The 56,131-nt window shown below is 61.5% G+C and carries 57 protein-coding genes and 1 pseudogene (1 of these 58 cut by a window edge); 36 read left to right on the top strand and 22 right to left on the bottom strand.

Annotation, left to right across the window (positions count from 1 at the left end):
- A protein-coding gene (locus ACZ3J7_RS30830; protein ID WP_423678073.1) for an amidase crosses the window boundary here: on the bottom strand, nt 1-854 show its 5' portion. 547 nt of this gene lie to the left of the window's left edge; only the first 854 of its 1,401 coding nucleotides appear in the window; the start codon lies at nt 852-854; its stop codon lies off the left edge, out of view.
- 81 nt (nt 855-935) lie between these two features.
- Nucleotides 936-2,162, bottom strand: coding sequence for an MFS transporter (locus ACZ3J7_RS30825; protein WP_298772787.1), 1,227 nt, complete (start codon nt 2,160-2,162; stop codon nt 936-938).
- A 135-nt stretch (nt 2,163-2,297) separates the two neighbouring features.
- Here ACZ3J7_RS30825 and ACZ3J7_RS30820 point away from each other — a divergent pair, with 135 nt between their 5' ends.
- Nucleotides 2,298-3,182, top strand: a complete 885-nt coding sequence (locus tag ACZ3J7_RS30820) for a LysR family transcriptional regulator (RefSeq protein ID WP_465626713.1) — start codon at nt 2,298-2,300, stop codon at nt 3,180-3,182.
- A 68-nt stretch (nt 3,183-3,250) separates the two neighbouring features.
- The gene (locus ACZ3J7_RS30815; RefSeq protein ID WP_200313002.1) at nt 3,251-3,739 is read left to right on the top strand and encodes a hypothetical protein; all 489 of its coding nucleotides are present in this window, start codon (nt 3,251-3,253) and stop codon (nt 3,737-3,739) included.
- Nucleotides 3,740-3,785: 46 nt separating this feature from the next.
- Here the strand turns inward: ACZ3J7_RS30815 and ACZ3J7_RS30810 are convergent, their stop codons facing one another.
- A complete protein-coding gene (locus ACZ3J7_RS30810; protein WP_124567246.1) occupies nt 3,786-5,330 on the bottom strand; it encodes an AMP-binding protein in 1,545 nt (514 codons plus the stop codon).
- A 264-nt stretch (nt 5,331-5,594) separates the two neighbouring features.
- On the opposite strand from ACZ3J7_RS30810, the gene ACZ3J7_RS30805 reads away from it, so the two are divergent.
- Nucleotides 5,595-7,316 carry a CocE/NonD family hydrolase gene (locus ACZ3J7_RS30805; protein WP_298772783.1) on the top strand — a complete coding sequence of 574 codons (1,722 nt, stop codon included), beginning with the start codon at nt 5,595-5,597 and terminating at the stop codon, nt 7,314-7,316.
- Between the two features lie 79 nt (nt 7,317-7,395).
- Here the strand turns inward: ACZ3J7_RS30805 and ACZ3J7_RS30800 are convergent, their stop codons facing one another.
- The 4 genes from ACZ3J7_RS30800 to ACZ3J7_RS30785 form a co-directional block, all read right to left on the bottom strand.
- Nucleotides 7,396-8,022 (bottom strand): helix-turn-helix transcriptional regulator, encoded by a 627-nt coding sequence (locus ACZ3J7_RS30800; protein WP_465626710.1) that lies wholly within the window; start codon nt 8,020-8,022, stop codon nt 7,396-7,398.
- A 331-nt stretch (nt 8,023-8,353) separates the two neighbouring features.
- Entirely contained in the window at nt 8,354-9,214 is an 861-nt protein-coding gene (locus ACZ3J7_RS30795; RefSeq protein WP_298772779.1) for an alpha/beta hydrolase family protein, read from the bottom strand.
- A 269-nt stretch (nt 9,215-9,483) separates the two neighbouring features.
- Entirely contained in the window at nt 9,484-10,410 is a 927-nt protein-coding gene (locus ACZ3J7_RS30790; protein WP_298772777.1) for a LysR family transcriptional regulator, read from the bottom strand.
- Nucleotides 10,407-11,297, bottom strand: coding sequence for a LysR family transcriptional regulator (locus ACZ3J7_RS30785; RefSeq protein WP_235170705.1), 891 nt, complete (start codon nt 11,295-11,297; stop codon nt 10,407-10,409). The genes ACZ3J7_RS30790 and ACZ3J7_RS30785 overlap by 4 nt, the downstream gene beginning before the upstream one ends.
- 273 nt (nt 11,298-11,570) lie before the next feature.
- On the opposite strand from ACZ3J7_RS30785, the gene ACZ3J7_RS30780 reads away from it, so the two are divergent.
- The 8 genes from ACZ3J7_RS30780 to ACZ3J7_RS30745 all read left to right on the top strand — a co-directional run bounded on the left by ACZ3J7_RS30780 (nt 11,571) and on the right by ACZ3J7_RS30745 (nt 19,021).
- Nucleotides 11,571-12,443 (top strand): ABC transporter permease, encoded by an 873-nt coding sequence (locus ACZ3J7_RS30780; protein WP_298772773.1) that lies wholly within the window; start codon nt 11,571-11,573, stop codon nt 12,441-12,443.
- Nucleotides 12,444-12,454: 11 nt separating this feature from the next.
- Nucleotides 12,455-13,228 (top strand): ABC transporter ATP-binding protein, encoded by a 774-nt coding sequence (locus tag ACZ3J7_RS30775; RefSeq protein ID WP_234036600.1) that lies wholly within the window; start codon nt 12,455-12,457, stop codon nt 13,226-13,228.
- 61 nt (nt 13,229-13,289) lie between these two features.
- Nucleotides 13,290-14,246, top strand: a complete 957-nt coding sequence (locus ACZ3J7_RS30770; protein WP_298772770.1) for an ABC transporter substrate-binding protein — start codon at nt 13,290-13,292, stop codon at nt 14,244-14,246.
- A 49-nt stretch (nt 14,247-14,295) separates the two neighbouring features.
- Nucleotides 14,296-15,393 (top strand): hypothetical protein, encoded by a 1,098-nt coding sequence (locus ACZ3J7_RS30765; RefSeq protein ID WP_298772768.1) that lies wholly within the window; start codon nt 14,296-14,298, stop codon nt 15,391-15,393.
- Entirely contained in the window at nt 15,390-16,526 is a 1,137-nt protein-coding gene (locus ACZ3J7_RS30760) for a CaiB/BaiF CoA transferase family protein (RefSeq protein WP_298772766.1), read from the top strand. Before ACZ3J7_RS30765 ends, ACZ3J7_RS30760 begins: the two co-directional genes overlap by 4 nt.
- A 79-nt stretch (nt 16,527-16,605) precedes the next feature.
- On the top strand, nt 16,606-17,589 hold the full coding sequence (locus ACZ3J7_RS30755; RefSeq protein WP_298772764.1) for an NAD(P)H-dependent flavin oxidoreductase: 984 nt from the start codon (nt 16,606-16,608) through the stop codon (nt 17,587-17,589).
- Between the two features lie 459 nt (nt 17,590-18,048).
- The gene (locus tag ACZ3J7_RS30750) at nt 18,049-18,510 is read left to right on the top strand and encodes an Hsp20/alpha crystallin family protein (RefSeq protein WP_353799000.1); all 462 of its coding nucleotides are present in this window, start codon (nt 18,049-18,051) and stop codon (nt 18,508-18,510) included.
- Nucleotides 18,511-18,673: 163 nt separating this feature from the next.
- The gene (locus ACZ3J7_RS30745; RefSeq protein WP_298772760.1) at nt 18,674-19,021 is read left to right on the top strand and encodes a hypothetical protein; all 348 of its coding nucleotides are present in this window, start codon (nt 18,674-18,676) and stop codon (nt 19,019-19,021) included.
- 318 nt (nt 19,022-19,339) lie between these two features.
- On the opposite strand, the gene ACZ3J7_RS30740 is transcribed toward ACZ3J7_RS30745, so the two are convergent.
- Both ACZ3J7_RS30740 and ACZ3J7_RS30735 read right to left on the bottom strand, forming a co-directional pair.
- Nucleotides 19,340-19,960 (bottom strand): hypothetical protein, encoded by a 621-nt coding sequence (locus ACZ3J7_RS30740; protein WP_251014682.1) that lies wholly within the window; start codon nt 19,958-19,960, stop codon nt 19,340-19,342.
- Between the two features lie 71 nt (nt 19,961-20,031).
- Nucleotides 20,032-20,904: a hypothetical protein gene (locus ACZ3J7_RS30735; RefSeq protein ID WP_298772754.1), complete on the bottom strand. Its 873-nt coding sequence runs from the start codon at nt 20,902-20,904 to the stop codon at nt 20,032-20,034.
- A 720-nt stretch (nt 20,905-21,624) separates the two neighbouring features.
- On the opposite strand from ACZ3J7_RS30735, the gene ACZ3J7_RS30730 reads away from it, so the two are divergent.
- The gene (locus ACZ3J7_RS30730) at nt 21,625-22,056 is read left to right on the top strand and encodes an ATP-binding protein (protein WP_298772752.1); all 432 of its coding nucleotides are present in this window, start codon (nt 21,625-21,627) and stop codon (nt 22,054-22,056) included.
- Nucleotides 22,057-22,194: 138 nt separating this feature from the next.
- On the opposite strand, the gene ACZ3J7_RS30725 is transcribed toward ACZ3J7_RS30730, so the two are convergent.
- Nucleotides 22,195-22,986 (bottom strand): SigB/SigF/SigG family RNA polymerase sigma factor, encoded by a 792-nt coding sequence (locus tag ACZ3J7_RS30725; RefSeq protein WP_298772750.1) that lies wholly within the window; start codon nt 22,984-22,986, stop codon nt 22,195-22,197.
- A 545-nt stretch (nt 22,987-23,531) separates the two neighbouring features.
- Here ACZ3J7_RS30725 and ACZ3J7_RS30720 point away from each other — a divergent pair.
- Nucleotides 23,532-23,693: a MerR family transcriptional regulator gene (locus tag ACZ3J7_RS30720; RefSeq protein ID WP_353798999.1), complete on the top strand. Its 162-nt coding sequence runs from the start codon at nt 23,532-23,534 to the stop codon at nt 23,691-23,693.
- Nucleotides 23,694-23,739: 46 nt separating this feature from the next.
- Here the strand turns inward: ACZ3J7_RS30720 and ACZ3J7_RS30715 are convergent, their stop codons facing one another.
- The 6 genes from ACZ3J7_RS30715 to ACZ3J7_RS30690 all read right to left on the bottom strand — a co-directional run bounded on the left by ACZ3J7_RS30715 (nt 23,740) and on the right by ACZ3J7_RS30690 (nt 27,740).
- On the bottom strand, nt 23,740-23,913 hold the full coding sequence (locus ACZ3J7_RS30715) for a hypothetical protein (RefSeq protein WP_298772748.1): 174 nt from the start codon (nt 23,911-23,913) through the stop codon (nt 23,740-23,742).
- Between the two features lie 473 nt (nt 23,914-24,386).
- Complete coding sequence (locus tag ACZ3J7_RS30710) at nt 24,387-24,614, bottom strand: DUF6480 family protein (protein ID WP_298772745.1); 228 nt, start codon at nt 24,612-24,614, stop codon at nt 24,387-24,389.
- Complete coding sequence (locus ACZ3J7_RS30705; RefSeq protein ID WP_298772743.1) at nt 24,611-25,216, bottom strand: type 1 glutamine amidotransferase domain-containing protein; 606 nt, start codon at nt 25,214-25,216, stop codon at nt 24,611-24,613. The genes ACZ3J7_RS30710 and ACZ3J7_RS30705 overlap by 4 nt, the downstream gene beginning before the upstream one ends.
- Nucleotides 25,217-25,262: 46 nt before the next feature.
- Nucleotides 25,263-25,451, bottom strand: a complete 189-nt coding sequence (locus ACZ3J7_RS30700) for a hypothetical protein (protein ID WP_095973019.1) — start codon at nt 25,449-25,451, stop codon at nt 25,263-25,265.
- A gap of 989 nt (nt 25,452-26,440) precedes the next feature.
- On the bottom strand, nt 26,441-27,127 hold the full coding sequence (locus tag ACZ3J7_RS30695; RefSeq protein WP_298772740.1) for a type 1 glutamine amidotransferase domain-containing protein: 687 nt from the start codon (nt 27,125-27,127) through the stop codon (nt 26,441-26,443).
- A gap of 37 nt (nt 27,128-27,164) precedes the next feature.
- A complete protein-coding gene (locus ACZ3J7_RS30690) occupies nt 27,165-27,740 on the bottom strand; it encodes a TetR/AcrR family transcriptional regulator (RefSeq protein WP_298772738.1) in 576 nt (191 codons plus the stop codon).
- Between the two features lie 61 nt (nt 27,741-27,801).
- Between ACZ3J7_RS30690 and ACZ3J7_RS30685 the strand changes: the two genes are divergently transcribed.
- The 7 genes and pseudogenes from ACZ3J7_RS30685 to ACZ3J7_RS30655 all read left to right on the top strand — a co-directional run bounded on the left by ACZ3J7_RS30685 (nt 27,802) and on the right by ACZ3J7_RS30655 (nt 35,434).
- A complete protein-coding gene (locus tag ACZ3J7_RS30685) occupies nt 27,802-29,118 on the top strand; it encodes an NADH:flavin oxidoreductase/NADH oxidase family protein (protein ID WP_298772736.1) in 1,317 nt (438 codons plus the stop codon).
- A gap of 83 nt (nt 29,119-29,201) precedes the next feature.
- A complete protein-coding gene (locus ACZ3J7_RS30680; RefSeq protein ID WP_298772734.1) occupies nt 29,202-30,113 on the top strand; it encodes an acetoacetate decarboxylase family protein in 912 nt (303 codons plus the stop codon).
- A 38-nt stretch (nt 30,114-30,151) separates the two neighbouring features.
- On the top strand, nt 30,152-31,744 hold the full coding sequence (locus tag ACZ3J7_RS30675; RefSeq protein WP_298772732.1) for a succinic semialdehyde dehydrogenase: 1,593 nt from the start codon (nt 30,152-30,154) through the stop codon (nt 31,742-31,744).
- A gap of 74 nt (nt 31,745-31,818) precedes the next feature.
- Nucleotides 31,819-32,790, top strand: a complete 972-nt coding sequence (locus tag ACZ3J7_RS30670) for an NAD(P)H-quinone oxidoreductase (RefSeq protein WP_298772908.1) — start codon at nt 31,819-31,821, stop codon at nt 32,788-32,790.
- A 107-nt stretch (nt 32,791-32,897) separates the two neighbouring features.
- Complete coding sequence (locus tag ACZ3J7_RS30665) at nt 32,898-33,335, top strand: nitroreductase family deazaflavin-dependent oxidoreductase (RefSeq protein WP_298772730.1); 438 nt, start codon at nt 32,898-32,900, stop codon at nt 33,333-33,335.
- 71 nt (nt 33,336-33,406) lie between these two features.
- Nucleotides 33,407-34,162 carry an alpha/beta fold hydrolase gene (locus tag ACZ3J7_RS30660; protein ID WP_298772728.1) on the top strand — a complete coding sequence of 252 codons (756 nt, stop codon included), beginning with the start codon at nt 33,407-33,409 and terminating at the stop codon, nt 34,160-34,162.
- 296 nt (nt 34,163-34,458) lie between these two features.
- Nucleotides 34,459-35,434: pseudogene (locus ACZ3J7_RS30655) on the top strand (alpha/beta hydrolase).
- Between the two features lie 282 nt (nt 35,435-35,716).
- On the opposite strand, the gene ACZ3J7_RS30650 reads toward ACZ3J7_RS30655, so the two are convergent.
- Both ACZ3J7_RS30650 and ACZ3J7_RS30645 read right to left on the bottom strand, forming a co-directional pair.
- The gene (locus tag ACZ3J7_RS30650) at nt 35,717-36,955 is read right to left on the bottom strand and encodes a metal-dependent hydrolase family protein (protein ID WP_298772726.1); all 1,239 of its coding nucleotides are present in this window, start codon (nt 36,953-36,955) and stop codon (nt 35,717-35,719) included.
- Between the two features lie 35 nt (nt 36,956-36,990).
- Nucleotides 36,991-38,406 carry an MFS transporter gene (locus ACZ3J7_RS30645; RefSeq protein WP_298772724.1) on the bottom strand — a complete coding sequence of 472 codons (1,416 nt, stop codon included), beginning with the start codon at nt 38,404-38,406 and terminating at the stop codon, nt 36,991-36,993.
- A 70-nt stretch (nt 38,407-38,476) separates the two neighbouring features.
- On the opposite strand from ACZ3J7_RS30645, the gene ACZ3J7_RS30640 reads away from it, so the two are divergent.
- From ACZ3J7_RS30640 to ACZ3J7_RS30605, 8 genes are all read left to right on the top strand, one after another.
- Entirely contained in the window at nt 38,477-38,788 is a 312-nt protein-coding gene (locus ACZ3J7_RS30640; protein ID WP_298772722.1) for an antibiotic biosynthesis monooxygenase, read from the top strand.
- A 39-nt stretch (nt 38,789-38,827) separates the two neighbouring features.
- A complete protein-coding gene (locus ACZ3J7_RS30635) occupies nt 38,828-39,646 on the top strand; it encodes a MurR/RpiR family transcriptional regulator (RefSeq protein ID WP_298772720.1) in 819 nt (272 codons plus the stop codon).
- Nucleotides 39,647-40,270: 624 nt separating this feature from the next.
- Complete coding sequence (locus tag ACZ3J7_RS30630) at nt 40,271-40,924, top strand: TetR/AcrR family transcriptional regulator (protein WP_166810001.1); 654 nt, start codon at nt 40,271-40,273, stop codon at nt 40,922-40,924.
- An 82-nt stretch (nt 40,925-41,006) separates the two neighbouring features.
- On the top strand, nt 41,007-41,912 hold the full coding sequence (locus ACZ3J7_RS30625) for a metal-dependent hydrolase (protein WP_095971690.1): 906 nt from the start codon (nt 41,007-41,009) through the stop codon (nt 41,910-41,912).
- Nucleotides 41,909-43,045 (top strand): PDR/VanB family oxidoreductase, encoded by a 1,137-nt coding sequence (locus ACZ3J7_RS30620; protein ID WP_298772717.1) that lies wholly within the window; start codon nt 41,909-41,911, stop codon nt 43,043-43,045. Before ACZ3J7_RS30625 ends, ACZ3J7_RS30620 begins: the two co-directional genes overlap by 4 nt.
- Nucleotides 43,042-43,476 (top strand): limonene-1,2-epoxide hydrolase family protein, encoded by a 435-nt coding sequence (locus ACZ3J7_RS30615; RefSeq protein WP_095971688.1) that lies wholly within the window; start codon nt 43,042-43,044, stop codon nt 43,474-43,476. The genes ACZ3J7_RS30620 and ACZ3J7_RS30615 overlap by 4 nt, the downstream gene beginning before the upstream one ends.
- A gap of 222 nt (nt 43,477-43,698) precedes the next feature.
- Nucleotides 43,699-45,084, top strand: coding sequence for a hemolysin family protein (locus ACZ3J7_RS30610; protein ID WP_235170720.1), 1,386 nt, complete (start codon nt 43,699-43,701; stop codon nt 45,082-45,084).
- Complete coding sequence (locus tag ACZ3J7_RS30605) at nt 45,081-46,094, top strand: hemolysin family protein (RefSeq protein ID WP_298772714.1); 1,014 nt, start codon at nt 45,081-45,083, stop codon at nt 46,092-46,094. The genes ACZ3J7_RS30610 and ACZ3J7_RS30605 overlap by 4 nt, the downstream gene beginning before the upstream one ends.
- Before the next feature lie 76 nt (nt 46,095-46,170).
- On the opposite strand, the gene ACZ3J7_RS30600 is transcribed toward ACZ3J7_RS30605, so the two are convergent.
- From ACZ3J7_RS30600 to ACZ3J7_RS30585, 4 genes are all read right to left on the bottom strand, one after another.
- Nucleotides 46,171-46,389 carry a hypothetical protein gene (locus ACZ3J7_RS30600; protein ID WP_298772712.1) on the bottom strand — a complete coding sequence of 73 codons (219 nt, stop codon included), beginning with the start codon at nt 46,387-46,389 and terminating at the stop codon, nt 46,171-46,173.
- 54 nt (nt 46,390-46,443) lie between these two features.
- Nucleotides 46,444-46,725: a WhiB family transcriptional regulator gene (locus tag ACZ3J7_RS30595; protein ID WP_298772710.1), complete on the bottom strand. Its 282-nt coding sequence runs from the start codon at nt 46,723-46,725 to the stop codon at nt 46,444-46,446.
- A gap of 716 nt (nt 46,726-47,441) precedes the next feature.
- Nucleotides 47,442-47,672, bottom strand: coding sequence for a hypothetical protein (locus tag ACZ3J7_RS30590; protein ID WP_143538672.1), 231 nt, complete (start codon nt 47,670-47,672; stop codon nt 47,442-47,444).
- 504 nt (nt 47,673-48,176) lie between these two features.
- Entirely contained in the window at nt 48,177-48,473 is a 297-nt protein-coding gene (locus ACZ3J7_RS30585; protein WP_020971354.1) for a putative quinol monooxygenase, read from the bottom strand.
- Between the two features lie 350 nt (nt 48,474-48,823).
- On the opposite strand from ACZ3J7_RS30585, the gene ACZ3J7_RS30580 reads away from it, so the two are divergent.
- The 8 genes from ACZ3J7_RS30580 to ACZ3J7_RS30545 all read left to right on the top strand — a co-directional run.
- The gene (locus ACZ3J7_RS30580) at nt 48,824-49,963 is read left to right on the top strand and encodes a glutathione-independent formaldehyde dehydrogenase (RefSeq protein WP_024487877.1); all 1,140 of its coding nucleotides are present in this window, start codon (nt 48,824-48,826) and stop codon (nt 49,961-49,963) included.
- A gap of 28 nt (nt 49,964-49,991) precedes the next feature.
- Nucleotides 49,992-50,180, top strand: a complete 189-nt coding sequence (locus ACZ3J7_RS30575; RefSeq protein WP_366054627.1) for a DJ-1/PfpI family protein — start codon at nt 49,992-49,994, stop codon at nt 50,178-50,180.
- Nucleotides 50,177-50,590 (top strand): GlcG/HbpS family heme-binding protein, encoded by a 414-nt coding sequence (locus tag ACZ3J7_RS30570; RefSeq protein WP_054188355.1) that lies wholly within the window; start codon nt 50,177-50,179, stop codon nt 50,588-50,590. Before ACZ3J7_RS30575 ends, ACZ3J7_RS30570 begins: the two co-directional genes overlap by 4 nt.
- A 1,072-nt stretch (nt 50,591-51,662) precedes the next feature.
- Nucleotides 51,663-53,537 (top strand): molecular chaperone DnaK, encoded by a 1,875-nt coding sequence (gene dnaK / locus ACZ3J7_RS30565; RefSeq protein WP_007735554.1) that lies wholly within the window; start codon nt 51,663-51,665, stop codon nt 53,535-53,537.
- 8 nt (nt 53,538-53,545) lie between these two features.
- Nucleotides 53,546-54,070, top strand: a complete 525-nt coding sequence (locus tag ACZ3J7_RS30560) for a nucleotide exchange factor GrpE (protein ID WP_050654922.1) — start codon at nt 53,546-53,548, stop codon at nt 54,068-54,070.
- Nucleotides 54,071-54,076: 6 nt separating this feature from the next.
- Nucleotides 54,077-54,982, top strand: a complete 906-nt coding sequence (locus ACZ3J7_RS30555) for a DnaJ C-terminal domain-containing protein (RefSeq protein ID WP_298772676.1) — start codon at nt 54,077-54,079, stop codon at nt 54,980-54,982.
- Nucleotides 54,979-55,308: a chaperone modulator CbpM gene (locus ACZ3J7_RS30550; RefSeq protein ID WP_054781457.1), complete on the top strand. Its 330-nt coding sequence runs from the start codon at nt 54,979-54,981 to the stop codon at nt 55,306-55,308. Before ACZ3J7_RS30555 ends, ACZ3J7_RS30550 begins: the two co-directional genes overlap by 4 nt.
- Nucleotides 55,290-56,131, top strand: an 842-nt coding sequence (locus ACZ3J7_RS30545; protein WP_353798998.1) for a Clp protease N-terminal domain-containing protein, incomplete at its 3' end; no start/stop codon positions are given. The genes ACZ3J7_RS30550 and ACZ3J7_RS30545, both read left to right, overlap by 19 nt.

Below are 56,131 nucleotides of genomic sequence, written 5' to 3'. Positions count from 1 at the left end.
ATCTCGGCGCGTGCGCCCAGCGCAGTGAGAGTATCCACCAACTTCGCCGTGTTCTCGGCGACGTCCGAAGCAACCGGCCAGTCACCCAACGCGGGAATCACGGCGATACGCATGCCTGTGCACGAACGCGTCGCGAAGGTAGGTAACTGCGATACCGGTACATGCGAGGCAATGTCGGTGGAGGTCGGTCCCGCGATGACTGATTGCATTGTGAGACAATCGCTTACGGTGCGAGCCATCGGACCGCAGTGGCAGTAGCGATCGAGGTTGAAGGGAGGATCGACCGGGACACGTCCGTGTGGTGGCTTGAACCCGACAATTCCGTTGAACGACGACGGAGTTCGGATCGATCCCGCAACATCGGAGCCGGTAGCCAAGTGCGTCATCCCCGTGGCTAGTGCGACTGCCGATCCGCCGGAAGACCCGCCGGAGGAGTATTTCGTGTTCCACGGATTGCGAGTGACGCCCCACAACTCGGACTGCGTGAACGCGGCCGAGGAGAATTCCGGGGCGGTCGATCGCGCGTGGACGATGGCACCGGCGTCGATGATTCGCTGCACGAAAGTCGAAGTGTGAGTAGCGATCACATCCTCATAGACCTTGGACCCTTGAGTCCACGGTTGACCTTGCACTGGTTCGTCCTCTTTCACCACAACGGGAACACCGGCGAGCGGAAGCCCGTCATCCCAGCCGCGGACGTAGTGACGTTCGGCTGATTTCGCTTGTGCCCGTGCAGCATCGAAGAACGTATGTCCCACTGCATTCACGGTTGGGTTGAGCGCCTCGATACGTTCGATGGTGGACTCGAGCACTTCCACCGGAGACAGCGATTTGTCTCGGTAGCGGCCGAGCATCTCGGTCACGTTCATGAAGGTTACATCGGACATCGCGCGCATATCTGTTGTCCTGCCTGTGTGAAAAATTTGTGTGGTCGGCTACGTTGTCTGTTCCTGTTTTGCCGCGACAGGATTGCGGATTACCGCGAGCAGCATTGCAAGAGTGGCGATTCCCGCTGCGATCCAGAAGACCGATCGGGGACCGGAGTGGTCGTGAACGCGTCCGCCCACGAACGCGCCGAGGGCGATGCTTGCATTGAAGACTGCGACCCAGAGGGCGGATGCAGCCTCTCGGTGTGCGGGAGCTGCGTGTGCGATCCATGTCTGAGTACTGACGGATACACCGCCGTAGAAGAAACCCCATACTGCCATGAGCAGAGCGCCGGCGATCAAGGTGGCGGCCCAGATCGGAAACAGGGCGAGTGTCAACGCTATTCCCACGCTGAGGACGACGACCACCGTCTTCGAGGACTTGGCGGCGGATGGCCCGGCAATGAAGTTGCCGACGACGCCGAGGACACCGTAGATCAGGAGCATGGTGCCGACCTGCGAAGCGTTCGCCCTTGCAAAGAACTCCAGTCCCGGACGCACATAGGTGTAGGCCGCGAAATGAGCGGTGACGAGGAGAGCGGTAATTGCGATTCCGACCCGGACTCCTGGGTTCCGAAAAGCCTCCAGGAGACTGCCGAGCGACAAGGCTTGATCGGCCGGCATCGTCGGCAGGACAGCGAACATGGCGAGCGCGATCACCGCCGCGGCGCAGCTGAGAGCCCAGAAAGCGACGCTCCACCCGGCCGCCGCCCCGATGTACGTCCCAGCAGGAACACCGAGAACTGAGGCGACGGCGATTCCGCTGAAGATGATCGTGGTCGCCAACCCGACGGATCTGGTCTCCACCAACCTGGGAGCCAGGCTCGCGGCGAGTGCCCAGACTCCGCCCATGCTCACCCCTAGAAGGACGCGAGCCACAGCGAGGACAGCGAAGCTCGGCGCAAGGGCCGTCAGGGCGTTCGCCGCTGCGACGAACAGCATCAAGACGATGAGCGTCGACCGACGATCGAAGCGCCGGGTCACAACGGGCACGAACGGCGCAGTGGCCGCTGCCACCAAACCGGTGATGACCAGTGAGAGCCCGATGGTCCCTTCGCTTTCCACCAGAGCAGCACCGATCGGGGTGAGTAGCCCGACCGGCATCATCTCTGCCGCGACAACGACGAAGGTGGACGCTGCGATCAGGGCGACAGCAGCCCAGTGGTTCTCGGTGGTGTGTGCGTGGGTTGGGGATGTGGGCGCAGGGCTGTGCTGCCCGGGCGCGGAATGTGGCATGTAACCAGGGAAGCTCTCACAGGCCACCGGATCAACGGCGAATCGCTCATCCAACCATTAGCCCAATTCATCGATGAGCAAGGATGGAGTGCGCGAACGAGTCGTGGATCGGAGTGAAATATGTCGGAACTTCCGATGCGTGAGATCGAGTGCTTCCTCGTACTCGCTGAAGAACTGCACTTCGGTCGCACCGGAGAACGGTTGTTCATCTCCCAGAGTCGGGTCAGTCAGCTGATCAGCGCGTTGGAGCGTCGTATCGGCACAAGCCTCGTAGCGCGGACCAGTCGCCAGGTGCACCTCACTGAATTCGGCGCCGAATTTCTTGCGTCGCTGGCTCCCGCCCACCGAGCACTCGCAGCAGTGATCGACGACGCTCGAACGAAGGCGCGCAACATACCGACACCACTTCGGGTGGGTTTCCAAGGAGCAATTTACGATTCGATCGCGACGGCCGTCTCTCGCTTCGAGATACAACATCCGCAAATATGCGTGACCATCAAGGAATTACCCCTTGGTGATCCGTTCAGTGATGTACTCGCCGGGCGAATCGATGCGGCGGTAGCCCTTCTCCCCGTGGATGAGCCCGAACTGACAACCGGGCTCGTCTTTTCTCGACAGCCCCAGACACTGGCCGTCTCAGTCCATCACCCGTTCAGTGAACTGGACGTGATCGACGCCGAGCATTTAGCGCAGATATGCCTGGTACCGATCACTGGACCCGCCCCTGACTATTGGCAGCGTGTGAATTCCCCGAGCACAACGCCGGGCGGAGCCACGATTCCCACGCAGGGTGGGGCGAGCACCGTCCAAGAAGGCCTGTCGCAGGTCGCATTCAGCCAAGTCGGCCTCATCCTGTGTGCCGCTACCGCTGCATACAGCCAGCGCTCGGACATCACATTCGTGCCGATCAACGGATTACCTGAATCTGCATTGGGACTGGTGTGGCGAACCGATCTCGAAAGCCCACGACTTCGCGCTTTCGCGAAGGCGATCGAGGAAGCACACACCTGTCCAACCTGACGGCGATCAGTCAAGTCGCGGAAGGACTCCGGGGCGTTGGTGCGCATCGTGTGTGGGATGATCACGCCATGTCTGCGATCACCGATTACTTCACGGCACCCTCGGATGAGCACGCCGAATCTGCACTCGAAGGACTCGTCGACCTGGAACCAGCGGCGATCGAGGCGAACGATGCCTCTCGCCCGCGGATCCAGCTGGCTGCGAGCGGAACTCCAGTTCTACAGGCGAAGGGTGTCGATCCAGTTGTCGCACTCGGCCGGCTGGAAGCATCCCTCACCGCTCGACCCTACGACGAAGTCGCAAAAGGTCCACGCTGCGGGAAACTCGTCGCAATGAGCGACGACGGCGACACCCTCGTGCTCACGGTTGCCGACGAATTACGTGATGCACTAGCGGAATTGAACGCTGAAGGTGTCGCCGCTGCTGCGGCAGCCTGGGCGATCGACGAGACGGGTGAGCCGTCGGAGAACACGCTGCCCTTCCTGACTGCCTTCGCCGAACTAGCTGCCAGAGCTGTGGCCGAAGGCGAACGAATGTACGGCTACGTCGTCATCTGACGCTCAGATTCTCGCCAGATATCAACCGCCGCAACATTCGCCGAAGTCAGTTGACCTGCCGATCCCGACCTTGCCAGAACTCTTGACGAAGCTTGAACTTCTGGATCTTCCCGGTAGCAGTGCGTGCCAACTCCGGACGGAATTCGACCCGCTTCGGGCACTTGTAGCCGGCAAGTCGCGTGCGGCAGTGGGCGATGAGTGCTGCTTCGTCGATCGATTCCGCGCTCTCGTCGAGCACGACGAGCGCAGTTACCAATTCACCCCACTTCTCGTCCGGGATACCGATGACTGCGACCTCCCTGACCGCTGGATGTGACATGAGCGCGTCCTCGACCTCGATCGAAGTCACGTTTTCGCCACCGGTGATGATGACGTCCTTCTTCCGGTCGGCGATCGTGACGTAACCGTCCTCGAAAGTGCCGCCGTCGCCGGTGTGGAACCAATCGTCCTCCAGCGCACTCGCTGTCGCCTCGGGATTCTCCCAGTACGACGCGAGGATGTGGTTGGACCGTGCCAGCACTTCGCCGGTGTCGTCGACCTTGATCTGCACACCGATGGCCGGTGCGCCCGCTCGCCCGAGCAGTCGAGCTTGCTCGGGCACCGGTAGGTCGTCCCACTCGGCACGCATGCGCGACATCGTGAGCAGTGGCGACGTCTCGGTGAGACCGTAGATCTGAATGAACTCCCAACCAAGGTCGACCCTGATCCGCTCGATCGTTCGGGTCGGGGGTGGGGCGCCCGCGACGATTATGCGCACCCGGTCGCGGCCGGGAATTTCGCCTTCCCACGTCTTGGCGGCGTCCAGGATCGCCGAGACGACAGCCGGCGCGGCACACAGATACGTGACACCGTGCTCCTCGATGCGGCGCAGGATCTCCGCACCGTCGACCTTGCGCAGGACGACGCTCTTCGCGCCGATTGCCGTCGTGACGAAGGGGTGTCCCCAGCCATTGGCGTGGAAGGTCGGGAGCGTGTGCAGGTAGACGTCTCGATCGGTAACGGTTGCCTGCCAACCGAACACAACCGCGTTGATCCAGTTGCTGCGGTGCGTCAGCTGCACACCTTTGGGACGGGCAGTGGTTCCGGAGGTGTAGTTGATCGTGGCGGTCGCGTTCTCCTTCGTCGCCGCGTCCGCGACCCACGGCCTCGGATCGGCATTCGGCCCCCAGATCCGATCGTCGTCTCGGCCGAGGACGAACGTGCGCTTGCACGGCACCTCGGCAACAAGGTGCTCGAGTTCGGGGTCGACCAACAGGACCTCGGCCCCCGAGTGCTCGACGATGTATTGGATCTCCGGAACACTGAGCCTGTAGTTGATCGGCACCAGCACCCTGCCCCATCCGGCGACGCCGTAGAACGAGGCGAGGAATCGGGCCGCGTTGTGCGAGACGATGGCAACGCGACCACCGACCGGGACGCCCAACTCGTCGAGCGTCGCCGCTTGCCGACGAGCGAGGTCGCCGAGGTCGGCGAACGTGATCTCGCCCCACGACTGCGCCGGCTGATCCGGCTCGTCGACGATGGCGACTCGATCGGGGTAGACAGTGACCGCCCGGTCGAGGAAATCACTGATGGTCAGCGGGATGATCATGTGCACTCCAGGTCTTGGGCCGAGTTTGTGGCCCGGGAGATCCGACAAAGACGGATAGCTTTGCCCGCGTTCGGCACTGTCACCACCCTCCGAAGAGGGTATCGATTCCAGGTTCCCTCAGCCCCCTCTTCGGAGGGTACGAAGTGTGACTGTCACCGGTCACCCTGTGCTTCATGCCTCACCCTCGTGTCGCCCGAGATCGGTCCAGCCCGGTCGAACGTCGAGGGTCGGACACATTCGATTCGCCCCATCCAAGGAGACTTCATGGCACACGTGTACAACTCCGGCGTCGAAATTCCCATGCGGGACGGCGTCACACTCGCAGCTCTCGTATTCCAACCCCTTGAAGGCAACGCCCCCACCCTGTTGCTGCGCACTCCCTACGGGCTCGCATCCCACGGCGCCGGACCCACCGAAGTCCTACCTTTCGTCGACGCGGGCTACGCCGTCGTATGGGTCGAAAGCCGTGGAACATTCAAGTCGGAGGGGGAATTTCGGCCCAAAACGAACGAACCGGAGGACGGCTACGACACCGTGGAATGGATCCTCTCGCAACCGTGGTCGGACGGACAGGTCGGCACCTATGGGCCGTCGTATTGCGGAATGACACAGTGGGCGACCGCGTCCACGGGACATCCCGCGCTGAAAGCCAGTGTGGTGAAAGAGACGGCGATGAATTGGTACCGAGGTTTGTGGTATCACCCCGGCGGTGCGCTTTCGCAAAGCTTTTCGACGTTTTGGCCTACAGCTATGAACGCAAGCAACGAGCGCAGGAAGCTTGCGGCAGGGCGGGGCAGCCTCGATCGCGTGCTCGACTTGGGCGGCGGTCTGCTCAACGGTCGTGGACTTTCTCTCAACGACCACACACCGATCTCGACCCACCCATTGCTTCCCCTCGAGCAGTGGATGAGCGAGATTCTTGATCACCCCGACTACGACGAATTCTGGAAGGAACAGGACTTCACCACTTCGGTTCCCGAGATGACCCAGCCCGTCCTCTCCATCGCCGGCTGGTACGACATATTCATCGTCGAGCAATTACGCGACTTCGAAAGGTTCCGGAGAGAGGCTGGTTCGGAGGAAGCTCGAACAGGTTCACGTCTTGTCGTCGGCCCCTGGATTCACGAACTGGACTACTCCTCCGAATTTCCCGACCGCGACTTCGGCGCCATCGGAGCCGCCGCAGCGTGCGACCTGACCGGTGCGCACCTGCAGCATTTCAATCGGTGGCTACGCCCGGGAGCTGATGCACCCGCGCCGTCACCCGCGCCGGTGAGGCTGTTCGTCATGGGAATCGACCAGTGGCGGGACGAACAGGACTGGCCGCTACCGGACACGACATATGTCGACTACTTCCTCTCCGGTGATGCCCCGAACGACCGAGGAGAACTGCTGCTGGGCGGACCGGGGGCAGCGTCGGAGTCTCGATACCGGTACGACCCACGAGACCCGGTACCCACTGCAGGTGGACCGAGCATGCCCGCGCGGTTCGGATTCAACGGTCCCGTGGACCAGAAGGAGGTTGCATCGCGACCGGATGTCTTGTGCTTCACCGGCCCAGCACTCGATGAGGACACCGAGGTCACCGGATACGTCAAGGCAACGCTGTTCGTCACCTCCGACGCAGTCGACACCGATTTCACCGCCAAACTCGTCGATGTATTTCCTGACGGGAAAGCCATCAACCTCTGCGACGGCATCCTGCGTGCCCGCTACCGCAACGGCCTCGATCGCCCAGAACACCTGGTCCCGGGAGCGGTCTACGAAGTCGAGATCGATATGGCCGCGACGTCCAACGTGTTTCGTGCTGGGCATCGGATCCGCGTCGACATCTCCAGCAGTAACTTCCCCCACTACGACCGCAACACCAACACCGGCGGTTTCATCAGTCGCGAATCCATCGACGACGCCGTGGTCGCGCACAACACCATCCTCACCGGACCCGACCACCCCAGCCGTCTGGTACTTCCCCGGATCAACCGCTGACCAGTACCTGCACTGATCGACGGTTGCCGGAACCACACTCATGGTCCCGGCAACCGTCCCAACGGTGTGAGCCTGACGGTCACGCGATCATGCCGTCCCGACGAGCAAGGACAACAGCCTCCAACCGGGTACTCGCGCCGAGCTTGTGCATAGCGGACTTCATGTAACTCTTGACCGTGAACAGAGCCAGACCCAACACTCCGGCTATCTGAACATTCGTCATGCCCGCGCCGGCCACCGTCAGGACGTCGATTTCACGTTTCGTGAGCGAAGCGCTGCCGGCGCTTTCGGAGCGTTCCCCCTCGTCGACCAGCCGGGCGGCAGCCTTGACGAGCGCCGCACGCACATCAGCATCACCGACACTGCCGGCAAGGAGCCGTAATTCCGCATAGACCGATCGCACCTGCTCGCGCAAACGTGCATTCACGGTGGCCTCTTCGGACAACACACCGTTCGCCGAAGTCACGGCACTGACAGCCAGTTCTTGCTCCAGCGCCCGCGCTTCCTGCACGACGGTGTCCTCGATGCGACCTCCCACGACCTCGGAAGTGCGAAACGCGCCGTAAATGACTCCCACCGTCTGACGCCCGACAATGATCGGCGTGGCGACCAGCGCCTTGAGCCGCTCAGCTCGGATGACCTTGTCGTATCGGTGTGTGATCACCTGGGTCTCGAAATAATCGTTCACGGCGATCGGCCGGCGCATGACCGCCACCTTGCCGCCGAGTCCCTCACTCGGATCCAGCGTCAGCCCGGGGAGCGCTCCGAGGGTCGGACCGTCGAAGCGCTCGATTAGGAGGTTTCCGGCTCTGTTGACGGGCCCACCGAATGCAAGGGAGGCCCCTGTCGAGACCCGGACCCGCTTGAGGGCGCGCTCCATACGCGTGCCCAGATCTTGCGCAGTCAAATCGTTCGATCCCCTATCAGGAGGGTGTAACCCAGCGCTCAGTTCCGTCCCCCTGTGACGGCTATCATAGCGACGCGAGCAGGCTACACCGTCCCGACCCGGACTTTGTCTTCCACCGGCAGTGACCAGGTCAGCCCGGGATCTGCAGGGCCAGATCGTTGCGGTCGAAGTCCGAGAACTGCTGGGTGTCAGTGCAGTATCCGCAGTTCACCCCGAAGAACTCGGTGCGAGCGTTCGGATCGTCGAGTAACCAGTACCGCAGCCAGGCGGTGCTCGGCCCGCGCATGTCGCCACCGGTGATCGCCGTACCGAAGTGCGTCGCGCCGCGCAGTTCCAGATACTCGGCGGGCACGTGGTCGGCATCCTCGTACATCGCCCGCACGATCGCCGGCCAGACGATCGCGTCGGCCTGACCGGCAAGATAGAGAACCGGCTCGTCGATGAGGTCGACATCGTTGAGCGGGCCCGGCTGGATCGCGACGGCAGTGTCGACGCGGTCGTCGATCGCGGCATTGATCGCCGCAGATCCGCCCTGCGAGTGCCCCACCGCACCAATATGTTCCAGGTCAACTTTGCCGAAGAAGACACTGGATGGGTTGGCTGCCTTACTTTCGATGAGATCAATTCCCGACCGCATGGTGATGGCGAAGTTACTTGCCGGGGTATTGGCGGCGACCACGATGAATCCATGGCTGGCGTAGTGGCGCAACAAGGAGGTGTAAGCGCCGGGGAGCACGCCGGTCCCGTTCCCCCAGATCACAACCGGATGCTTCTCGCCTCGTGCGCCGAGTTGACGCGGGTAGTAAAGAGTGTGTACCAGCCCGATCGACACAGTCGGCGTGTACGGCCCTGCGCTCGCCCAGTCGTGACCGACGCTCGGGATGCCGGGAGTCTCAGCGGCGGCCGTTCCGGCCGGGCCCGCGAGTCCGAGTGTCGCGCACAGCGCAACCGCCGCTACAGCATTCGCGAACAATTGCAGAGATTTTTGCATGAAGGTCGACCTTTCGAAGTTGCGGCAATTTCGGTGCAGACGGTTCGATCACGGGACGCTCGGGGTCCTGTATTCGGTAGCTGAACCACATTCGGTGAATTGTCGATCCAGAGTGACGTGTATTACATAGTTTCCGGAAGGCGGCCCGTCGGCTTTGTTGGAGAAAACGGGGTTTGCCAGAAGTGTTGTGTCTGAACACAAAATCATCGTTCCCGACAGATAGCCGGCCGCCGCGAATACCCAGAGTTCAAAGAGAGAATCGCCTCTGTCTAAGGCTCCCGCACGGATTGCTCGGCGCACAGCCGTAGGAAGTGTTCGACGATCTGGGTGTTCTGGCCATCCCTTGCCACGGCTGCGATCTTGCGCGGTGGAAGCTCGAGTATCTCGCCGACCGTGCAACCGCGTTGGGATGCGCGCTCAGCACTCGAGAGTTCGAGAATCACAGCACCGATTCCTTCATACGCGAAATCCGCGAAGACATCGCGGTGCTGTGACCTCATCACGAAGGCGTGGTCGATCCGAGGTTCGATCGAACGCAGGTGGCGATACACGTCAGATGTCTCGAACCGTGGTGCGACGACCAGGCCGATGCGCATCAGATCTTCGCCAACGAACACTCCGTCAACCGGGGCTGGAGTGCCGGGCGGGCAGACGAGTCGCAAGTTGTGGTCCGGAAGACGAACGATTCGCGTCCCGGGGACACCGGTAGGCGGCGACTCCATGATTGCCACGTCCGCTGTGCCGGCCATGACCGGGTGAATTGCGTCGGCGACTGACGACCCGGGCGGATCCGAGATGGTGATCCTCAGGTTCGGCACCTTGGTACGCAGCGCTCCGAGCAATACCGCGGTGGGATCGTCCGCAAGGCTCGCCGTCGTGGCGACGCTGAGGTGAGGGAAAGCTGACAGCACCGACTCGCTGTCGATCACCAATCGGTCGAGCGCGGCCAACGCATCGCGGGCTGGATCGATGAAATTTCGTCCGCGTGCAGTCAATGTCGCGCCGGCCCGCCCCCGATTGAAAAGCTTTCCTCCGACGCGTCTTTCAAGTCGCGCAATCGATTGAGAGACGCTCGATGTTCCCGTGAACCGGTACGCCGCTGCCGCCGTGATACTGCCGTGTTCGACGACTGCGAGGAAGTCTTGTAGCTGCTGCGGATCGATTCGTGGACTCGCAGACTCGCCGAAGTTGCTCATCCGGCATTCCCCAGTCCACCCTCGTCACGTAATCGAGTCGTCGTTTCGATAAACGCTTGTGCCGCAGGCGATGGCGTCGAACCGTGAAACATCCACAGATCGCGACTGAGCGGGGGGCGAGTACGACGCAGTACCACGCCTTCTCCGACTGTGTCGGCAACGGATTCGGGAAGGAATGCAACCCCGACGCCTGCACGCACAAGGGGAATCATCGAGGCCGCAGAAATGGTCTCCGCAACCACGGCCTCGTCCACCGTGCGTTCGCCAAGGCGTTCGGCCAATAGCCGCCGTGTCACATCACCACGCGGACTGGCGATCAACCCGATTCGCAGAAGATCGGTCAACTCATCTGCCCCCTCCCCGCTGCTTCGTGCACTCGGCACCAGCGCCACAATTCGTTGCCGACCGAGGAGGATTCGTTCAACACCTTCGTCGAACACCTCGTCCACCCCGATGCCTACGTCAGCCTGACCCGAGGCGACCACCATTCCGATTCCGTCGGTGTCGTTGCTGAGCATCGTCACCGCAACATTCGGAAACCTGGTTGTGAACGCACCCAGAGCTGTGGCCGCCGGATCACGCGCCAGCGTCCGCGGACACACGACCGTCAGCCTCCCACGCTGCACGACGTTCAACGGATGCAAAGCGTGATCCAGATCCCGGTACGCCCGAAGTACTTGGGCTGCCGGACCGGTGAGATCGCGTCCAGCGTCCGTCAGGGTGACTCCCCGCGAACCGCGCCGGACGAGCGCCAGCCCGCACTCCTTCTCCATTCTGGCCAGAGCCTCCGAGATAGTCGGCTGGCTCACTCCCAGTCCGCGTGCAGCCGCCGAAATGCTGCCGCGATCCGCAAGGGCGAGAAAGTATTCCAGATGACGTCGGTCCACCAGGGCGCTCCCTTCTCCGTAGAAATCTGCGTGTGCGCACGGTTCCGGCCTCGTTGGCTCGCTGAGTTCGGCGGGGTTTGCCCCCGGCCGAGGCCATAGGGAAACCCTATGGCATCCCTCTCGAATGTGGCGTAGACGGGAAGAAGAATCCCGTGATCTGCTTCACATATGAACGCAGTGAGCAACAACCCCGGGGAGCTTCGATCAGACGCACCCGTCTGCCTCTTCGGAGCGACCATCACCGCCTGTGAGCAAACCGGTGGAGGCACAGAGATGACCGAAACCATAACCACGAGTGCGTCATCGGGCTCGGCGTCACCCCGATCTGCGGAGCGAGCGCACTCTGAGCCGAAGCCCGCTCGACGGCGTCGAGTCGGCACTCGCCTCACCATCGGGGTACGACTGGCCCAGGCCGCGTTGCTTCTGGTCCTACTCGGCGCGTGGCAACTCGTCGCATCGCAAGGCTGGATCGAGCCGGTTCTGGCCAAAACGCCGGGGGAGGCCTGGAATTACTTCACCGCAGCGGTGCATTCGGGTGAGATTTCGTCCAACTTGCGCGCCACGATGACTGCTGTCGTGATCGCCTGGATCCTCGCGAGTGCCGTCGGAGTGGCGGTCGGACTCTCACTCGGCCTGCTCCCGACCCTCGAACGCATCATGAGTCCGTTCTTGGATGCGGCGAATGCCATGCCGCGCCTAGCGCTGGCGCCCCTGCTCATCGTCATTTTCGGTATCACGATGACGGCGAAGGTCGCTCTCGCGTTCACACTCGTTTTCTTCATAGTCTGCTCGAGCGCACGGGCCGGCGTGAAGTCGGTGGACGACGAATGGCTCCGGCTTTCCACTGTCCTCAATGCCAGTAAAACGCAAGTGTTTTGGCATATTCTGCTCCCCGTCGCGACCCCCGGAATCTTTGCCGGTCTTCGGTTGGGGCTGATCTATTCGCTACTTGGCGTGGTGGGTTCGGAACTGATCTCGTCACGGGACGGGCTGGGCCAGCTTGTGTCGATCTATTCGGCCCAGTTCCGGATGGAAGCGGTCTACGCGATCCTCATACTTCTCGCAATCGTCGCAGTCGTCCTCAACCAGGCCATGAATTTCGCCGAGCGCTACCTCCTTCGGTGGCAGCCCCCGGCTCGACGATGACAGGAATCATCATGGATACCAACGTGATTACGCCCGCCGTCCAACTCGACGGACTGACGATATCCTTCCCCTCACCAGACGGATCGGTGAAGACAGTGGTCGATGATCTCGACCTCACAATCCCTCGCGGACAGTTCGTGAGCCTGGTCGGTAGGAGTGGTTGCGGCAAGACCACTCTGCTCAACGCGCTCGCTGGATTGGTGGAAGCGACGGAAGGCAAGACCGAGGTCCTCGGCACAACGCCATTCGACGCTCGTTCCCGGATGGGCTTCATGATGGCCCGAGATGCGCTGTTCCCGTGGCGAACAGCGCAGAAGAACGTGGAGTACGGTCTCGAATTGAGAGGAGTACCCAAGGCGGAGAGACGAACTCAATCCGCGCGCTGGCTTGCCGCCGTTCAAATGTCCGAGGCATCACAGCTGTGGACTTGGCAACTCTCCCAAGGGATGCGTCAGCGTGTCGCATTGGCCCGAACGTGGGCTCTGGATCCGGACATCTTGTTGATGGACGAACCCTTTGCCGCCCTCGATGCGCAAACCCGAGTCGAAGTACAGCGAGAATTCCTCGAGCTTTGGCAATCCCAGGTAGGCCGGACGGTCATCTTCGTAACCCACGACCTCGGCGAAGCCATCTGTCTCTCCGACCGCGTTCTGCTGCTCGGGGCCGGCCGGGTGATCGACGACGTCAGCATCGACATCGAACGCCCCCGCGAACTCGAAACCCTTACCTCCGAACCTCGATACATCGAAATCTTCAACCGGCTGCGCGGTCAACTCGACCACTGATGTGCCCAGCCAACTCAGCTCGACTACTGATGCGCCCAGCCCGTCAAGGAGCAGGAAACCCATGAAACTTCGACCTTTCGTCGGCACAGCCGTAGCAACGGCCCTACTGCTTTCCGCGTGCGGAGGGGGAGGGCGCCCGAACGACGGTAGCGTCGCCATCGGGGTCTACCCCGCGAGCGCTTTGTCTCTCCCTGTCTACGTCGCCGTCCAACAAGGAATGTTCGACAAGGAGGGCCTCGACGTCGAGCTCATCGACGGAAAGAACGGACCCGAGCTCATCAGCGGTCTCATCGGCGGTACAACTGATCTCGCGGTCGGCGCACCCGGAACCGTCGTGCCGGCCATCGAGCAAGGGCAGAGACTGCGACCCCTTTCCCCGTACGGGTCGATCGATCTTGCCATCGCCGTGACGAAAGACAGCGGCATCACCACCGTCGAGGATTTGCCCGGCAAGCGGATCGCCATACCGTCACGTGGCGGTGCGGCCGAGCAATTCGTCAATCAGCTTCTTGCAGAACGAAACATCGATGCATCCACAGTGCAATTCATCGCAGCGGCACCCACCGCGAGTCAGATACCACTCGCACGAAAGGGCGACATCGATGCCGCCGTTCTCACCGCTGCCAGTCAAGCCGTATTCGACGCTCAAGGAATACCGATGACACCGATTACCTCAGTCAACCCTGTGGGCTCTGACGGCGTGAGCTCATACGGCCTGGGCACTGTGCTCGTCACGACAGCCACATTCGCCGAATCCGATGCTGCTGCCCCCGTTTGTGCGGCGCTCGAGGCCGCAGCAGGGTGGATAGCCGATCCCGCCAACGAGCAAGCAGGGGCTCAACTTCTCACCGAGCGGATGAATGTCCCCGCCGACAAAGCCACCGAGGTGTGGGCTTCTCAGAAGAACCTCTGGCCCGTCGAGATTTCGGCCCACCGATGGACACAGAACGTGACATGGGTGAACAACCAGACCTCGGGCAAGTCCGACGCAGATGTCCCTTTCGACCCCCTCTGCTGACCAACGCCCATACCCAATCCAGTTCGACTACCACGAAAGAGAAGAAACGATGACACAACTCGCTGACCAGTCAACCCGATCCGAGTCCACACACGATCGCCGGCAGCTCACCGAGGCTTGGTCCGCAGTCACCGACAGCCTTGCGACGTTCGGGTCCACAGCTGCCGCCACCGGATCACCGCTGGACAGCGCCGAAGGTGTACGGCACGCACTTCGCCTGTTCGGATACCTCGCCGAGATGAACGTCGAACGCCAAGACGTGCTCCGGCCTGAACTCTTCACACTGATGTCACCGATGCGAAAGTTCTGGGGAGACGGCATCGACGTCGACTACTGGACTGCGATGATCGACCCCAAGGAGACGTACCGAATTCACGGTAGCCGCGGCACAGTGCCGTACGTCGCGGTCCTCGCCAATCGCGTCGGTGCGTCTGGGACCGACAGGGTCGCCGACAACATCGTCATCGACGACAAGGTGTGCGACGCGGACGGTAACTTCGAGATCTTCGTCGCACAAGAGCTGGAGGGGCGCAGAGGAATTCGACTGGACGAGCGTTGCTTCGACGTAGTAGTGCGTGTCTATCACAAGACGCGAAGCGCGGAGATCGATCCCGTGCTCCATATCGAGCGTCTCGGCCCGCCGCCTGGTGCACGCCCCGATCTCGACACGGCGTGGCTGGTCCAGCGCCTCACGAAACTTGCCCGGGGTATGGATGTGAGCCTTCGACGCAGTCTTCAGCTCATCGAAACGCTCAGTCAGTCTCCCAACGAGATTCGCGTGACCTCGGAGCAACGAGGGTGGGGAGACTTCTACGGCACCAGCTCCAACCAGTACGTTGCCGGCTGGTGGTCACTGAAAGATGCTACTGCCGTGGATATTACATTTACTGTCCCGGACTGCACCTACTTCGGCGTAATGCTGTACAACCACTGGTTCGAGTCCTTCGAGTACCGCGACCACACCGTCAACCTCAACGACGCCCACTTCGAGCGCAACGACGATGGAACCGTGACGATCCGAATCGGGGGAGTAGAAGGCGACAGAAACCGGTTGAACCCCTGCAACCACACCGAAGGCATTCTGTTGGCGCGCTGCCTGGAGCCTGCCGAGGACGTCGCTTCGCCTCATGTGGAGATCATTCGATGACCGACGAAGTTGACCTGCCGTTGGCAGGTGTCCGCGTAGTGGAGATCGGTCAACTGATCGCGATACCCAGTGCCGCACAGCAGTTGTCCGACCTCGGCGCCGAGGTCATCAAGCTGGAGCCTCCGGGCGGTGAACCGGCCCGACAAATCGACGCCGACTACGCGCGTGGCATCTTCTACGGGTACAACCGTGGGAAGCGTTCAATCTGCCTCGACCTCAAAGACTCCGCCGATCTGCGACGGGCTCGGGATCTGATCGCGTCGAGCGACATCTTGCTGCACAATCTTCGCCCGGGAACCCTCGATCGACTGGGATTCTCCTCTGCCGAACTACAACGCCTGCGACCGGAAATCATCGCCGTCTCGGTGAGCGGGTACGGGGCGGAAGGCCCGTCCTCTACCCGCGCCGGGCTCGACATCGCCGCGCAAGCGGAGAGTGGACTGATGTCGGTGACGGGCGAGGCTGACGGCCCACCACAACGTGTGGGCGCACCGGTGATAGACCATGCAACGAGCTATGTCGTCGCGCAGGCGGCTCTGGCAGCGCTACTGCGACGTGAGCGCACCGGCAAAGGATCGTCCGTCCGAGTCTCCCTGCTGGACGTCGCAATCCACTTGCAGACGGCCAACTGGATCGAGTGGCAGGTATCGGGCAAACCTATGAGTCGCAAAGGGAACGGGCAACCAAGCGTCGCACCCGCTGCAGATGTCTTTCGTGCCCTCGACGGCGAGCTGGTGATCAGCGGATACCAACCGCGAGCCTGGATCGAACTGTGCAAGGCGATCGACCTGCCAGAGTTGGCCGACGACCCGCGGTTTACCACCAACGAGCTGCGCGTCGAAAACCGTGCAGACCTCGTCACCACGATCGAGAAGCAGCTGTGCCACCGTAGTGCCGCGGAAGCGGTAGAGCATCTCACTGCGGCCGGAGTGGTTGCCGCGCTTGTGCGCAACTACGACGAGGTAATCTGCGCCGACGATGTGATTGCGAACCGTACCTTCATTCCCGGCGCCAACGAACATGGCGAACAATACTTGACGCCTGCCATGCCCTATCGGTCCGAACCTCCGATGGTACGAACTGAGTCCTCGCAGGTTCCGGCATTGAACGAGTGGGCTTCGTCAACGCATTGAAGCCGGTGTGAAGTCGAAATTCAGTCGGCATCAACGTAACTGACAAACCGATATCCATGCATCATCGAGGAGATGTCCAGTGCTGACAACTGCATTTACCGAGACGTTCGGAGTGCGCCACCCCATCGTGCAGGGCGGCATGCAGTGGGTGGGGAGAGCAGAACTCGTAGCGGCAGTTGCAAACGCGGGCGCGCTCGGCATGCTCACTGCTCTGACACAGCCGACACCTGACGACCTTGCCCGAGAAATATCCCGAACCCGCGAGCTCACCGATCAACCTTTCGGGGTCAACCTCACAATTCTCCCAACGATCACACCCCCGCCCTACGATGAGTATCGCAATGTGATCATCGACTGCGGAGTAAAAGTCGTCGAGACAGCCGGCTCCTCTCCCGCACCGCATCTGCCGCACTTTCACTCCGCCGGCATCAAGGTTCTCCACAAGTGCACCAGCGTCCGCCACGCGGTCAAAGCCCAGGCCCTCGGCGTCGACGGCATCAGTATCGACGGGTTCGAATGTGCCGGGCATCCAGGGGAAGACGACGTACCGGGTCTCGTCCTCATCGCTGCAGCAGCAGAACGGATCAGCATTCCCATGATCGCGTCCGGTGGATTTGCCGACGCTCGAGGATTGGTGGCCGCACTCGCGCTTGGCGCCGACGGCATCAACATGGGCACCCGGTTCATGTGCACCGATGAGTCTCCCATTCACCGCAACATCAAGGATGCGATAGTTGCCGCCTCCGAGGTGGACACCGAGCTGATTTTCAGGTCACTACGCAATACGGCTCGCGTAGCACGCAACAGCGTCAGCCAAGAGGTTGTCGAAATTCTTTCCAGCGGCGGCAAATTCGAAGACGTTCGAGATCTTGTAGCCGGTGTGCGGGGCAGAGCGGTGTTCGACAGCGGCGACCCCGAGGCTGGCATCTGGACGGCTGGGACTGTGCAAGGATTGATTCACGACATCCCCACAGTGGGCGAATTGGTGGAACGAATTGTCACAGAGGCCGAAGCTCTTATTGCCGGACGGCTTGCCGGCCTCCTGGATCCTGTCAGCGCCTGACCACGTCCGAACCGCTGAGCGCTACCGCCGACCGTGAGGATCGCGGAAGAACGCCGCCTGCCGCATCATCATCCTCGAAGACCAAATCTCCGAAGCGCCCGCATAAACACCGAACTACAACAACACGACAACGGCCGCGACACCTCATCCAAATAGCGGCGCACATGGCCGGAGTACACCGTCCCCCGTCAAAACGTCGCTGGAGCCAGGAGACTACCAAGGTCGACGCTCTGATCGGCAGCCTCTCACAAGTGCCGCATCTCGGCTACGGAGGTTGGCAACTGCCGTTGTTCCTACTCCGATGCTGCATTGCTCGCGACCGAGACACTCTTTCAAGAATCTGGCACTCTCGGTTGCAGAGTGCTAATTCGTGTGGTTATCATGTTCTCGCACAGTGAGTTCGGTCAACCGCCACAGTGGCGGTGACCTTTCTTTTCACAATATGGGAGGTGTGTTGCTGTGCTTCGTTTCGATCCTTTCACCGACATCGACGCGATCACCAAGTCCGTACTCGCCGTGGGAACCGGCAACGGACGCAGTCCACGGTTCATGCCGATGGACCTCTACAAGGTCGAAGACCAGTACGTCCTGCACGCCGATCTTCCCGGCGTCGACCCAGGATCAGTGGACGTCCACATCGACGGCTCGACCCTGACGTTGACCGCGCACCGCACCGCCCACTCCGAAGAGGGTGTGAGCTGGCTGGCGAGTGAACGTTTCGCCGGAACATACAAACGACAGCTGTCCATCAGCGACGACATCGACGCCGAACAAATCGAGGCCTCGTACGACAACGGCGTGTTGACGGTGACGTTGCCGATCGCAGCGAAGGCGAAACCGCGGCGGATCGAGGTCTCCTCCGGACCGCCCTCACGAACCGATAACGCCGGATCGACAACACAGGTGCAGATCGAAGCCTGATCCACCTGGCCCGAACACCGCTGGATGGTGGGGTGACTCCCGAGGACACGCGATGGGTTCTCGGGGCTCACCCCACCATCGTTTCGATCTCCCACCGCACATACGAATGGCCGACTGCACATCCACCACACGAAAGAATCAGCGCGAGAACCCTTCAGCTGCCATGACTGCATCCACCATCCCCCCGCACGAACAATCCGACAACACCGGCAACACCGAATCCCGCGCGCACACTCCACCCGACTGGTGGGATCACCACCGCCTTATCACCAGCGACGAATACAGCGACATGGCGTTGATGCTCGGTGCCCTCTCGATACTGACGTTCTGGATGTTCGGCCTCGGCATCCTCCTCGGTGCCACCGCCATCGGAACCGCCCTGGCAGCGCGCCGACCCGACACCCCCGGACACCACCCCGACGTCAAACAAGGAATCATCGGAGTCTTCGCCGGCATTGCCGGAATCGTCCTCGGCGCCGTCTTCCTCACCGCAGCACTACCACACCTGTAGGCAACCGAAGTCGACACTTCCATCGCAACAAGTCCGTCGAAATCCTCTTCTGGCCTGTTACCCGGACTCCGCCGCGATGCCGGCCTGTTCTGCCGCACCGTGGTTGACTCCCTACTGTTCTTTGCCGAGTCACGGCACCGGCAGGAGACTGCGAGTGCGGCCGACTCTGTGCGACATGGCTGAATTCTACTCAACCGGTATGGATTTGAACCTTTGCAATCAGCGGCGACCTTGCCGAGGAGACGGTTCCGTGAAGCGTACGCCACAGCCACACCCTCATAGGGCACGGGTATGACTGTGGCGCAACTACATCCCGAGTCAGGGAGTGACGGTGATACCGGGCGTGGAGTTGAACTTGAGTGCCCCGGTCATCTTCGCCGTTCCGGCCCCTGCTGCCGGGCAGGATGCACTTCCACCGTTGGAGGTGAAGTTCACCGTTCCGGTGTTGTTGGCGGTGACGGTGTGTGTCGTGTTGTTGTAGGGCACCGGGCCAGCAGTGCTGGCGGTGACGTCGATGACGCAGCTACCGGCAACTACGTGGGCTCCACCGTTAGGGATCTTGATACTTCCCATCGGCGATCCACTGTCTGCGTTGACGTTCAGAGCCCAGGAACCCGAGGTGGTGATTGTTGCAGGCACACCTTCGAGGTCACATCCGGACAGTCCCACGCTGGCAATGTTGATGTTGATCCCCCCCGTTCCGGAGTTCACGTTGCCGGGCGCAGCAGGGGTCGTTCCGGATCCGCTGACGCTGGTGCAGTACAGCTCGAGACCGCCGGTTGTGACGAAACTGAGCCCACTGCTGGTAGCCGTCACCGGAGTGGCCGCGGCGGGGCTGATCGTGGTGGAGGCTGTCGCGATACCGGATGCAGCGATGGTCAATGCGGCCGCTGCTCCGACGAGCGTTGAGGCCTTACCGAGCATTGTGCGTGATGACATGTGATGTGCCCTTCTGTCGAATACTTTTGGGATGAACCGTGAGTCGAAAGAAATTCAGGCGGGTCTGATCTTTACCCGGCGGCTCCCATCTGCGCCACAGCTGCAGGTTCGGCTGCCTGCGCAGCGGAAGCTGCCGGTGGTCGCACCTTGCGCGCGGCGACGGTGTAGACGTCGCTGGATGTGGTGAGAGAGTTCTTTCCGCTGGCGGAGGGGGTGCCCGCCCGCAGGTTCACCGCCCAATTGAGTGCACCGAAGACCCCACATCCGCTAGCGGCGGGAGCTGCGAAGAGATTGTCTGTGTGCTGAACGGCAGGGAACACCGCTCCCGGATAATCGCCGATGGGCTCCGAGGGCGGGTTACCAGTGGTCGTAAGGTGCAGGTTGATCGGGTTCGCCGTGGAGCCGAGATAGCAGTTGTTACCCAACAACGAGTTCGACAGTTTCAGCCTTACCGGCATCGTCAGCTCTTGATCTAGCACCTTGATGTTCGGCAGCCCAACAGCTTCGACCGTTGCAGTGATCTGGGTCAGATTCAGTGGAGTGTCGATTCCGATGGCCCCGCCCGGCACGGAGATCGGGTTCGAATACACACCGTTGCGGCCGTCCGGCTTGGGGACGAAGGTTTCGACGAAGCTGCCGTCGGGCTGGGTTGCGTACTTGACTCCGCCCGCGATCTTGAGCCCGCCGTCGGGGACGGGCACGGTCAGTCCCCCGATTTTCATCGAGCCGCCGCGCACCACGACGGTTGCGCAGGTGGCGACGTCGAGGTCTTCGACGGGGCATGACGACCAGCCGTCGAATGTCAAAGGGGTAGCGGCAGGTGTACCGGACGAACCGAGCGAGGAATTCTCCTCAGCTGTGGCAACGCCTCCTCCTATCAATGCAAGGGCTGCAGCGATCGCCATCGTGGGGGCAACTCGGGTTCTCAAGGCATTCTTGGACATTGGGCTCCTCAAGCATGGAATCGACGCACCGAAACCTCACTCGTTTTGGCGTGTCGCGAGTCACATCTGTGTACTCGGAGCGAAGGCTACCGACCGGTAGTACTCGAAGTCACACAAACCGAAGAAAGTTCAACCCTTTCGGGGACGCTCTCGTACTTTCGGTGGCGTTTCATCCGCGGTCTGCGGGGACCTTCTACCCTGTGCGACCGCCACGTCAGTAGGCAGTTCGATCTCGGCACCATGCAGGAGCGGCCCGCAAGTCCAATCTCGGGACAGGCCGCGGCGAGGATGTCAGATTCCCAACCCCCAGCCCAATTCACGTTGCTGATCCGGAATTTTCGGTTTCTCACTACCCTTCGCTCGTATGCCACCTGAGCTGAAGGAGGCTGGTGTGACGTTTTTTCGATTGCTTCCATCGAGCGTGGCGCAGTCCGGCCGCATGGATCAAAACCGAGCACCGTTATTGGAGCCCCGCGCGCCGTACCGTCGGTTGGATCGAACGGGTTCACCCCACCGGGGGCACAGACAAGAGCACCTCCCCGACACTGCAGGAACGCACTTCGAATACGTCCTGTCTGGTCGCTGACAACAGCGTTAAGCTCGATGTTTGGCGGCACTTCGGTTGGGTAGCTGAAGGGCTGATCATCTTTCTCGAATGCGGCTACCAAGATCCCTCCAAGGGATTGGCTGCCTCGGATCAGGTACAGGAGCAAATCTCACGTGACGTCCTTCGTGCGGGCGATCGTTTCCCCCATCGCCGTTTCACCTTCACTGTCCGTCTCCGCATCACCGGATCAACTGCCGGTGCTGCGATCACTGGTGCGTACCGTGGCCGCGCACTATGCGCTCTCGTTGGACGGGCTGTCCGATCTCGTTCTCGCCGCCGACGAAGCAGCGACCATCCTCATCAGCCATGCCCTCCCCTCCAGCAGCCTGACGTGCACATTCGACGGCGACGACAACGCCACTGCGCGAGTGGTCCTCTCTGCGGCAACAACGGGCCAGATCACCACAAGTACTTCGTCCTTCGGGTGGCACGTCCTCGAAACCCTTGCCGACCAAGTGGACCTCGAGGAGGCCCCGCCTGCCGCGCCCGAGGAGAACTGGACTGTGACAATCACCCTGACCAAGGTCGTGCTAGCGGGTTCGTGATCCCCTGGCCCGGAGGTCCACGAGTACACACTGGTCACCGCCTGTCGGGGCGTCTCGTCGCCGTAACTGACGGCGATTCCGATCACGACGTGCTTCGTACCGGTGCCGCACACCAATCCGCATTTCTCGGCATCCAGCTCACGCTGCGACGGAGGTTTCGAGGGCGGCGAGGGACTGGGTGTTTCGGAGCGCTGTGAGCGATTGTGCGAGCAGCCGGGAGACGTGCATTTGAGAGAGGCCTACCTTCTCGGCGATTTCCGCTTGGGTCAGTTCGCCGAAGAATCGGTAGAGCACGATTGTGCGTTCTCGTTCAGGAAGTGCCAGCAGTGCAGGCCGAATCGTTTCGTGGTTGTCGATGCCTTCGAGGGCACAGTCGAAGTCTCCCAACGTCTCTGCGATCGTCCGTCCCTCGTTGACGGTTGCCGCATCGAGGGACGCCGCGTGATAGGAATCGCCGGCGGCGACGATCTCTGCGATCTCGGCAGGTTCCACTTCGAGTTCTTTTGCCAGTTCCGGCACTGTGGGTTCGCGTCCGAGGGCGTGAGTGAGGGAAGACCGGGCCTTGTTGAGCGCGAGATAGTTTTCCTGCAACGAGCGCGGAACACGAACGTCCCAGCCGCGATCCCGAAAATGTTTGCGCACTTCACCCACCATCGTCGGAATCGCGAAGGCGAGGAAGTCCTTGCCCTTGTCGAGATCGAAGCGGTTCACCGCACTGACCAAACCGACGCTGGCGGCCTGCACGAGATCCTCGTGGGCTTGTCCGCGACCGCGGTATCGCAAGGCAATGTTCCGGGTCAGCGGTAGACACGTCTCGATGATCTGCGTCCGCAGACGGTCGCGGCACTCGTCACCGTCCGGTGTTGAAGCCATCTGTTCGAAAAGGGCCGCAAGGTGCGAGTAGTCGGCGTCCCGCGTGTGAGTGCTCATAAGAATGCCCACTCCTTTCCCCTGGTCATCGCCCAAGCAGAGCGCCGAGGGACAGTGGCCCCTCGCTGAGGTGAAGACATGGTGTCCATGGCAGTAGTCATTCGCGCTCCCGAAGTGCAAGTGCTCCAGCGTGGATCTGATTCATCTACTGCCGTAAATCTATATCAGCAGATATAGATAAATTGCAAGAATTGGAGGACTGATCGAACGATCGAGGTGCGACCGTTCGAATCCGTATGACGCATATGTGCACGAAACCAGCAAGACCTGAGTCCTTTCGACGACCTCCCCTGCGAAAGCCGGTTCGAGAGTCAGATGAAATCTGCAACCAGGAGCATCAGATTTTAGGCACCGGAGAGCGAGGGGAACAACGCAAGGAGATGTTCAGGTCGAGACATATTCGGCGGGGGTGAATGTGAGCGCTGGGCCATTAAGGGATGAAGCACACGCTTACCGAGGGGTCGACGCAATCTCCGTGATGTCGGAACTGTCCGGAATCGGGCCCAGACATTGAGACTCTACGAACGTCGCGGACTGTTGCCCCCGTGCGCACTAGCGGCGGAACGCGGCGCTACAGCGCAGCGGACCTCGACAAACTGCGCCGTACTAACGCATTGATCGGCGACGGAATCAACTTGACTGGAATCGGTGTCATTCTCTCACTGGAAACTAAAACACGATCCTTGCTACGCGGATCGCTCAGCTGAGCGAAACGCCCGGGGACACACCACTCGAAGCCATGCTAGAGCCCGTTCAGCCCAGTTCGTCATAATGACGAACGCCGCTGGATTCCGCGTCGGCAACGATGATGTTCCTGTCAGATTCAAACTGTTCGACCACGGAATCGAAGGTGTCGATTAGCCACAGCTTCTTTGTCTCACCGAGCGGGGTGTCCACGCCGTCGTCGCCGGTTTGAACGATACGCACCAACAGGATTCGCTGGCGTCAGGTTCGACCCAAAGTCCTCGCGGAACATTCGTGGCCAAGACGTGGAACTCTGCACCGCTCACGCCGCTGGAGGCGTCCCAGTCGGTGACAATCACCAATCGTCGCCTGACTTCCTTCGGCTCCGCGTTGGCTATTGGTATCGAAGCAAGCCGATGGTGGTGTCTGAACGAGAACGAGCAATTTCGCGCGACGCGGCAAATCCAGGGGCAAGTCTTCGCCGTACGAAGAACGGACTGTCGAAGAATTGAAGGAAGGCATCAAAGAACTTGATCTTCAACGCTATTCGAAACTCACGAAGAGCGGACTGATCGGTCCGCCCGAAAATCACTGAACCTCACCGTTGGCGCGAGGTCGGCACCGACACGCGTTTCCTGTGCACGCGACAAGGGTGCACAGGCGGCCGGGAGAACAAGGAATCTACGGGCTACACCGTTCGGACCGAGGCGCAAAAATCATGCCAGTGTGGCCACCGCGGCGATAACGAAAACGATGACAACCAACGCGACCGCGACGATCGCTGCGATCCCAGTTACTGGAAAGCGCTTGACGGTCGAGGGCTCGGGTTCGAAGAATCCCGACTTCTGTGGAGCGTTGGGTGGGGCGCTCCCCGGCTTGACCCCACCTCCGGGTTCCAGATCAGGGGTATTCCCCGGATCTGGTTCGGGCGGTGCAGAAGTCACGGTCTATCTGCCTCGTCAACTTCCCTCGGAGTCGTCGACGACGCCTCGGACTGGCTGAGCGTGTCGGTCAGTTTCGCACAGAACACCGGCAAATCGTCGGGCTTGCGGCTCGATATCAACGTATTCGGGCCAGAAGTGCATACTACGACTTCTTCGTCTACCCACGTGCCGCCGGCGTTCGTGATATCGGTACGCAAACTAGGCCACGACGTCAGCGTACGACCGGCCACCGCGCCGGCTTCGACCAGCGTCCATGGTCCGTGGCAGATTACCGCGACGGGCTTCCCGGCATCGAAGAAACTCCGGACGAACGCCACCGCGTCTGGATTCATGCGGAGAAAATCAGGGTTGGCCACGCCCCCGGGCAGGACGAGAGCGTCGTATTCGGACGACTCCGCCGACTCGACCACCGCGTCCACGTCGAAGACGTCAGCTTTGTCGAGATGGTTGAACGCCTGGATGGTGCCGGATTCTGTCGAAACAATCGACGGCTGAGCGTGTTCGGCAACCAATGCATCCCACGGATCTGTCAACTCGACCTGTTCGACTCCCTCCGTCGCCACAAGGAATGCCACTTTCTTCCCTGCAAGTAATTGACTCATGCTTGAACGTCCTTCCTCATCTTCGTGACTCCTGCCGAGCTACTGCTCAGCTGGATGCGCCCTCGGTGTCGTCGAAGAACGACCATTCGCCATCATGGTGGACTTCCATTCGCCATCCCAGTTCCGAGTTGTCGGCGCGAGAATCCACAAACCAGGCATGCGCATCGTCAGCGCTCTCGATGTCGCGCGTCGCGGTGACGTCGCCTGCAGGATTGATCACTCTGTAAGTAGCCATTCCGCTCACCTTCCCCAACCGACGTTTCTTCAATCATCGACCACGACGACGACAAATCAACCCGCACCGGCACCGTGTGCGCCAGGCGCCGGCCGAACGGGCCTTCACTCCGACTGTCCGGTTCACTCGAGGGATCGGCGATACCGCTGATGGGCGACCTGAGTCGACGGAAACAGATCTACGACTTGGTGCCTCCCGCATGCCACCGATATGCAAACCTTCGGCGATCATGTCGCACGGAGGGGCGAAGCCATCGGATGTCGAGACACATCACCACACCCATGCCGATACTCGGCATCACAAGCAACAGAACAACATTCAGCACCGTGCTTCCACCCTTCTGTGAGGGCCGACGGTCAGGCTGCGGCAGCGTCACGGAGCGCGCTAGTCGATTCGCGCCTTGCCGAGCCCGCGGAAACCTGGGCACGCGGCAGCTCTCCTACATCCCTTGCCGCACAACGGTCTCCAGAAGGCGTGATTCCCACGATCTCGCGCCACCATCTTTCGCGCTCTTCGGATTCTGTCCACACCACGACATCCACCACGGGTCCTCCTTCACCGACCCCCGATTTGTTACCCAACTCACGCGTTGACGAAACGTGACTTCACCCGCGACGTGTCCGCGAAGCCACGGCGGCGTTCTGAATGTGAGCGCGAGCGCATCGGGTGCCGCGGTGCCCGCCCCGAGGGGTTTTGTGGGCAGCAATGCTTCCGCCATTGGCGGCGGTTGCAACAAGATTCACCTGGTTGCCGGACTCGAAGAACTCGTCGCCGCTCGATCCGTCCCCGAGCCTTATCTTGTATCGCTCCATGACGCCACCGTCGCTTTCAACGCGAAACAGTCTCGTAGGAAAAGTATTTCGATATTTCGATCCCTTCGGCGCCGCAGTAGCGCACCTAGGACGAAGACGAGTGCCCAAATGTTCGAGTCGGCGTCGCACCTGGTCCACGGAGTCCGAGCATTCCCACCGGTGCAGCACCCAAATGCGCTACAGCAGGAGGTTCGCAACCTTTTTTGCTGTTTCTTTTGCAGATCCCGGATTCTGGCCGGTGACGAGGTTTCCGTCGACGACTGCGTAGGAAACAAACGGCAGTGTGGCCTTTTCGTACAGTGCGCCACGCTCTTTGGCTCTTTCCTCGGCGTTGTAGGGCACGAGTTTGTCCACGCGGGCGAGTTTTTCTTCGAACCAGGCGAACCCCGTGAGTCTGCGGCCCGCGATTAGATAGTTGCCATTGGAAAGTTTGGTCTCGAGAAGTCCGCAGTACCCATGGCACACCGAAGCGACAATTCCTCCGCGTTCGAAGATTTCTCGCGTGATGCGTTGCAGGCCTTCACTGTCCGGGAAGTCGTACATAACGGCATGCCCTCCGGTGAAGAAGATCGCATCGTAGTCAGCGGCGTCGACCAGATCCGGACTCTCCGTCGCCTCGAGTAGCGCCATCCGAGTGGGGTCCGACCGCCAGGCCTTTGCAGTTTTGTCGTAGTTCGGGAATTTGAGCGATCGAGGCTCCAACGGCACCGCCCCACCCTGTGGGCTGACCAGAGTCTGCTCGAAACCGTTGCTGTCGAAGACCTCCCAGGAGTGGGTGAGTTCGGAGAGCCATAAACCGGTCTTATGAGACGGGTCATCGTAGTGGCCGACGTTGGTGACTACGTTCAGAATTCGCTTGGTCATCCCACTCTTCTCTCGATCGCTCTCGTCAATGAACCAATCACCCTTGTACCGCCAGAATTGCTGCAAAAGCGGCTCGCACACGATCGGCGGCCTCACCATCCGAGGCCGTCGGCATTTTGCCGTCAAGGTGCAGACAGGCCAGACCGTGCGCCAACGCCCACGCTGCCGAGGCCAATGCCTCGGAATCTGCATCGGGGAAGACGAGCGTCATGCCCATCTGCATCAACAGATGAATTTCCCCCGCCGCTTGCACACGCTCGTCGTTCTCCTCGTCGCACTCGTTGCCGAACATCAACCTGAACAGCGCGGGACGCCGCAAAGCGAACTCGACGTACGCGACGGCGAATTCGGCAAGATCCGCCGACGTCGACGGTAGCTCGCGGTCCTCGGTCAGGTCCGCTTTCAGGTCGCGTAACCCTTGCGCGGCGAGAGCAGATTCAAGGGCGTCACGGTCAGCGAAATGCCGGTACGGCGCGGTTGCGGAAACACCGACCTCGCGCGCGATCGCGCGCATCGAAAACGGCTCTCCGGCCTCGAGCATCCGCATCGCCGACGCCAGCAGCGAGGCCTTCAGATCGCCGTGATGGTAGCCACCCTTGACAGATGTTGACACCGTTAACTTTCCTTTCTACGCTCATGTGAGCAATGTAAACATACCGCATTCAGGGGCCACCATGCCATTCACCACGTCACCAGCGAACAATTCCGAGACCGACAACAAAGTGTCGCCTATCTTCGAACCGTTCACCGTCGCCAGCGGGGCGACGCTCCCGAACAGGATCGTCAAGGCAGCCATGGAGGAAAACATGGCTGTTGCAGGACAGCTACCCGGAAAAGCAATGTTCGCGTTGTACCGGCGCTGGAGCCAGGGCGGTGTGGGCACGATCATCACAGGCAATGTCATGGTCCACGCAGAGGCACTGACCGGGCCCGCCGGCGTCGTTCTCGATGCACAGGCGCCGATCACTCCCTTCCGCGAATGGGCGGACGCCGCCAAGAGTGGTGGTGCGCAAGTCTGGATGCAGATCAACCACCCCGGTCGACAGATCCAAGCCGACATGCCCGGTGTCGCGTGGGGTCCGTCTGCTGCTCGGGTCGAACTCGGCAAGAACAGCAAGCGGTTTGCCCATCCTCAGGCCATGACGGCGCAACAGATCGACGACACCGTAAACCGTTTCGCAACGACAGCACGTCGCGAGGAGGAAGCGGGTTTCGACGGCGTGGAAATCCATGCCGCCCACGGCTACCTGCTATCGCAATTCCTCTCTCCACTCGCAAATCGGAGGACCGACAAATGGGGCGGCACCCTCGACAACCGAGCACGATTGCTCCTCGACGTCACGCGGGCCGTGCGCGCGACGGTCGCACCGACGTTCACCGTTGCCGTCAAACTCAATTCGGCGGATTTCCAGCGCGGCGGATTCGACGCCAACGACGCAGCACAGGTAATCACGTTGCTCGCACCCCTCGGTGTCGACGTAGTCGAACTCTCCGGTGGCAGCTACGAGGCGCCGGCCATGACCGGCCAAAGCCCGGATGACCGCACCCTCGCACGGGAAGCCTACTTTCTGACACTTGCGGAAGAACTCGCCAAGGCCAGCCCTGTGCCCCTGATGCTGACCGGCGGCGTGGTCCGGCGACCGGTTGCCGAACAGGCCCTTGCGGGAGGCGTGGACTTCGTCGGCCTGGGAAGCGCATTGGCGATCGATCCGGATCTGCCGAACCGTTGGCAGGTCGACAGCACTGCCGCTGTCGAATTGCTCCCGGTAACCATCAAGGACAAAGCCGTTGCGTCGGCCGCCAGCATGGCCCGCGTGCGACAGCAGCTTCGACGACTCGGCAAAGGGAAGCCGGCGCGGCCGACGGCGAATCCTGTGGTCGCACTGCTGAAAGAGCAAGTGTTACAGCGCCGTGCGCTCCGCCGGTACCGCCACTGGCTGCAGGACCGCACTTCGACGACTGCTCGTTCATCTCGACGTGAAGTTCGCTGACCCCAGCCGGTGTTGACAGTGCACACATTGGTGCATAACCTGCATGTAAGCAATGTAAACATCGAACGAGTGAGAGCCCTGAAATGACGAACGCATCCTCAACTGTCGAGGTCGATCTGGGCGGACGCCTGATCGAAATCCCGAAAGATGGCCTTTTTGACCGCTACCGGATGGATGTGCCTCTCGACGAGGTCGCTGCCGATCCGCGGGTCCCGAGTGTCGGTTTCTTCCGCAGGCTTCCGAAAACGCAGGTCCAATCGCCGATCGGTACGACATGGACGCCAAACTTCTACTACGCAATGTCCTCGGCGCGTCTAACCATGATCGCCCCGAGCAGCGCGATCCGAAAACGGATCCCGGACGAGCTGTCGCCGCTGGAAATCGCACCCGGATTCGGACTGGTATCCGTCATGCTGTTCCGCTACGACGTGTGCGACATCGATTTCTACACCGAGGCGGCTGTGGGCGTGGCGGTACGTCCGGCGCGCCACGGCGGCTTCAGCACGGCCGCTGCCGATCTGGTTGCCGCTCTGGGTGACGATCACCTGCACTCCTATGTGCTCGCACTCCCAGTCAACACGGAGATCGCCCAAGTCCGCGGTCATGACGGGTACGGATTCCCCAAGTGGGTCACCGATCTCGACGTCGGTATCGACCAGGCACGAACCACGGCCCGCATCTCCAACGCCGATGGCGGCGTCGACATCGCCTTCTCCGCACCGACCCCGAAGCAGAAGACCTTCGAGACGGGAAAGAAAGTCTCCACCCTCACTTCCTACACCCGGCGCAACGGAGCCTGGCTCTCGACTCTCAACCAAACCAACATCCTCGCCAGCGGAACATCATTGTTTCCTGGTGGGGTCGATCTAACACTCGGAAACGGCCGGATGTCGGACGATCTTCGCGCACTCCGGCCCATCCGCACGATCAGATTCGATTCCACCACCTCAGCCCAGGCCGCTCTGCACATGCCGGTCCCGGTCTCGGTTCGCTGATACCTCGAATCGACCGAACATCTCAGGAGAACACCGACATGACCGCAACGACCGACATCTCCACAGATCCCCGCGCAGCGCTGCCTGCCACGCTGACCGCAGGTTTACTCGAACGGCTGACAGAACGGGTCACAGCCTCGCCCGGCGCGCCCCGCTCGATCACCATTGCCCCCTACACCGGTTCACCACTCGCAGACTTCCCTATCTCGACCCCGGCCGACGTCGACGAAGCATTCGTTCGCGCACGGCGCGCCCAAACGAGATGGGCAGCGACCCCCGCGACGGAGCGTGCCAGGGTACTGCTGCGCTTCCATGATTTGGTCCTGAAGAATCAACACATCGGGCTCGACCTGATGCAGGCCGAGAACGGCAAGACTCGCCGTGATGCCTACCTCGAGATCGCCGACGCTGTCATCGCTGCCCGCTATTACGGCCGCACCGGACCGAAAGTTCTTGAACCCGAACGTCGCCGGGGTGCTCTGCCCTTCCTCACCCGTACGTCCGAGCTGCGCCATCCGAAAGGGGTGGTGGCGATCATCTCGCCGTGGAACTACCCGCTGTCGATGGCCGCGACGGACGCCATCGCCGCGCTGATGGCCGGCAATACTGTGGTGCAGAAGCCCGATACCCAGACCGCCCTTACTGCCTTGTGGGCCTTGGACCTGATGTACCAAGCGGGCCTACCGGCCGATGTGTGGCAGATGGTTATCGGCCGAGGCAGTTCGATCGGGGATCCCCTCTTGGCGAACGCGGACTACGTCATGTTCACCGGGTCCACGGCAACCGGTCGGGACATCGCCCGCAGCGCAGGTCAGCGGCTGATCGGGGCGTCACTCGAGTTGGGCGGCAAGAACGCGATGCTCGTCCTCGACGACGCAGATCTCGATCGGGCAGCCGACGGAGCCGTGCGGGCTGCGTTCCCGTCGGCAGGACAATTGTGTGTCTCGGTGGAGCGCCTGTATGTCGCCGAGTCCGTACACGACGAGTTCGTTGCCAAGTTCGTTCAGCGAACCTCGGCCTTGACCATCGGGGCCTCCTATGACTATGGGATCGATGTCGGGAGCCTGACCACCGACAAACAACTGACGACAGTGTCGGCTCATGTCGCCGATGCCGTCGCGAAGGGCGCGAGCGTTCTGGCAGGTGGGAAACCACGTCCGGATCTGGGGCCGCTGTTCTACGAGCCGACCATCCTCGCCGATGTCACACCGGAAATGACGTTGCACGCGCAGGAGACGTTCGGCCCGGTTGTCTCGATCTATCCCGTCGCAGATGACGACGAGGCAGTTGCTCGGGCCAACGACACGGTCTACGGACTCAACAGCAGCATCTGGGGTCGTGACGCCACACGCGCCCGCTCAGTCGCTGCCCGACTGCACTCGGGGACCGTCAACATCAACGACGCCTTCGCCGCGGCATGGGGCAGCATCGACTCGCCGATGGGCGGAATGGGTGACTCCGGTCTCGGGCGTCGGCACGGTATCGACGGCATCCTCAAATACACCGAAGCCCAAACCATCGCCCACCAGTCGCGATTGGATTTCTATCCACCAGCGGGAATCCCGTGGAACGTGTGGGCGCCCGTGATGAACATCGCGCTACGCATGTGGAAAACCGTCGGCGCGCCCTGACACCACATGCCTCGTGCCAACCGATTTCGACTACCAACAAAGGAGATAGCACGATGAGCACCAACCGGCCAACCATGCGAGCGATCGTCGTCGACGAGCGCAAGAACCTTGCCGTCGAGGAAGTGCCAACCCCAACGCCCGCACCGGGTGAGGTCCTGATCCGCGTTGCCGCCGCTGGCATCAACCGCGGCGACGTGATGCAGCGACAGGGGCTCTATCCGCCACCACCAGGCATCAGCGACATCATGGGTCTCGAGATCTCGGGCACTGTCGTCGCCCTCGGCCCGGACGTCGCCGGTCCGGCGCTGGGGGACGAGGTGTGCGCCCTGATCGCTGGAGGCGGGTACGCAGAATACGCAGTAGCCCCCGCATCCCAGTTGTTGCCTGTACCAGCTGGCGTAACTCTGATCGATTCCGCGGCTCTGCCCGAGGTGGCTAGCACTGTCTGGTCCACGATCGTCACCGACGCAGGCCTGCAAGCCGGCGATTTGCTTCTCGTCCACGGCGGTGGAAGCGGGATCGGCACCCATGCCATTCAGGTTGCCAAGGCGCTTGGGGCGCGGGTCGCGGTCACCGTCGGATCAGAGGCCAAGGCGCAGCGCTGCCGAGACCTGGGTGCCGACATCGTGATCAACTACCGGAACCAAGACTTTGCAGCCGAGCTGGCGGGCCAGGTAGACGTCATCCTCGACATCATGGGTGGCAGCTACCTCAGCCGCAACATAGACGCCCTCGCCGTCGGAGGTCGGCTCGTGATCATCGGCATGCAGGGAGGTTTCACCGGTGAGGCGAACGTCGGTGCGCTCATCGGCAAACGTGCGCGCATCATCGGCCTCAACGTCCGCAATCGCCCACTGACAGGCCCCGGGTCGAAGGCGGAGATCGTCGCGGCCGTCGTCGCCGACGAATGGCCATTGATCGAACGAGGGCTTATTCGACCGATCATCTCGGCAAAGCTCCCCCTCGCCGATGCAGACAAGGGACAGGCGTTGCTCGAATCGAAAGACTCGGTCGGCAAAGTCCTTCTCCTACTGGATGGTTCGTGACAGATCGCAGCCGACCCGAGCGACAGGCATCTCTCAGAGGGAACCCACCACGGAAGCACGGAAGCACGGAAGCACGGACAGAGTCACCTCGAATGAAGGGATGAGATATGTCGAACAACAACACCATCAAAGACTTCGGCGCCAGGCTGATGAACGGTGCGCACAAAATCGTGCTCACCGTCAGCAGAGGGCGACTGCTGTCCAAACCCTTCGGAATGCCGGTCGTCGAGCTGCACACGATCGGACGATCGTCGGGTATGCCGCGCTCGTGCCACCTGACAACCCCTGTCAGGGAAAGGGACTGGATCGTGCTCGTCGCGTCGAAAGGCGGCGACGACCGAAATCCGGACTGGTACAAAAATCTTCAGGCCAACCCCGACGTCGGACTCGTCATGAACGGAGAACGATTCGCGGCACACGCACGAACCGCGTCCGCAGAAGAACGAGCAGAACTGTGGCCCAAAGTCGTTGCAGCATACAAAGGCTACGCAAGCTACCAGCAACGAACCCAGCGCGAAATACCACTGGTGATCTGCCAACTGTGAGAAGCGATCACCACGCTGCACAACACAACGACGGCCCGCATCGTCCGTTGCATACTCCGGTTCATCCTCGCTTGCCCAGCTCGAACGCTCCGCTTGTCCTGATCGCTCCCGCGATGGCAATAGGGTCTCACTTCTACAAGCCACTGGTTGCAGAGTTCGCACGGCACGGCTGGGAGGCCCATACGATTCGACGACGAGGATTCGAACGTAGCGAGCCTCGCGCGAGCCGCAGACACGATTGGTCCTACCAGGACGAGATCAACGACATCGACGACGCGATCGCCTGCGCACGAAGGGATCATCCCGAACAGCCAATCCTGCTACTCGGACACAGTCTCGGCGGACAACTCGCAGCCGGACATCAACTGAACCATACGGCGGTCGATGCAATGGTCACCGTAGCTGCGGCGCTCCCCCACCATCGGGCCTACCGGTTCTGCGGGCTGCCCGTCCTGCTCATGTCCGCAGTTGCCGTCCCGCTGCTCACTACACTGTTCGGCTACCTGCCCGCACCGGCCTTCGGCGGCCCCGGCGCTCGCACGTTGATGCGGCAATGGGCCCGCATGGCCATCACGGGCAACCCGCCCTACAGAGTGAACCGGCCGATCACGACGCCCGCGCTCGTCGTCAGTTTCGCATCAGACGCCATGGCTCCGGCGCGGTCGGTGGATGTCTTCGCGGAGAAACTGTTCGACACACGCACGGTGACACGGTGGCAGTACGAGCACAAGGACGTCTTGGCCGGCGCGAGCAACGATCACATCAGATGGGTTCGGGGAAGCTCTCAGGTGGTCGAACGCATCATTGCCTGGTGGGCGAAGCCTTGATGTAGGTCATCGACAAGCGCGGACATCGATCCATTGACGATCCGACAGACGATATGTTTAGGTCATGTGAGAGGTGCACACATTCAACCGACCGTCGACCACTCGTCGGCAGTGCGGAGGTGACATAACGACCACCCGATGCAATTGAAGCGCGAAACTTAGTGTTACACAGCAGGTTTACCCCCTTGTGAGTCCACGCACATCGAACGTACCGGCACTTCTGGTCCGAGTTGCGAAAGATCAATCCTGACCGCTCGATCACATCTACCCTTCGAATCCGAAAGGCCACCCCTGACATGCCCGAACTACCATCACCAATTGCCCCGTACCTCGAACCGGCAGCAAAGGAGCTGTGCGAGGCCACCGACCCCCACCCCCGGATCTACGAAGTGCCACCAGAAGAAGGACGAAAGATACTGCGGGACCTACAAAGCGGCGACGGCGTAGCACGACCCGATGTCGACGAAGAGTGGGTAGACGTCGATGCAGGCCAATGGGGAACTGTCCGCACCCGCATCATTCGACCGAAGGGCATCACCGGGCCACTGCCGGTGGTGTTCTACATCCATGGCGCTGGATGGGTTTTCGGAGACGACAAGACGCACGATCGACTGTTTCGCGAACTGGCAGTAGGCGCCGGCGCAGCTGGAGTATTTCCCCGTCTACGACCGGGCACCCGAAGCACAATATCCGACGCAAGTCGAACAGAACTATGCGGTGGGCCAGTGGGTACTCGAACATGGTGCCGAGCACGGCCTGGATACTTCCCGCATCGCGGTGACCGGAGAGTCGGTCGGTGGATGCATGTCCGCGGTCTTCGCCCTCATGAACAAAGAACGTGGAGGTATCGACCTCAAAGCACAGGTGTTGCTCTACCCAGTCACCAACGCGGACTTCGATACTCCGTCCTACCTGCAATTCGCCGAGGGCTACTACCTCACTCGTGACGGAATGAAGTGGTTCTGGGACGCATACACGTCAAACCCCGCGCAGCGTGCAGAAGTGCACGCATCACCCCTACAGGCTTCCCTCGACGAACTAGCTGGACTTCCGACCACGCTGGTCATCACCGACGAAGCCGACGTCCTGCGAGACGAAGGCGAACAGTACGCGAACAGGCTCCGCGAAGCCGGCGTCGATGTCACATCGGTACGCGTAGCGGGAATGGTTCACGATTTCCTTCTGCTCGACAGCCTCCGCGACACCCGAGCAGCCAACGTCGCACGAACTCTCGCGGTCGACGCGCTCCGCACGGCATTGCAGGGTAGCTGAACGCACCGCCCGGCCGAGTTCAAGTACCGATCTCAGCAGCGGCATCGGACACCTACTGGGCCGCGAACATAGTCGACCAGTACGGCTCCGAACACAGCCTTCTCAGAGAATATTTCCAGAGCAGCGCTTTCCGCCCATACACAGGATCGAGTGCTCAGCCGGCAAGGTTGCTTGCTTCGGTCTCCGACTTCGCGGCGAACATTGATTCTCTACCCATGAGATGTGTTCTGGAGGTTCGAGTTGCCGGGCATTGCCGCGAGAAGTGCCCGGCAAGTTCGACTGCTAGCGTGCGGCGGCGATATCCGTGACGACGCCGCCATGAAGTACGTGACGCAGATACTTCTCGGGCGCCGTGAGGACCGCGAGATCTTGTTCCGGATCTCCTTCCAGCACAAGCAAATCCGCGTGTGACCCGGGGACGAGCGTACCGATCTCTCCTTCCATACCGAGCAGGCGCGCAGCAGTACTGGTGGCACTGCGGATCACGTCGATGTTCGGCTGGACGCGCCCACGGATGGTGAACTCGTCGAGCTGCCGCGCCTGCAGGTCCCCGAGAAGGTCACTACCGTAAACCAGATTCACTCCCGCCCGGTGGGCCTGTTCGAGAGCATCGACGGCGGCGATGCGGACCTCGTCGAGCTTCTTCAGTGATCCTGCCGAAAGACCCGAGGCTGTACCGGCCTCGTACATCGCCTCATATGTGATGATCGTCGGCACCAGGAATGCATCATTCTCGACAAGCAGACGAATCGACTCTTCGTCGATGAGGTTCCCGTGCTCGACGCATCGAACACCGGCCTTCAAGGCTTGATTCACCGCGCGAGGATGGTAGGCATGCACCGTGACGTACCGGTTGTGGTTCTCGGCTTCGACCACCGCCGCACGAATTTCGTCCGATGTGTACTGCACCGCCGAGATTTCATCGGTCGGGGACGCAACTCCTCCGGAAACAACGAGTTTGAGATGGTGCGCACCTTTTCGAAACTCGTCGCGGGCGGCGTGGCGGACGGCGTCGACGCCGTCCGCGATGCGCCCGAAGTCGGGTTTGAGCTGACAACAGGGCTGAGAATCGTCGTTGAGAGAGCGGAAGTCGCCGTGACCGCCCGTCTGGGACAGCGCTTTACCGCCGAAGATCAAACGTGGGCCAGGGGCCAAGCCCTCTCTCAAGGCACGGGCCATCCCGTGATCGGCGCCACCGACATCGCGCACCGTGGTGAAACCTCGGCGAAGCATGTCACCGGCGGAGCGCAGAGCCCTGACCGTCGCGTAACCCGGCGTCCACTGAGCACGCTCCGCAGCGTTCGTCGAGGTCACGAGAATGTGCACATGGGCATCGACCAGGCCGGGCATGACCGTGCCCCCACCGGCGTCGATAATTCGGAAGTCACCACCGTGCGGCGTCGGGGGCTCTCCGATCCCGCTGTCGACGATCATTCGGTCGACGATGTCGATCCAGGCATTCTGCTGCCGCACCCCTGACGAGGGTTCGAGGGTGTGGGCGTTTACTACACGAACGTGCATGATCTGTCTCCTTTGAAGAAACTCGCAATGGTGGGTCAGTGACCGGCGGGAACGCTCTCGTTGAGGCTGCGGCCCGAGGTACGTGCACCGAAGAGCACCACCACGGCCACCGCCAGCACCAGAGCCCCTACCAGGACCAAGAACACGTTCACCCAACCGATGCGCGCGAAGAGGTAGCCGATGGCGATCGGTGCGGAGATCGCGCCCAGACGACCTACCGCAGAGGCAGCGCCCATCGCCGTTGCGCGAACCTCGGTCGGATAGAGCTCTGCGGTGTATGTGTAGTACACGCCGGCCGCTCCGTTTGTGAACGCTGCCAACAGAGCAGACCCGAGCACGAGAACCGGGGTGTTGTCGGCGAACGCCACAACCACCGCACCACCCGTCGCTCCGAGCGCATAGATCGCGAGGAGCCACTTTCGCTCCATCTTGTCGATCAACAAGCTCGCAACGTAATAACCGGGGATCTGCGCAAGAGAGGTGATGAGTGCGATCAGGAAGGAGTTAGTCAGAGTGATCCCCTTCTCCAACACCAAAAGCGTTGGCAGCCAGGAGGAGAATCCGTAGTTCACTCCGATCAAAATGAACCACAACAGCCAGATCACGATCGTCGTGCGGGCAAGACCACCTCGCCACAATCCGGCAAGCGGAGCGAGCACGCCCCGTCGAGAGGTGACTGAGGGCGACGACTGTGGGGGATCCGTCACGGTGTCGACAGCATCAGGTGAATCTACTGCCGGATTAACTCCGGATTCGCGTTCCATGTTTTCGACAACTGCAGCCGCCTCTGCATTGCGGCCCTTGGACAGCAGATACCGGGGAGACTCGGGCAGCTTACGTCGCCACCACAGCAACAAGACCACCGGAAGCGCACACAGAACCGCCGCGATTCGCCAACCCACAGCCGGATTGGGCGAGATGACCAGCGGGGCAACCACTCCGGCAAGGATATAGCCGAACGCGAGGAACCCGACCGTCCTTGTGACGAACTTGCCTCGCACCCGGGCAGGGAGAAACTCGGAGATGTAGGGCGCAATCAGTGCGGTCTCCGCACCGATTCCGACACCTGCGAGCGCACGCCAAACGAATAGTTCCGGCAGGGAATTCGCGGTGCCCATCAGCAGACTGCATACGCAGAAAATGAGCAACGAACTCATCATGAGCTTGCGCCGACCGAAACGGTCGGCGAGCACTCCCGCAACCAACGCTCCGACCAGATACCCGAAGAAGATCGACGACAACAACCATCCGCCGGTCTCAGAAGGGATGTGCCAGATGATGATCAGCGCTGAGAGCGCGTAACCCATGAGGGCACCGTCGAACGAGTCGAAGGTGTAACCCAGGCCGCCCATGAGCATCAGACGTCGATGTGGTTTTCCCGGTTCCAGATTGTCCAGCCTCGACAGAAGCGCAGCGTTTTGCGCCTCTGTCGGATGCGCAGATGTAGTCATGCGAGCTCCCTTTGACAGTTGGTGCGTGCAACATTAAGCGCATTTAAGTGACTTGTGCAACACTTTGATCATGACTGTTTTCACGATCCTCACACTCCACGTCTCGCCTGACCGCAGAGATGACCTCTGTCGCTACTACGAGAGCGCACGAGTCCTCGAATTGTCCGGCGCGGAGTCTTCACAGCTCTGCCTCAAGTCGAACGACGCCGGTACTGTAATCGCCGTCGCGACATGGCCAGACGCTTCCGCCTATGAGGCCTGGCAGAATGCGCCCCTTCGCGTTGAGTTCGCGCAGGGAATCCTGGAAGCAGCGGGTGGTAGCGTGACGGCGACCAGTGAGGTGTTTCAGGTCGCCATCGACACTCGAGGCCCTTGTAGTTGATCCGGTGAAACGAGGCGCTTCGAAGTGACAGTGGGGACGATGCTTGCACAACGAGCAGAGCACGCGAATCTCGGAGCGCAGGCCGATCGAGTCATGCAGGTTCTTGCACAGATGCCGCAGTTCGCCTCTTATGCTTCGGGCCGGGAAGTCGCCGAGCGTGCAGGCGTGAATGTCTCCACGGTGGTGCGAACCGCACAGCAACTCGACTTCGACGGATGGAGCGACCTACGTCAGGCACTCCGCACTGAATACCTCAATTCGCTCGTCACAACGAGCCCCGACCATCCCGGTTCAAAGGATGCAGCAACGCAAATGCTGAGGCAGGATGCAGCAAACCTCGCCAGCGTTTCAACCGACGCCAACATCACCGCCATCAAAAACATCGCCGACGCGATGATCGAAGCCCGCCGAATCGTGGTCATCACAAGCGGATCCGGCACAGGACCTGCTCATATCCTCAGTTACCTGGCATCCATCTACGGCTTCGACATTCACGTCGCGGCCGGCCCCGCGACGTCGCAGGCAATACCCGTGTCGCACCTGGACGAACGCGACTGCCTGATCGTTGTCAACGTCTGGCGGCTCACCCGCGCGCTGCGGGGACTGACACGCCAGGCGCGCAAGAGAGGCGCGACCATCGCCGTGCTGACCGACCTGCATTCATCGCCCCTCAACACGTACGCCGACCATGTCGTGATCACTCCGATCGAAGGCATCAACCCCACGCCGTCCCTGACTGCCATGGTCGCCGTCGTGCAGTCCATCCTCGCGCAACTCGAAAGCTCTGATGCACGCTCCTCAGCCAAAGACATCGAAAAGGCTTGGGAACAACTTGATCTCATGGACGATCAGCCCTGACGCCAGAGCCACCACCGCAACGGCAACAACCTCACCTCCTCGCCCTGATGACCGCGGTATCACTGACTGCTGTGGCGTGGATCCAAAGGAACGCCGCAGCCGGCAACTCGCGGTCCGCGCGCACTGCTTCCCCGCAAGAAGGCCGCGCCCTTTTCAATCAGATGGTCAACCGGAAGTTGAGACAAAAATCGCGGAAACAGACCCGATGAGACTAGCTCCGATACTGAAGTTGGAACCCCCTTAGCTAGGACTTTCTGCAGATGTAATGCATCTGATTGTCGACATCAGCGAACATGATGTCCGTCGCAACACGCTCCACCAGGCTTGTCGACCGCGTCAGCAAGCACCTCACCGAGCTCCTCGATGCGCATCTCAGCGAAAACCACCGGAGAGAAACTGTTCTCCGACAACGAAACTGACGGCCTAGCCGACCACTGATCAGCAGCCGGGAACCTCCCGAACCATGCAGTTCATACTAAAATCGAATGGCTGCTGACAATGGTGAGTGCCGCTACGAGAATGATCACCCCCGGCGGCGTCGACGTTGCCTGAACTGGTTCTCCGTCAGGCCACGTCGACGGTCCAAGGAGCGAACCGATGGCACCAGGCAGGATACGATGCGGTATGCGCAGGCTGGCTGGATCGTTCGATCGTGACCTCCCCGGGTTGCCGCGTGGCCGTGGCCGCCTCGCGGCGGACGAGGTCCAAGACGCACAACGCAATCGCATTCTGCGCGCCGTGATCTCGTCGACTGCGGAGAAGGGGATCGCCTCGACCACGATCGCCGATGTCGTCGGCCGCGCCAGGGTATCTCGCCAAGCTTTCTACAAGCAGTTCGAGAGCAAAGAAGCCTGCTTGATCGCAGCGATCGACGCCGGCATCGAGACGATCGTCTCCAACATCACCTCCACACAAAGCTCGACCACCAATTTATCTCCACACGAACAGCTTTCGGCTGTCATCGAGAAGTACCTCGAGACGTGTTCGTCCGAACCCGAGTTCGTCCGCGCTTGGGTGGTGGACCTACCTGTGGCCGGTCCGGCAGGGGTTGCGAAGCGCAACGAGTACCTGGAACTGCTCGCCGACGAATTGCTCGTCGGCTACGCGTCCAGATCTTCAGAAGCCCCGGGGCGTGAAGTGTTTCTCGCGGCGATCGGCGGATGCAACGAGTTGTTCTACCGCCAGGTGGTCGACGGGTCCAATTCGTACATGAATCTTCATGCGCCGATCATGTCCTTCCTCGAACGGGTACTGGATCTCTCGTCCGACGGTTCGTAGTCCGGTGTTGACAAGCCTCGGGTAGATCGCCATGCTCATTTATAAGTACTGTCGCGTACTTATAAATGAGCGAGGAGTGGCCATGGGGATTTTGAGGGGACTGACACAGCGTCCGATCGCGCCGCCCGGCCGGGTTGCGATCCGTCCACGGCGAGTCGACTTCGACTGGGAGAAAGCGCCTTTGGTGTGGTTGCCGAATGAGCCGATCGCCTCATACCTCCTCGGTTCGATGAACCTCGTCATCCCCGAGGGCGAGCGGATGATGATCCAGGCCTTCGAGCAGGCTCTCCCGGACGTGCACGACGAGAAGCTCCGCGAGGACATGCTCGGTTTCATGGGTCAAGAATTGCTGCACGCAGAGGCGCATGACGAGGTCATGAATCAGGTGTTCACACGGCACGGAATCGACCCGGCCCCGTTCAACCGCCAGATGCAGTACTTCTTCCGTAAGACTTTGGGCGTCGGCGACGACACCGATCCGCGGTCCACCCGGCAGCGTCTGATCGAGCGTCTCGGGATTTGCGCGTCCTCGGAGCATATGTTCGCGTTCGTAGGCGACTGGGCACTGAACGCGGACTTGGAGAAATTCGGCGCAGATCCGCAGATGCTTGACCTCTACCGGTGGCATGGGGCCGAAGAGGTCGAGCATCGTGCCGTGGCGCACGAGGTCGCCACGTACTTCGGAGTCGGCTACTTTCGCCGCTGTATCTCCATGCTCATCACGTGGCCGATCTTTTTAGGGTGGTTGCTCCGTGCCGCGATGTATCTGAGCCGCAACGACCCCAACACGCCGAACATCGGTTATCCGCGATTGCTCCTGGAATTCGTCCGCGCCGGACGCCGCGGACTGGTGCCTGGTGTATCGAAATGGTTCTGGAGCGGTGCGTCGACGTTCGTGCCCGGATTTCACCCCGACAGTGTGGGGTCCACAGCCCAGGCCCTCGCCTACGTCGCGCAATCGCCAGCGGCCAAGCGGGTCAACACATGACACCCAACGCGCCCGAACTCACACAGCGGTGGCCGGCCCCCCGCGAGATCCCGGTCGACCTACGACGCGGCACGCACCGCGACTCGATTCTGCGCATTCTGGATGTCCTGGTCTCCACGCAGGTGAAGTGGGCGGTCTTGATTCATCGCGATAAGCCACCGAAAAACCGGACCGACGAGTACAAGACAACGCTCACGGTGTCGGAACGCACGACGGTGGCCAGCGACAACGACGTGGTCAGCATCGAACTGCGGGCACCTGACGGCAGCGACCTCGAACGGTGGCACCCCGGGGCTCACCTCGACCTGTACCTGCCCTCAGGACGCATACGTCAGTACTCACTGTGCGGCGATCCTGCCGATCGCCGCTGTTACCGGATTGCGGTACGCCGCATCCCTGATGGTGGCGGCGGATCGAACGAGGTGCACGACGAGTTGCCAGTCGGTGCCGCCGTCGGCGTTCGTGGCCCACGCAACGCGTTCGGGTTCGTCGAACCCGGGCGAACCAAGCGCGCGAAGCGCGTTCACTTCGTGGCGGGCGGTATCGGCATCACCCCGATACTCCCGATGATCCGCGAGGCAGAGCGCATGGGCCTGGATTGGTCGCTGGTGTACGTCGGTCGCGAGCGACGCACGCTACCGTTCCTCGCGGAATTGTCACCGTTCGGTGATCGGGTCACCATCCGCACCGACGACGAATACGGCCTACCCACCGCGACCGATCTTCTCCCGCCGAACGTCCGCAGCGGTGATGCAATCTACTGTTGCGGTCCGGTCCCGATGATGGACCTGATCACCGCAGGTGCACGCAACCAACCCGGTGTGGAAGTGCACGCCGAACGCTTCTCCGCCACACCGGTCGTCGATGGACGTCCCTTCCGGATCCAACTGGCTCGCACCGGTCAGGTCATCGATGTCGCCGCCGATCAGACCGCACTGGACGCAGTGCTGCGTGTGAACCCGAAAGCGCCCTATTCATGCCGTCAGGGCTTCTGCGGCACCTGCATGGTCCACGTCATCGACGGCGATGTAGATCACCATGACAACTCGTTGAGCCCAGCCGAGCGCGCCGAGGGCAAGATGCTGCTGTGTGTTTCACGGAGCAACAGTCCCTGCCTGACGGTCACCACATGAATCCACCGATTCCCCAACGACCGGAGTACCTGTTGAACGACGATCAACTGACATCGCGGGTGGTGGACCTCCTGATCGCACTGGAGGAAATGGACGCCGATGCCGTGCGTGCACTCGTCGATCCCGACATCGAATGGCGCAACACCGGCCTGCCCAGCGTGAAGGGAAGGAAGAGCGTCGAACGAGCTCTCACGATCGTCTCTCACCTGATCACCAGGTACGAGGTCGTGGAAGTGCTCACGATGAGCACCGACCACGACACGGTGTCCTCCCGGCGAAGAGAGATCATCCGCATCGGATGGTTTGCCCTGCACCTCGACGTAGACGGCCACTACACATTCGCAAACGGCCGGCTGCGCGTTTGGGACGACCGCTTCTCCTACCGCCGACTGCTCCGCGGATTGCGATTCGGCCCACCCACCCGCACCTGAGGATCGCGAGGGTCGCTATCCGCCTGCCTGGGTCAGGTACTTCATTCGTTCGCCGCGACTTTTCGGGGAAACCGCATGGCGATGGGAACTTTTCCGGCAAGGTAAACGTAGATTAAAGAACAAGGCTTCTTCCGCATCGACAGAGAGACCAATGGACAGTCACAGACCCAGGCCGGACACACCCCACTACGTCACCGCATGTGATGGCGAGGTGTCCGGCTCATGATGATCGCCCTGACACTCCTGCTGGGCGTCCTGGTCGTTCTGTTGATCACCGCAGTCACCGGCTACTTCGTTGCCCAGGAGTTCGCCTACATGGCCGTGGACCGATCCCGGCTCAATTCTCTCGCCCAGACGGGCGATTCGGGTGCAACGCGGGCTCTTGCGGTGACCCGCCGCACCTCGTTCATGCTCTCCGGAGCTCAACTGGGCATCACCGTCACCGGTCTGCTGGTCGGTTACGTTGCCGAACCTCTCATCGGTCAGTCGCTGGGAACGATCTTCGGCGGCATCGGCATCCCCACCGCCGTGGGGATGGCCATCGGTGCCGTGCTGGCGCTGCTGTTCTCGACCCTGGTCCAGATGCTCTTCGGTGAGCTGTTCCCGAAGAACCTCGCCATCGCACGTCCCGAACCTGTGGCCCGGTGGCTGGCCCGCTCGACCACCCTCTACCTGAAACTCTTCGGCTGGCTGATCTGGATCTTCGACCAAGCATCGAACCTGCTGCTCCGCGCACTCAAGATCGAGCCGGTGCACGATGTCGAGCACTCCGCCTCTGCCCGCGACCTCGAGCACATCGTCGCCGAGTCCCGCGAAACCGGGACTCTTCCGCCCGAATTGTCGACGATGCTCGATCGCATTCTCGATTTCCCCACGCGCCCAGTGGAGCATGCGATGATCCCTCGCACCCATGTCGACACCGTCCACGCCGACGACTCCCTCGACCACATCCTCACCCTCATGGGGCGAGGGCACTCCAGATATCCCGTCGTGGGGGAAGATTCCGAGGACATAGTCGGTGTCATCCACCTCCAAGATGTTCTCGACCTGACGCCGACCACTGATCTGACCGCGCGCACACTCACCCGCCCCGCCCTGATCCTCCCGACCACACTTCCCTTGCCGAAGGCCCTGGCCGAACTCACCGACAGCAGAAACCAACTTGCCTGCGTCATAGACGAATACGGCGGCTTCGCCGGTGTCATCACCCTCGAAGACATCGCCGAAGAACTCGTCGGCGAAATCACCGACGAACACGACCCTGACCTCCCACTCGAACTCCCCGGCGAAGACGGATCCTGGACCGTCAACGGTGGCGTGCACCTCGACGAGGTCGAACGCACCATCGGACACGACCTCCCGGGTGGTGACTACGAGACGATCGCCGGCTTCACCATCGCCCATCACGGCGAGCTCCCACCCGAGGGAGCCCGGATCCGCGTCGAACTGCCACCTGATCCTGCCGACCTGATTTCCGACGACGAACAACCTCGATATTCACTGGTCATCGATGTCCTGTCCGTCGAGCGGCACGTCCCCGCCTCACTACGACTACGCCTCGACCCAACCGCAGTGGCCGGGACTGAAACCGCGGAGGAGAACCGATGAGCAACCCCTGGATCGTCATCGCCGTCACCGTCGCTCTCATAGCCCTGAGTGCCTTCTTCGTCGCCGTCGAATTCGCCCTCATCTCCGCCAAACGGCACCGCCTCGAAGATGCCGCCCCCAACAGCCGCTCCGCCCGAGCCGCTCTACGCAGCGCCTCCGAACTGACCGTGCTCCTCGCCGGCTCCCAACTCGGCATCACCGTATGTACCCTCGCGCTCGGTGCAATCACCAAACCCGCTGTCCATCACTGGCTTACCCCTGCCTTCTCGAGTTGGGGCATGCCGCTCTGGATCGCGGACGTCGCCGGTTTCGTTCTCGCATTGATCATCGTGACTTTCCTGCATCTGGTCGTCGGCGAAATGGCACCGAAATCCTGGGCGATCGCCCACCCCGAGAAATCAGCCACACTGCTCGCCATCCCGATGCGCGGATTCATGTGGCTCACCCGACCTCTACTGCAATCGCTGAACTCGATGGCCAACTGGTTCCTCGTCAAAGTCGGTGTGCAACCGGTCGATCACGTCGGCAGCGGCCAGGACCCCGACGCCTTGCGGCACCTGGTCGAACACTCCACCAACGTCGGAGCCCTCGACGCCGGATACTCCGCGCAACTTTCCGGCGCCCTCGACATGCAGACCTTGACCGTCCGCGATCTGCTTCGGAGCAGCAAAGCTCCGACCTCCGTAACCAGCTCCGCGACCATGGACCAGGTGCGGGCGATCTCGAAACAATCGGGACACCTACGAATCCTCGTTCGCGACAACGGTGTTCCCCTTGGGATCGTGCACGTCCGCGACACCCTGCTCCAACCCGACCACACCCACGCCGAATCCATCATGCGACCGGAATTCACCCTTGCGTCCGACACCCCCGTCCACCTCGCACTCGCGGCGATGCGGGAAAGTCGCAATCACCTGGCCGTGGTCACCGACGAACGAACGACGGTCGGCATCATCACCCTCTCCGATGTTCTCTCACGACTGTTCCCCCGCCCTGAACCGGCGATCTGACACCGCATAAGGACAGCCTTTCGCACGGATAGCGCTATCCGTACAGCAATTGTTCGGGAAAGCTCGCGATCAGATCTCAGATCTCCCCGTCCCAGGCATCGATACCCTCGTGCGTATCCGGAGTTGGAATGCCATGCCCGAGCCCCCGTGCCCTCATTTCCTCGTTCACGAAATAGAACCGTGCTTTCTCACGCGGAGTCAGGCGATCACACCGGCGATACAACGAGCGGTACTCCTTGACGAGCTCGCCGCTCGCCATACGGTAAACCGACAGCGGCACCGGCTCACCCGACATCTGATCGCATCCTCGGACTGCATGATCTGCCGCCCCGCGCTCGTCGCGACTTCGTCACTGGGCGTGCCGCCTTCGGTCAGCTTCGCTCATGCCACCCCACGTTCCATACAGCTCACCCGCACCGAGGGCGTACTCGCGGCACTGACCGAGCACAGGACAGGTCTGACATATCCGCCGCGCCTGCAGTTCCCGGCGGAATCGGGCATTGCCACGCTCGCCTTCCGGCGAAAAGAACACCGCCGCTTCGACCCCACCGCACGCGGCGTACTTCTGCCAACAACTCGGTTCGGCGGCAACCTCTTTCCCGGACTGCGCCGAGCGCACTGCGGATATCATCGGGAACTCCTCTCTCACTCGAGAACCTCGGATCACTGAAACCAGATCCGAAGCCAGGAGACGTATCTCAAAGCTTCGCTCTTGCAATGCCACTGACGGTTAATAAGGCGACTTCCTACGGGTTCATGCCAGTATTAGAATCTGGCGTGTCCGCCAAGTGCGGCCGTGAAGGCCGCTGGCTGCGGCAACGGTTGGCATCACCATTTGATCGCCCTGCCGAAGGTGCGCTCGAACCCACACGCCTGGTAGCCAATCGGGCGCTGAATGCGCGACAGATCGCCATCACATGCCATGCCGTCACCGCAGCACCCGCGGTCGAGCACCCAACCGGCCGCTTCCCGGGACCGGACGGACGTTCGGAGCGCCGGGGCGGGCAGACTGTCCGGCATTGGCGTACCGCAGAAGCAAAGCGAGCACGAGGAAGGAGAGGACGAGGACAAGGGTGAGAACAATCGAACCCACGGCGGAGCTTCCTTTCCGAGACCACGAAAGAATCAGGTTCACTCAGAATCGATCACCGAACCGGCCGAGGGAAGAATCCGACCCAGATCTTCGCGATTTCCATACAGCCGAGGTGCCGATCGCGGCTCGGTAACCCTCGCCCGTCACATCATCCGCGTGTGTAGGTCGCCTCTGCTGCACGACGGAGTTACTGCCCCGAGTGGTCAGTCACCTCGGTACAGCGTCCGTAAGAACAGCAAGATCCGTCATCAGAGTCACCGCCGGTCGAGGGAACGATTGGCAGCGCGCACATCATCGAGCGCATCGTCGAACCCCCTCGACAACTCCTCCTCCCGATCAACTGCCGACTCCAGATCGGGAAGTGACATTGCTCCGACTTCGAGCACCAACTCCGTCAAGATCACGCCGGGCTCACAACGCACGCGTTTCACCAATAAGGCGATCGTGTCGGCCGCGCCGCGAAGCGTGGACGAGGGCAGTGGCACGCAAGCCCAAGCGACTATAAAATGCAAAGGCGCACGGCGGGGCACCAACTGAGCATTTCTGATCCAGCGGGCGTGATCACCGAACTTGTGGAGACACTCTCGGACCGCGCATGTAGATTCCGAGTCTATTTGTATTATCGGACTGCGACTTTCGAGCCTTCCCGCCACAATTGTCGCTGAAATTCCGCGGAAAGATGACCTTTTCCATGGCCCAGAACTGTCCCAGCAGCAACGAGAAGTCCTACTTCACTTCCAGTCAAGTCAGTTCAAACTCGAAACACACTGTAATAAAACGAGTTTGAAGTGCTTTCTTACGCACGTACCGAGTTGACTCGACTGAGTACACTTCTCGTGTTCTACCGATACCTGGGTCGAATGAGCGACGGACCGTACGCCACAGCCGCGCACACCGGCAAGGCTCTCGCGAATCGGGTGTGGCTGTGACACAACTATATTCGAAGCAGAAGTGTGACGGCCGCCGACTGGGCTTTTTCAGTCGGTTGTTCAGACTTTTTCAGCGAGAACGTCGAGGTAGCTGATTTCGGGCGGCGCAGCGAAGAGTTCGTCGGCTCGTTCGCCGAGGGCCTTGCCGACCGGACCATTGAGATGTGTCTCGCGGGCAGCTTGGTCCGGGAATGCGTCGATGATGCCGAACGACGAGGGCCCGAACCGCACCGCGAACCAGGGTTTCGTGCCGGGCTCCTGCTCGACGAGCGGCAGTGCCGATCGGAGGAATTCCTCGACCGCTTCTTCCTTGCCGGGCTTCGCTTCAAGTCGGACCAGCAGCGCCTTGGTGGCCATATCGGATCTCCTCTTCGAGGTGGTGAACACTGTCAAGCATCACACCATCCATCGGTTAATGGAAGGTACCCAAACCCACCGTTCGAGGAAACCGATCCCAACCCCCTAGCGATCGTGGAGCCGAAGGAGGAGACTCCATAGTGAGGGAATGCGATGCCTGGATGCAGCCGCAGTTGCGTCGATGGCAGGAAAAATGTTGGTGCGCCGACATTTTGGTGCGATCTTCACTTCTGCGCGCCGTGGACCTTCCCCGAACAGCACGATTCATTCGGTCGGTCGCTCACGCGTGGACGCCTGCGGCCGACGAGATCAACCGGAAAGCCGCAGCTACAAGACAAGGGAGTGCCGCGATGAAAGCGCTTGTATACGACGGGCCTCGAGAGGTCCACGTCAAGGACGTGCCCGATGCGCGGATCGAGAATCCGACAGATGTGCTGGTGAAGATCACGAGCACCAACATCTGCGGGTCGGATCTACACATGTACGAAGGCCGCACCGATCTGGAGCCCGGAATGGTCCTCGGTCACGAAAACTTGGGCATCGTCGCCGAAGTCGGCAATGCAGTGGTCAAAGTATCGCCAGGGGATCGAGTGTGCTTGCCGTTCAACATCGGCTGCGGCTTCTGCCGAAACTGCGAGGAAGGGTTGACCGCATTCTGCCTGACGGTGCACCCCGATCCGAAGATGGCCGGCGCTGCATTCGGTTTCGCGGGGATGGGCCCGTTCTGGGGCGGACAGGCGGAATATCTGCGAGTGCCGTTCGGCGACTTCAACTGTCTGCGACTGCCCGAGGATGCCCAGGACAAGGAAACCGACTACGTGATGCTGTCGGACATCTTTCCCACCGGATGGCATTGCACCCGCCTGGCCGACATGCAACCCGGCGATTCGATGGTGGTCTACGGCGCTGGCCCAGTCGGTTTGATGGCCGCGTATTCGGCGATGATCCAGGGAGCGAGCAAGGTGATGATCGTCGACCGCCACCCCGACCGGCTACGCCTGGCCGAAGAGATCGGCGTCGTCCCCATCGACGACTCGAAGGGCGACCCCGTCGAGCAGGTCCTCGAGCAAACCAACGGGAAAGGCGCAGACAAGGGGTGCGAGTGCGTCGGCTATCAGGCACACGACCCGCAAGGCCACGAGGACGCCGCCATGACGATGAACCGGCTCGTGGATTCGGTGCGCTTCACCGGCCACATCGGGGTGGTCGGCATCTTCCTTCCCCAGGACCAGAACGGCCCCGACGAACTCGAGCGCAACGGCAAGATCGCCTTCGACATGGGCAAATTCTGGTTCAAGGGCCAGAAGATCGGCACCGGACAAGCGAACGTCAAACACTACAACCGGCAACTGCGCGACCTCATCCACGAAGACCGGGCAAAGCCCTCCTGGATCATCTCCCACGAACTCCCGCTCGCCGAAGCCGAATCCGGCTACCAGCACTTCGACGCTCGCGACGACGGCTGGACCAAAGTCGTCCTGCATCCCTGACACGGCCAGAACCGAGAGGAGCACAACGATGCCAATGCCACTGCAGGGCAAGCAGATAGCGATATCGGCTGCCGACGGGGCCGGAGGAGTAGAAGTCGTAGACGAACAGGTCGCGATCGACGGGAACCTGATCTCGAGCCGCTCGCCCGACGACCTTCCTGCGTTCCGTCAGGCCATCGTCGAGCAGTTCGCGAAGCTCGGGGCAGGTGCGTCATGACCGTGAACCAGACCTCGGTGTCCCTCGACGATGCGCAGCGGATCATCGCCGCAGGACAGGCCAAAGCCACCGAGATCGAGTCGCCGTCGAACATTGCGGTGGTCGATGCCGGCGGCAACCTCGTGGCTCACGTGCGAATGGACGGTGCCTGGATCGCCAGCATCGACATCTCGATCAACAAGGCGTTCACCGCGCGGGCATTGGACGTCTCGACCGAGGACCTCGCGGCCAACGCGGGCCCGGGCGAGCAGTTCTACGGGATACACGCCTCCAACGGCGGACACATCATGATCTTCACAGGCGGTGTGCCTCTGCGGCACAACGGCCAGGTCGTGGGCGCTGTCGGCGTCAGCGGCGGCACCGGGGAGCAGGACAAGACCGTCGCCGAGGCGGCCGTGGCGGCGCTGTGAGCTCTGCTTCATCCGCGCGTCAGGTGAATTGACGCCGGCCAAGCCCGCTCGGCGCAACCGAATCCGGCGACCAGCATTTCGACGCTCACGACGACGGTTGGACCAAAGTCGTACTGCATCCCTGAGGCGGCTCCGAGCCGAGACGAACACAACCACGGCCAGACCTGGCACACCTGCGCCACCACGGGGGCGAGAGCAAACCGACCCCTCGATAGAAATCCTGCCAAAGGATGCAGCACAGGAATAGACGAGAACCACGTAAGTCCCGTAGTGACGGTGGCCGAAACATGTTGAATTGCAATAGCTCCCACCTGAGCGGTCTGTTGACCAGCCACAGAACGGGACGTTGAACCGTGCAGCACGCGGGTGTGCGCCACCTACTCGCAACCAATTGGAACCGGCCAGTAGTGGCTCATTACCTTTCTGTCACAAGGAGATTCGATAGAACTACAATGAATCTCGTCCGGGTTCAACGGAGCTGCTGTTCACTGACTGTGACGATCTTTCGCAAAGGGAGTTCTCCTTTTGCATGCGCCGCGGTAGTGTGGACGTACCGCAGTAGCGGCCGACACTCGAGTTTTCGTGTCGAAGCCGATACTCGGAGTTTCATGCGATGGCCGCTTCGATCGGGTTCCGGCGGGCATCTTCGATCAAGGGCAGGTGTGGTCGCCACTGCCCCGTTGCGCCCCGCCCATCAGGCGAATGTTGTTGACGCCCTTTAGGCGGACGAAAAGACTCATCATGGCTGGGTGGTTCGTGAGCTCAACCGGTTGACCGGCGGTCGGGCCCTGTCAGTACACACAGGCCCGGCGAACCCCACAACATCAACGCTGAGGGGCGTGATGTCAAAGCACAGTGGCGGAAACCCTTACCCTCGGCCGCTCTCGAGCCTCACGCCCGCCATCCACGGATTGGTGTCGGGCGCCGTTATCGGCGCCCTGCTCGGTCTCCGTGACTTCACCCAATCCACTCGCCAAAACCAGGGAACTACGAAGTCCTTGCCGACATCGAGCGAAGTTGCGGGCGGAATCGCACTTGCTCAACGGCCGGGCCGATCGAAAGGAATTGAGTCATGACAACTGCTGTAGGCATCGACTTGGGCACAACCAACTCGGTCATCGCAAGCTGGCAAGGCGGCGAGCCGGTGGTCATCTCCAATGTGGAGGGAGCACGGACGACGCCTTCGGTGGTGGCGTTCACCGAGAACGGTGAGCGTCTGGTGGGCCAGCTTGCCCGACGGCAGGCGATCTTGAATCCGAAGGGCACGATCTACTCGGCGAAACGCTTCATCGGACGTCACTACGACGAGATCTCCGAGGAAGCCAAAGCGGTCAGCTTCGACGTCGTAGCGGGTGACAACGGTGAGGCCCGCTTCGACGTGCGCGGCAAGAAATACGCACCAGAGGAGATCAGCGCTCTCGTGCTGCGCAAGCTCGTCGACGACGCGAGCAAGTTCCTCGGTGAGAAGGTGAAGGAAGCGGTCATCACTGTTCCTGCCTACTTCAACGACGCGCAACGAAACGCCACCAAGGACGCCGGCCGTATCGCAGGCCTCGAGGTTTTGCGGATTATCAACGAACCGACCGCTGCGGCACTCGCGTACGGCATGGACAAACAGACCCACGAAACCGTACTGGTCTTCGACCTCGGCGGCGGAACCTTCGATGTGAGCCTGCTGGACGTCGGAGAGGGGGTAGTCGAGGTTCGTTCCACGGCCGGCGACTCCCACTTGGGCGGCGACGACTTCGATCGACGCGTGGTGGACTACCTCGCCGACGAATTCCAGCGCGCGGAGAACATCGATCTGCGTAAGGATGCGCAGGCGTTGCAACGACTGTTCGAAGCCGCGGAGAAGGCAAAGGTTGAGCTGTCCTCGGTGACCCAGGCCCAGGTAAACCTGCCTTTCGTTACCGCTGACGCGAATGGTCCCAAACATCTCACCACTACGATCATGCGATCGAAGTTCGATGATTTGACTGCCGATCTGGTGGAACGGTGCCTCGGCCCGGTGAAGCAGGCCATGAGTGACGCCAAGGTCGCCGCCAACGACATCGACGAAGTGATACTGGTCGGCGGTTCGACACGTATCCCGGCTGTACAGGCGCTGGTTCGCCGGCTGACCGGCGGCAAGGACCCCCACATGGGCGTCAACCCGGACGAGGTCGTTGCCCTCGGAGCCGCAGTCCAGGCAGGCGTGCTCAAAGGCGAGGTTTCCGATGTGTTGTTACTCGATGTCACCCCACTGTCCCTCGGCGTCGAGACGCAGGGCGGGGTGATGACGAAGATCATCGAGCGGAACACGACGATCCCGGCACGGCGCAGCGAAGTGTTCTCCACGGCGGAAGACAATCAGTCCGCCGTAGACGTCGTGGTGTTGCAGGGCGAACGCGAACGTGCGGCCGACAACCGGGTGCTGGGCCGGTTCCGGCTGGAAGACATCCGCCCCGCGCCACGTGGCGAGGCCCAGGTGGAAGTCATTTTCGACATCGACGCCAACGGCATCCTGAACGTCACCGCTCGCGACAAGGATACCGGCAAGGAACAGAGCATCACGATCAGTGAACAGGGCAACCTTGATCAGGGTGAGGTCGAGCGCATGTTGGCGGAGGCCGAACGGAACCGGGGTGAGGACGAGGCGCTGCGCAAGGCGGTCGACGCGCGCAACGGGCTCGATTCGGTTGCGTATCAAGTGGAGCGGCGACTCGCCGAACTCGGTGACAGTGCCCCGCCGCATGAGAAGGCGCGGGCCGAGATGCTGGTTGCCGACGCCCGAAAGGCCGTGCAGGACGGCGCTTCACCCGCGGAGGTTCAGCCACTCACCTCGGAGCTGCAACAGCTGCTCTACGGACTTGTGCCGGACCAGTCGGACGACGGGCAAGCAGGCGGCGCTGATGCTGCGTCGTCGGATGACGGCGACGTGATCGACGCCGAATTCGATCGAAGCTGAGGCGCACGATGGAAATGTCTGCAGATCATTCGACGACTGAGCCGACTACCAACAGCGCCGACACGGATCAAAGCAAGACCGAGTCCGATCGCGCCGAGACGGCAGACGAGCTGTCTCAACTCGAGGACCGTTGGCGCAGGGCCGTCGCAGATCTGGACAACCTGCGCAAGCGATACGCCAAAGATCTGGACCGTGAACGCGCCGCGGAAGTAGCGAAGGTTTCGGCGGCGTGGCTGCCGGTACTGGACAACTTGGAGCTTGCGCTTGCACACGCAGGCAGCGATCCGCAGGCCGTCGTCGAAGGTGTGAAGGCGATCCGGGACCAGGCGGTACAGGTGCTCTCACGACTCGGCTTCGAGCGCCACGACGAGGTCGGTGTGCCGTTCTCCCCGGAACTCCACGAAGTGGTCAGTGTGGTAACCCGACCCGACCTTCCGTCCGGGACCGTGGTCGAGGTCTTGCGCCCGGGTTATGGAGAGGACGGGCGACAGTTGCGGCCCGCCGCGGTGGTCGTCAGCCGCCCAGAGGGGTGAGCACCGATGGCCCGTGACTACTACGAAGTACTCGGCGTACCGAAGGGCGCCGGCACCGACGAAATTCAGCAGGCGTACCGCAAGCTGGCCCGCAAGTACCACCCCGATGTGAACAAGGATCCCACTGCGGAGGACAGGTTCAAGGAGGTCAATGAGGCCTATCAGGTGTTGTCCGACACGGACACCCGGAAACGCTATGACCGATTCGGTGACGACTTCCGGCATGTACCCGAGGATTACGACGAACGGGTGCGGGCAAACGCCGCCGGGTACGGCGGTGGCGGGAGAAGGGTGCACTTCGGCCACGGTGTCGGCGGTGAGGGTGCCGTCGACTTCGAAGACCTCTTCGGGCAGATGTTCGGCGGAGGCGGTGGGTTCGGACCGATTCCCGGCGCCGATCAGGAGGCCGAACTGGAACTGGCGCTGGAAGAGGCCTATCAGGGCGGAAAACGCACTCTCAGACTGGACGGACGGCAGTATGACGTCGACATTCCAGCCGGCGTCCTGGACGGCCAGCGAATCCGGTTGGCCGGGCAAGGAGGCCGAGGCAACGGTGACGCGCCGCCTGGGGATCTGTACCTCGTGGTGCGGATCAAACCGCATTCACGGTTCCGCGTGCAGGGTCGGGACATCTACGTCGATCTGCCCGTATCGCCATGGGAGGCGGTTCTCGGGTCGACAGTCGTCGTTCCCACACCGGGCGGAGAGGCGAAAGTCAAAGTGGTGCCTGGCTCTTCGACTGGTAGGAAGCTGCGCCTGCGCGGAGAGGGAATGCCGAATCCGCGCGGTGCCAACGGCAACCTCTACGCCGAAATCAAGGTGATGGTTCCGTCGAAACCGACAGCACGTGAACGCGAACTGTTCGAGCAGTTGGGCGCCGAATCGAACTTCAATCCGAGGAAAGAGACATGAGCACCTCAACGCCGATCACTCAGTACGTATTGGTTCGCCGTACCGGATTGTCGCCGGACGCCTTCGCCGAACGTACTGGCCTGCACCCGGATCTGGCACGAAAACTCGTGACTCTCGGACTGCTCGACGCCCACCGCTACGCCGGCGGAGAGATGTCGTTCGACCCATCCGAAGTGACCCACGCCGCACGCATTCAACGACTGCGGACGGGTCTGGGTCTCAACTACTCGGCAATCGGGCTCGTGCTCGATCTGCTGGATCGAATCGAAAGACTCGAAACAGCGGCCCGCAGAAGGAGGACATCCTCATGGACACCGGCAGCTTGACCGAAAAGTCACGAGAAGCCTTGCAGGAAGCCCAGAATGTTGCGACCAGAATGGGCCACACCGAAGTCGACGGAGAGCACCTGCTGCTCGCATTGGTCGATCAGCAGGATGGGTTGGTGCCCCGACTGCTCGAACAGGCCGGCGCGAATGTCGAAGCACTTCGATCCGATCTGGATCGTGAACTGTCGCGTAGGCCGAAGGTCAGCGGCCCCGGCGCGACCCCCGGTCAGGTGATGATCACCCAGCGTCTGGCCAAGCTGCTCGATGCCGCAGAGCGGGAGGCGAAGAGACTCAAGGATTCCTACGTGTCGGTGGAGCATCTTGTGATGGCCCTCTCCGAGGAAGGATCGGCCAGCGCGGCCGGGCGGGTCCTCGCCAGTCACGGGGTCACACGGGACGCCTTCCTCACAGCGCTGACGAAGGTGCGCGGCAATCAGCGTGTCACGTCGGCGACCCCGGAGGGGGCGTACGAGGCATTGGAGAAGTACGGGCGCGACCTCGTCTCCGAGGGACAGGCAGGCAAACTCGATCCGGTCATCGGCCGGGATGCCGAGATACGCAGGGTAACTCAGATCTTGAGCCGGAAAACGAAGAACAACCCGGTGCTGATCGGCGACCCCGGTGTAGGTAAGACTGCGATTGTCGAGGGTCTCGCCCAGCGGATCGTCCGCGGCGACGTGCCCGAGGGCCTACGCGACAAAACGATCTTCTCGCTCGACATGGGTTCACTGGTGGCCGGTGCGAAGTACCGCGGCGAGTTCGAGGAGCGACTGCAGGCCGTGCTGTCCGAGGTGAAGGCTGCCGAGGGGCGCATCCTGTTGTT

Source organism: Kitasatospora sp. NPDC015121, from assembly GCF_055562955.1.
The sequence above is the reverse complement of the archived record's forward strand: the minus strand, read 5'-3'. Positions and strand labels throughout refer to the sequence as shown.

Excerpts from the sequence above, each read along its gene's own strand:
- ACZ3J7_RS30825 (WP_298772787.1), bottom strand. The coding sequence starts at position 2,162 with ATGCCACATTCCGCGCCCGGGCAGCACAGCCCTGCGCCCACATCCCCA.
- ACZ3J7_RS30820 (WP_465626713.1), top strand. The coding sequence starts at position 2,298 with ATGCGTGAGATCGAGTGCTTCCTCGTACTCGCTGAAGAACTGCACTTC.
- ACZ3J7_RS30815 (WP_200313002.1), top strand. The coding sequence starts at position 3,251 with ATGTCTGCGATCACCGATTACTTCACGGCACCCTCGGATGAGCACGCC.
- ACZ3J7_RS30810 (WP_124567246.1), bottom strand. The coding sequence starts at position 5,330 with ATGATCATCCCGCTGACCATCAGTGATTTCCTCGACCGGGCGGTCACT.
- ACZ3J7_RS30805 (WP_298772783.1), top strand. The coding sequence starts at position 5,595 with ATGGCACACGTGTACAACTCCGGCGTCGAAATTCCCATGCGGGACGGC.
- ACZ3J7_RS30800 (WP_465626710.1), bottom strand. The coding sequence starts at position 8,022 with ATGCGCCGGCCGATCGCCGTGAACGATTATTTCGAGACCCAGGTGATC.
- ACZ3J7_RS30795 (WP_298772779.1), bottom strand. The coding sequence starts at position 9,214 with ATGCAAAAATCTCTGCAATTGTTCGCGAATGCTGTAGCGGCGGTTGCG.
- ACZ3J7_RS30790 (WP_298772777.1), bottom strand. The coding sequence starts at position 10,410 with ATGAGCAACTTCGGCGAGTCTGCGAGTCCACGAATCGATCCGCAGCAG.
- ACZ3J7_RS30780 (WP_298772773.1), top strand. The coding sequence starts at position 11,571 with ATGACCGAAACCATAACCACGAGTGCGTCATCGGGCTCGGCGTCACCC.
- ACZ3J7_RS30775 (WP_234036600.1), top strand. The coding sequence starts at position 12,455 with ATGGATACCAACGTGATTACGCCCGCCGTCCAACTCGACGGACTGACG.
- ACZ3J7_RS30770 (WP_298772770.1), top strand. The coding sequence starts at position 13,290 with ATGAAACTTCGACCTTTCGTCGGCACAGCCGTAGCAACGGCCCTACTG.
- ACZ3J7_RS30765 (WP_298772768.1), top strand. The coding sequence starts at position 14,296 with ATGACACAACTCGCTGACCAGTCAACCCGATCCGAGTCCACACACGAT.
- ACZ3J7_RS30760 (WP_298772766.1), top strand. The coding sequence starts at position 15,390 with ATGACCGACGAAGTTGACCTGCCGTTGGCAGGTGTCCGCGTAGTGGAG.
- ACZ3J7_RS30745 (WP_298772760.1), top strand. The coding sequence starts at position 18,674 with ATGACTGCATCCACCATCCCCCCGCACGAACAATCCGACAACACCGGC.
- ACZ3J7_RS30740 (WP_251014682.1), bottom strand. The coding sequence starts at position 19,960 with ATGTCATCACGCACAATGCTCGGTAAGGCCTCAACGCTCGTCGGAGCA.
- ACZ3J7_RS30735 (WP_298772754.1), bottom strand. The coding sequence starts at position 20,904 with ATGTCCAAGAATGCCTTGAGAACCCGAGTTGCCCCCACGATGGCGATC.
- ACZ3J7_RS30725 (WP_298772750.1), bottom strand. The coding sequence starts at position 22,986 with ATGAGCACTCACACGCGGGACGCCGACTACTCGCACCTTGCGGCCCTT.
- ACZ3J7_RS30705 (WP_298772743.1), bottom strand. The coding sequence starts at position 25,216 with ATGAGTCAATTACTTGCAGGGAAGAAAGTGGCATTCCTTGTGGCGACG.
- ACZ3J7_RS30700 (WP_095973019.1), bottom strand. The coding sequence starts at position 25,451 with ATGGCTACTTACAGAGTGATCAATCCTGCAGGCGACGTCACCGCGACG.
- ACZ3J7_RS30695 (WP_298772740.1), bottom strand. The coding sequence starts at position 27,127 with ATGACCAAGCGAATTCTGAACGTAGTCACCAACGTCGGCCACTACGAT.
- ACZ3J7_RS30685 (WP_298772736.1), top strand. The coding sequence starts at position 27,802 with ATGCCATTCACCACGTCACCAGCGAACAATTCCGAGACCGACAACAAA.
- ACZ3J7_RS30680 (WP_298772734.1), top strand. The coding sequence starts at position 29,202 with ATGACGAACGCATCCTCAACTGTCGAGGTCGATCTGGGCGGACGCCTG.
- ACZ3J7_RS30675 (WP_298772732.1), top strand. The coding sequence starts at position 30,152 with ATGACCGCAACGACCGACATCTCCACAGATCCCCGCGCAGCGCTGCCT.
- ACZ3J7_RS30670 (WP_298772908.1), top strand. The coding sequence starts at position 31,819 with ATGCGAGCGATCGTCGTCGACGAGCGCAAGAACCTTGCCGTCGAGGAA.
- ACZ3J7_RS30665 (WP_298772730.1), top strand. The coding sequence starts at position 32,898 with ATGTCGAACAACAACACCATCAAAGACTTCGGCGCCAGGCTGATGAAC.
- ACZ3J7_RS30650 (WP_298772726.1), bottom strand. The coding sequence starts at position 36,955 with ATGCACGTTCGTGTAGTAAACGCCCACACCCTCGAACCCTCGTCAGGG.
- ACZ3J7_RS30645 (WP_298772724.1), bottom strand. The coding sequence starts at position 38,406 with ATGACTACATCTGCGCATCCGACAGAGGCGCAAAACGCTGCGCTTCTG.
- ACZ3J7_RS30640 (WP_298772722.1), top strand. The coding sequence starts at position 38,477 with ATGACTGTTTTCACGATCCTCACACTCCACGTCTCGCCTGACCGCAGA.
- ACZ3J7_RS30635 (WP_298772720.1), top strand. The coding sequence starts at position 38,828 with ATGCTTGCACAACGAGCAGAGCACGCGAATCTCGGAGCGCAGGCCGAT.
- ACZ3J7_RS30630 (WP_166810001.1), top strand. The coding sequence starts at position 40,271 with ATGCGCAGGCTGGCTGGATCGTTCGATCGTGACCTCCCCGGGTTGCCG.
- ACZ3J7_RS30625 (WP_095971690.1), top strand. The coding sequence starts at position 41,007 with ATGGGGATTTTGAGGGGACTGACACAGCGTCCGATCGCGCCGCCCGGC.
- ACZ3J7_RS30620 (WP_298772717.1), top strand. The coding sequence starts at position 41,909 with ATGACACCCAACGCGCCCGAACTCACACAGCGGTGGCCGGCCCCCCGC.
- ACZ3J7_RS30615 (WP_095971688.1), top strand. The coding sequence starts at position 43,042 with ATGAATCCACCGATTCCCCAACGACCGGAGTACCTGTTGAACGACGAT.
- ACZ3J7_RS30610 (WP_235170720.1), top strand. The coding sequence starts at position 43,699 with ATGATGATCGCCCTGACACTCCTGCTGGGCGTCCTGGTCGTTCTGTTG.
- ACZ3J7_RS30605 (WP_298772714.1), top strand. The coding sequence starts at position 45,081 with ATGAGCAACCCCTGGATCGTCATCGCCGTCACCGTCGCTCTCATAGCC.
- ACZ3J7_RS30600 (WP_298772712.1), bottom strand. The coding sequence starts at position 46,389 with ATGTCGGGTGAGCCGGTGCCGCTGTCGGTTTACCGTATGGCGAGCGGC.
- ACZ3J7_RS30595 (WP_298772710.1), bottom strand. The coding sequence starts at position 46,725 with ATGATATCCGCAGTGCGCTCGGCGCAGTCCGGGAAAGAGGTTGCCGCC.
- ACZ3J7_RS30585 (WP_020971354.1), bottom strand. The coding sequence starts at position 48,473 with ATGGCCACCAAGGCGCTGCTGGTCCGACTTGAAGCGAAGCCCGGCAAG.
- ACZ3J7_RS30580 (WP_024487877.1), top strand. The coding sequence starts at position 48,824 with ATGAAAGCGCTTGTATACGACGGGCCTCGAGAGGTCCACGTCAAGGAC.
- ACZ3J7_RS30575 (WP_366054627.1), top strand. The coding sequence starts at position 49,992 with ATGCCAATGCCACTGCAGGGCAAGCAGATAGCGATATCGGCTGCCGAC.
- ACZ3J7_RS30570 (WP_054188355.1), top strand. The coding sequence starts at position 50,177 with ATGACCGTGAACCAGACCTCGGTGTCCCTCGACGATGCGCAGCGGATC.
- dnaK (WP_007735554.1), top strand. The coding sequence starts at position 51,663 with ATGACAACTGCTGTAGGCATCGACTTGGGCACAACCAACTCGGTCATC.
- ACZ3J7_RS30560 (WP_050654922.1), top strand. The coding sequence starts at position 53,546 with ATGGAAATGTCTGCAGATCATTCGACGACTGAGCCGACTACCAACAGC.
- ACZ3J7_RS30555 (WP_298772676.1), top strand. The coding sequence starts at position 54,077 with ATGGCCCGTGACTACTACGAAGTACTCGGCGTACCGAAGGGCGCCGGC.
- ACZ3J7_RS30550 (WP_054781457.1), top strand. The coding sequence starts at position 54,979 with ATGAGCACCTCAACGCCGATCACTCAGTACGTATTGGTTCGCCGTACC.